The sequence below is a fragment of the Micromonospora sp. 15K316 genome (assembly GCF_004348525.1).
Taxonomy (GTDB): Bacteria; Actinomycetota; Actinomycetes; order Mycobacteriales; family Micromonosporaceae; genus Micromonospora.
The window spans coordinates 1-57671 of sequence record NZ_SMKG01000014.1; the positions used below are offsets into that span (position 1 = coordinate 1).

At 69.9% G+C, this 57671-nt stretch carries 47 protein-coding genes and 1 pseudogene (1 of these 48 running past the window's edge); 26 read left to right on the top strand and 22 right to left on the bottom strand.

The window, feature by feature from the left end:
* Positions 1-509, bottom strand: a 509-nt coding sequence (locus E1211_RS05655; protein ID WP_132346108.1) for a LysR family transcriptional regulator, incomplete at its 3' end; no start/stop codon positions are given.
* A gap of 122 nt (positions 510-631) precedes the next feature.
* Here E1211_RS05655 and E1211_RS05660 point away from each other — a divergent pair.
* Positions 632-1135 (top strand): DapH/DapD/GlmU-related protein, encoded by a 504-nt coding sequence (locus tag E1211_RS05660; RefSeq protein ID WP_132346110.1) that lies wholly within the window; start codon positions 632-634, stop codon positions 1133-1135.
* A 175-nt stretch (positions 1136-1310) separates the two neighbouring features.
* On the opposite strand, the gene E1211_RS05665 is transcribed toward E1211_RS05660, so the two are convergent.
* The gene (locus E1211_RS05665; RefSeq protein WP_132346112.1) at positions 1311-2066 is read right to left on the bottom strand and encodes a hypothetical protein; all 756 of its coding nucleotides are present in this window, start codon (positions 2064-2066) and stop codon (positions 1311-1313) included.
* A gap of 438 nt (positions 2067-2504) precedes the next feature.
* Here E1211_RS05665 and E1211_RS05670 point away from each other — a divergent pair, with 438 nt between their 5' ends.
* On the top strand, positions 2505-3914 hold the full coding sequence (locus tag E1211_RS05670) for an FAD-binding oxidoreductase (protein ID WP_132346114.1): 1410 nt from the start codon (positions 2505-2507) through the stop codon (positions 3912-3914).
* A gap of 97 nt (positions 3915-4011) precedes the next feature.
* Here E1211_RS05670 and E1211_RS05675 read toward each other — a convergent pair whose 3' ends face one another.
* Both E1211_RS05675 and E1211_RS05680 read right to left on the bottom strand, forming a co-directional pair.
* Positions 4012-4491: a GNAT family N-acetyltransferase gene (locus E1211_RS05675; RefSeq protein ID WP_132346116.1), complete on the bottom strand. Its 480-nt coding sequence runs from the start codon at positions 4489-4491 to the stop codon at positions 4012-4014.
* A 149-nt stretch (positions 4492-4640) separates the two neighbouring features.
* Complete coding sequence (locus tag E1211_RS05680; protein WP_132346118.1) at positions 4641-5402, bottom strand: sulfite exporter TauE/SafE family protein; 762 nt, start codon at positions 5400-5402, stop codon at positions 4641-4643.
* Positions 5403-5485: 83 nt separating this feature from the next.
* On the opposite strand from E1211_RS05680, the gene E1211_RS05685 reads away from it, so the two are divergent.
* Positions 5486-6388 carry a LysR family transcriptional regulator gene (locus tag E1211_RS05685; protein ID WP_132346120.1) on the top strand — a complete coding sequence of 301 codons (903 nt, stop codon included), beginning with the start codon at positions 5486-5488 and terminating at the stop codon, positions 6386-6388.
* Positions 6389-6547: 159 nt separating this feature from the next.
* Here the strand turns inward: E1211_RS05685 and E1211_RS33250 are convergent.
* Together E1211_RS33250 and E1211_RS05695 are read right to left on the bottom strand one after the other, a co-directional pair.
* A pseudogene (locus E1211_RS33250) lies at positions 6548-8041 on the bottom strand (carboxylesterase/lipase family protein); the annotation flags it as partial.
* Between the two features lie 153 nt (positions 8042-8194).
* Positions 8195-9670: a hypothetical protein gene (locus E1211_RS05695; RefSeq protein WP_132346122.1), complete on the bottom strand. Its 1476-nt coding sequence runs from the start codon at positions 9668-9670 to the stop codon at positions 8195-8197.
* Between the two features lie 160 nt (positions 9671-9830).
* Here E1211_RS05695 and E1211_RS05700 point away from each other — a divergent pair, with 160 nt between their 5' ends.
* The gene (locus tag E1211_RS05700) at positions 9831-10265 is read left to right on the top strand and encodes a VOC family protein (protein ID WP_132346124.1); all 435 of its coding nucleotides are present in this window, start codon (positions 9831-9833) and stop codon (positions 10263-10265) included.
* Positions 10266-10546: 281 nt separating this feature from the next.
* On the opposite strand, the gene E1211_RS05705 is transcribed toward E1211_RS05700, so the two are convergent.
* Complete coding sequence (locus tag E1211_RS05705; RefSeq protein WP_132346126.1) at positions 10547-12112, bottom strand: IPT/TIG domain-containing protein; 1566 nt, start codon at positions 12110-12112, stop codon at positions 10547-10549.
* Between the two features lie 353 nt (positions 12113-12465).
* Here E1211_RS05705 and E1211_RS05710 point away from each other — a divergent pair, with 353 nt between their 5' ends.
* Complete coding sequence (locus E1211_RS05710) at positions 12466-14355, top strand: CocE/NonD family hydrolase (RefSeq protein ID WP_132346128.1); 1890 nt, start codon at positions 12466-12468, stop codon at positions 14353-14355.
* 222 nt (positions 14356-14577) lie between these two features.
* Positions 14578-15321, top strand: a complete 744-nt coding sequence (locus tag E1211_RS05715; protein ID WP_132346130.1) for a CBM35 domain-containing protein — start codon at positions 14578-14580, stop codon at positions 15319-15321.
* A gap of 66 nt (positions 15322-15387) precedes the next feature.
* Here the strand turns inward: E1211_RS05715 and katG are convergent, their stop codons facing one another.
* Both katG and E1211_RS05725 read right to left on the bottom strand, forming a co-directional pair.
* Positions 15388-17664 carry a catalase/peroxidase HPI gene (katG, locus tag E1211_RS05720; protein ID WP_132346132.1) on the bottom strand — a complete coding sequence of 759 codons (2277 nt, stop codon included), beginning with the start codon at positions 17662-17664 and terminating at the stop codon, positions 15388-15390.
* The gene (locus tag E1211_RS05725; RefSeq protein ID WP_132346134.1) at positions 17661-18116 is read right to left on the bottom strand and encodes a Fur family transcriptional regulator; all 456 of its coding nucleotides are present in this window, start codon (positions 18114-18116) and stop codon (positions 17661-17663) included. Before E1211_RS05725 ends, katG begins: the two co-directional genes overlap by 4 nt.
* A 367-nt stretch (positions 18117-18483) precedes the next feature.
* Between E1211_RS05725 and E1211_RS05730 the strand changes: the two genes are divergently transcribed.
* Positions 18484-18945: a tetratricopeptide repeat protein gene (locus E1211_RS05730; protein WP_132346136.1), complete on the top strand. Its 462-nt coding sequence runs from the start codon at positions 18484-18486 to the stop codon at positions 18943-18945.
* Positions 18946-19372: 427 nt separating this feature from the next.
* On the opposite strand, the gene E1211_RS05735 is transcribed toward E1211_RS05730, so the two are convergent.
* Positions 19373-19771: a LuxR C-terminal-related transcriptional regulator gene (locus E1211_RS05735; RefSeq protein WP_371686127.1), complete on the bottom strand. Its 399-nt coding sequence runs from the start codon at positions 19769-19771 to the stop codon at positions 19373-19375.
* A 6-nt stretch (positions 19772-19777) separates the two neighbouring features.
* Between E1211_RS05735 and E1211_RS05740 the strand changes: the two genes are divergently transcribed.
* Positions 19778-20173 (top strand): hypothetical protein, encoded by a 396-nt coding sequence (locus tag E1211_RS05740; RefSeq protein WP_207915257.1) that lies wholly within the window; start codon positions 19778-19780, stop codon positions 20171-20173.
* A gap of 216 nt (positions 20174-20389) precedes the next feature.
* Here the strand turns inward: E1211_RS05740 and E1211_RS05745 are convergent, their stop codons facing one another.
* Positions 20390-23029, bottom strand: a complete 2640-nt coding sequence (locus E1211_RS05745; RefSeq protein ID WP_243709360.1) for a TIM-barrel domain-containing protein — start codon at positions 23027-23029, stop codon at positions 20390-20392.
* Between the two features lie 459 nt (positions 23030-23488).
* Entirely contained in the window at positions 23489-24418 is a 930-nt protein-coding gene (locus E1211_RS05750) for an SDR family oxidoreductase (protein ID WP_243709361.1), read from the bottom strand.
* A 231-nt stretch (positions 24419-24649) separates the two neighbouring features.
* Between E1211_RS05750 and E1211_RS05755 the strand changes: the two genes are divergently transcribed.
* The 6 genes from E1211_RS05755 to E1211_RS05780 all read left to right on the top strand — a co-directional run bounded on the left by E1211_RS05755 (position 24650) and on the right by E1211_RS05780 (position 30921).
* On the top strand, positions 24650-25651 hold the full coding sequence (locus tag E1211_RS05755) for an RNA polymerase subunit sigma-70 (protein ID WP_371686128.1): 1002 nt from the start codon (positions 24650-24652) through the stop codon (positions 25649-25651).
* Between the two features lie 298 nt (positions 25652-25949).
* Complete coding sequence (locus tag E1211_RS33255) at positions 25950-26405, top strand: DUF6069 family protein (protein WP_243709362.1); 456 nt, start codon at positions 25950-25952, stop codon at positions 26403-26405.
* A 540-nt stretch (positions 26406-26945) separates the two neighbouring features.
* On the top strand, positions 26946-27326 hold the full coding sequence (locus E1211_RS05765) for a nuclear transport factor 2 family protein (protein WP_132346144.1): 381 nt from the start codon (positions 26946-26948) through the stop codon (positions 27324-27326).
* 9 nt (positions 27327-27335) lie between these two features.
* A complete protein-coding gene (locus E1211_RS05770) occupies positions 27336-28157 on the top strand; it encodes an isocitrate lyase/phosphoenolpyruvate mutase family protein (RefSeq protein ID WP_132346146.1) in 822 nt (273 codons plus the stop codon).
* Positions 28158-28307: 150 nt separating this feature from the next.
* Positions 28308-29594 (top strand): MFS transporter, encoded by a 1287-nt coding sequence (locus E1211_RS05775; protein WP_132346148.1) that lies wholly within the window; start codon positions 28308-28310, stop codon positions 29592-29594.
* Between the two features lie 34 nt (positions 29595-29628).
* A complete protein-coding gene (locus E1211_RS05780) occupies positions 29629-30921 on the top strand; it encodes an MFS transporter (protein ID WP_243709363.1) in 1293 nt (430 codons plus the stop codon).
* A 333-nt stretch (positions 30922-31254) separates the two neighbouring features.
* On the opposite strand, the gene E1211_RS05785 is transcribed toward E1211_RS05780, so the two are convergent.
* Positions 31255-31896 carry a DUF4291 domain-containing protein gene (locus tag E1211_RS05785; RefSeq protein WP_132346150.1) on the bottom strand — a complete coding sequence of 214 codons (642 nt, stop codon included), beginning with the start codon at positions 31894-31896 and terminating at the stop codon, positions 31255-31257.
* Between the two features lie 171 nt (positions 31897-32067).
* On the opposite strand from E1211_RS05785, the gene E1211_RS05790 reads away from it, so the two are divergent.
* A complete protein-coding gene (locus E1211_RS05790; RefSeq protein ID WP_132346152.1) occupies positions 32068-32688 on the top strand; it encodes a YdeI family protein in 621 nt (206 codons plus the stop codon).
* A 407-nt stretch (positions 32689-33095) separates the two neighbouring features.
* Here E1211_RS05790 and E1211_RS05795 read toward each other — a convergent pair whose 3' ends face one another.
* The gene (locus E1211_RS05795; protein ID WP_132346154.1) at positions 33096-37796 is read right to left on the bottom strand and encodes a PQQ-binding-like beta-propeller repeat protein; all 4701 of its coding nucleotides are present in this window, start codon (positions 37794-37796) and stop codon (positions 33096-33098) included.
* A 35-nt stretch (positions 37797-37831) separates the two neighbouring features.
* A complete protein-coding gene (locus E1211_RS05800) occupies positions 37832-38968 on the bottom strand; it encodes a HupE/UreJ family protein (RefSeq protein ID WP_132346156.1) in 1137 nt (378 codons plus the stop codon).
* A 194-nt stretch (positions 38969-39162) separates the two neighbouring features.
* On the opposite strand from E1211_RS05800, the gene coaD reads away from it, so the two are divergent.
* Positions 39163-39606 carry a pantetheine-phosphate adenylyltransferase gene (gene coaD / locus E1211_RS05805; RefSeq protein ID WP_132346158.1) on the top strand — a complete coding sequence of 148 codons (444 nt, stop codon included), beginning with the start codon at positions 39163-39165 and terminating at the stop codon, positions 39604-39606.
* A gap of 323 nt (positions 39607-39929) precedes the next feature.
* Here coaD and E1211_RS05810 read toward each other — a convergent pair whose 3' ends face one another.
* From E1211_RS05810 to E1211_RS05830, 5 genes are all read right to left on the bottom strand, one after another.
* Positions 39930-41159, bottom strand: a complete 1230-nt coding sequence (locus E1211_RS05810; protein ID WP_132346160.1) for a serine hydrolase — start codon at positions 41157-41159, stop codon at positions 39930-39932.
* A gap of 86 nt (positions 41160-41245) precedes the next feature.
* The gene (locus tag E1211_RS05815) at positions 41246-41449 is read right to left on the bottom strand and encodes a hypothetical protein (protein WP_132346162.1); all 204 of its coding nucleotides are present in this window, start codon (positions 41447-41449) and stop codon (positions 41246-41248) included.
* 377 nt (positions 41450-41826) lie between these two features.
* A complete protein-coding gene (locus E1211_RS05820) occupies positions 41827-42120 on the bottom strand; it encodes a DUF6510 family protein (RefSeq protein ID WP_132346164.1) in 294 nt (97 codons plus the stop codon).
* A 2-nt stretch (positions 42121-42122) separates the two neighbouring features.
* Positions 42123-42863, bottom strand: a complete 741-nt coding sequence (locus E1211_RS05825) for a ferredoxin reductase (protein WP_132346166.1) — start codon at positions 42861-42863, stop codon at positions 42123-42125.
* Positions 42833-43429, bottom strand: coding sequence for a molybdopterin-dependent oxidoreductase (locus E1211_RS05830; RefSeq protein WP_132346199.1), 597 nt, complete (start codon positions 43427-43429; stop codon positions 42833-42835). The genes E1211_RS05825 and E1211_RS05830 overlap by 31 nt, the downstream gene beginning before the upstream one ends.
* A gap of 484 nt (positions 43430-43913) precedes the next feature.
* Between E1211_RS05830 and E1211_RS05835 the strand changes: the two genes are divergently transcribed.
* Together E1211_RS05835 and E1211_RS05840 are read left to right on the top strand one after the other, a co-directional pair.
* Positions 43914-44183 (top strand): hypothetical protein, encoded by a 270-nt coding sequence (locus E1211_RS05835; protein WP_132346201.1) that lies wholly within the window; start codon positions 43914-43916, stop codon positions 44181-44183.
* Between the two features lie 69 nt (positions 44184-44252).
* Positions 44253-44744, top strand: a complete 492-nt coding sequence (locus E1211_RS05840) for a carboxymuconolactone decarboxylase family protein (protein WP_132346168.1) — start codon at positions 44253-44255, stop codon at positions 44742-44744.
* Positions 44745-44929: 185 nt separating this feature from the next.
* Here E1211_RS05840 and E1211_RS05845 read toward each other — a convergent pair whose 3' ends face one another.
* Positions 44930-45154 (bottom strand): hypothetical protein, encoded by a 225-nt coding sequence (locus tag E1211_RS05845; RefSeq protein WP_132346170.1) that lies wholly within the window; start codon positions 45152-45154, stop codon positions 44930-44932.
* Positions 45151-45822 carry an RNA polymerase sigma factor gene (locus tag E1211_RS05850; protein WP_132346203.1) on the bottom strand — a complete coding sequence of 224 codons (672 nt, stop codon included), beginning with the start codon at positions 45820-45822 and terminating at the stop codon, positions 45151-45153. Before E1211_RS05850 ends, E1211_RS05845 begins: the two co-directional genes overlap by 4 nt.
* 517 nt (positions 45823-46339) lie before the next feature.
* On the opposite strand from E1211_RS05850, the gene E1211_RS05855 reads away from it, so the two are divergent.
* From E1211_RS05855 to E1211_RS05890, 8 genes are all read left to right on the top strand, one after another.
* On the top strand, positions 46340-46822 hold the full coding sequence (locus tag E1211_RS05855) for a peroxiredoxin family protein (protein ID WP_132346172.1): 483 nt from the start codon (positions 46340-46342) through the stop codon (positions 46820-46822).
* Positions 46823-46839: 17 nt separating this feature from the next.
* On the top strand, positions 46840-48003 hold the full coding sequence (locus tag E1211_RS05860; RefSeq protein ID WP_207915259.1) for a hypothetical protein: 1164 nt from the start codon (positions 46840-46842) through the stop codon (positions 48001-48003).
* An 86-nt stretch (positions 48004-48089) separates the two neighbouring features.
* Positions 48090-49271 (top strand): beta-propeller fold lactonase family protein, encoded by a 1182-nt coding sequence (locus tag E1211_RS05865; protein ID WP_132346174.1) that lies wholly within the window; start codon positions 48090-48092, stop codon positions 49269-49271.
* A gap of 168 nt (positions 49272-49439) precedes the next feature.
* The gene (locus E1211_RS05870) at positions 49440-50009 is read left to right on the top strand and encodes a DM13 domain-containing protein (RefSeq protein ID WP_132346176.1); all 570 of its coding nucleotides are present in this window, start codon (positions 49440-49442) and stop codon (positions 50007-50009) included.
* Between the two features lie 173 nt (positions 50010-50182).
* Complete coding sequence (locus E1211_RS05875) at positions 50183-51073, top strand: ABC transporter ATP-binding protein (protein ID WP_207915260.1); 891 nt, start codon at positions 50183-50185, stop codon at positions 51071-51073.
* Positions 51070-52704, top strand: coding sequence for an ABC transporter permease (locus E1211_RS05880; protein WP_207915262.1), 1635 nt, complete (start codon positions 51070-51072; stop codon positions 52702-52704). The genes E1211_RS05875 and E1211_RS05880 overlap by 4 nt, the downstream gene beginning before the upstream one ends.
* Positions 52705-52921: 217 nt before the next feature.
* A complete protein-coding gene (locus tag E1211_RS05885; RefSeq protein ID WP_132346178.1) occupies positions 52922-56806 on the top strand; it encodes a phosphodiester glycosidase family protein in 3885 nt (1294 codons plus the stop codon).
* 398 nt (positions 56807-57204) lie between these two features.
* On the top strand, positions 57205-57671 hold the 5' portion of the coding sequence (locus E1211_RS05890) for a TIGR03619 family F420-dependent LLM class oxidoreductase (protein WP_132346180.1). It continues 496 nt past the right edge of the window; the window shows 467 of its 963 coding nt (coding positions 1-467); it begins with the start codon at positions 57205-57207; its stop codon lies beyond the right edge, outside the window.

Sequence of the window (57671 nt, forward strand, 5' to 3'; positions counted from 1 at the left end):
GGTCCTACCAGGAGCTGCAAGGGGGCGTCCAGGAGCCGTTCAGCGCTGATTCCGGCAGGGACCTCGGCCGCCGGTACCGCGCGGAAGGAGGCGTCGGCCGACCCCTTCAACACGGCCTGGGCTGCCTGGATCGCGTTCTCCTGGTCCATGGTGACCGCGTCGAGGTTGGTCTCGGGGCGGGAGCGGTAGAACCGGTAGACGGCTTGGGCCGGCGCGATGCGCCGGTTGAGGACGTCGACCCGCAGAGGTCTGCTTCCTGGCCGCACGGCGTGCTCGGCCTGCTCGACGGCGGTCAGGACCTTCTTGGCATGGGGCAGGAAGACCTGTCCATCCAGGCTCAGCCGGGATCCGTGAGAGGTCCGCACCAGGAGTGCGACTTCGAGGTGTCTCTCCAGGCCCGCGATCCGCTTGGACACCGCCTGCTGGCTGATGCCGAGCTCGTCGGCCGCCGCTTGGAATTGCCCGGCGTTGGCTACCGCCACGAACGTCCGGACCGCTTCGACATCCATGTCCAGAACTTAGCGCCACAACCAGCGGTTGTGGCCGACGTTATAAGACGTTGTTTGCCTGCGAGATCGAAGCGTTGATTCACTCCCAGCGATCACACGACGGTTGTTGCTGGGAGGACGAAATGAACTTCGCGCAGAAGGTGCAACGGGCGATCGGCATCGCCGAGCAGATCAACACGCTCGCGTATGCCCAGCAGGAGGAGATCCATAAGCGGTGGACCGAGCTCACCGGGCAGGCGGTGGACCAAACGTTCAACCTGATCCCGCCCGTCTACACCGACCACGGTGTGAACATCCGGGTAGGCCGCAACGTCTTCGTGAACCAGGGCTGCCGCTTCAACGACGTAGGCGGCATCGAGATTGGTGACGACGTGATGCTCGGTCCGAACGTCAGCCTGATTTCCTCGGGGCACCCGCTGGACCCGGCACGGCGACGTATCCGAATCACGTCGGCCCCGATCCGGATCGAACGCAACGTCTGGATCGGGGCATCCGCCGTGATCCTGCAGGGAGTGACCATCGGTGCTGACGCCGTGGTCGCTGCCGGTGCCGTCGTGACCCATGATGTCCCCGCCCGGAGCGTCGTCGCCGGGGTACCGGCGACGGTGATCAAAAAGATCGGCTGAGTTCGCCAGGCCCTCCCAGACTCCCCGTTCGCGGGATCTGCCCAGCAAGCCTGGGATCGGAATAGGCGGGACCCTTAGGCGGATAGCCGCGACCAGTGCCTGCGGCCAGTGGCGTTGTGCGCCCCCGGCGTCATGGGGGCTGGCTGTTGAACACGTCGCCGAATCCGCGGACGGGTCACTTTCGGCGGCGGTGGACAAGCCAGCCGGCGATAACCATGAGTGACGCCCACGCCACGGCGCTGATCAACAGCGTCGTGGTGAAGGCGTCGCCGTGGTCGCCGACGGCGGTGCGGACCGCGGAGGGTGTCACCGCGGCCGGCGGCAGGAGCGCGAGGAAGGCGAAGAGCACGGCGGATTCGCCGTCTGCCGTCGCGATGATCCAGCCGATCACCCCGGCGCACGCGCCGTACAGCATCGTGGACACGACCGTGAGGGTGGCCACGACGGCAGCCGGCGCGCGTAGGAGCGGCGCGATCAGGGTGCCGAGACCGACTCCGGCGATCGCCGCGAGCGGGAACGCGGCCAACCCGGCGGCCAGGACGTGGTGGAACCGGTCATCGGAGAACAGGTCGGCGGGAAGGAAGCCCGGGTGGTTTTCGGTCCACCACGCCAGCCGTCGCCGAACGCCTGCGGACGAGGACCAGGCAACAGCGAAGTCGACTGCCGCCAGGAGCAGACCGGCGGGCACCGCCGCCAGCAGAGCCCGGCGCATCCCGCGCACGTGCGACGCGAGGAATGCGCCGGTGAACAGCGCGATGAACTGACCCCAGAAGAAGCCAGACGTGTGGGCCATGAAGAAGTCGATCATTTCATTGTCGTGCAGCTCCTCGTTGGTCTGCGGATCGTTGTAGATCCAGGCCTCGTAATAGATGGCGTTGAACGGCGCCAGGGCTGCCGCAACGGCCGCGACGAGGATCACCGCGACGAGCACCCCCGCCCACGGCGAGGACCGCCACCGGCGGCATGGCCCAGAAGCCGATAAGGAGTCACTCTTCTCGTCCATTGTCGCTCCTGACGGGTCAGGCGAGTGTCTACGCAGTTTAGGGCGGCGCGACACCTGAGCCATCGAGGAAAAGACGTCCGCCGTTGTCACCGTTGACGATGACAACGCCGAGCGACTGACAGGTCTGTTCGCCGGTCGTCGCGCCCCCGAATGGAGCAGATCGAACGTTCGGCATTGGGAATTGCATCCCATGCCGGTACCCGAACGGTCCTCGCCATCGCGTCCCGCATATCCCCGCGATCTCAATATCTGATAACCCGGGAGAGTGTGAGGAAGGTCTCGTAAGGGCCTGATCCTTGAACCGTTCGGCCAGCGATTACGTCTCGGATACGTTCCACATCCCGACCTCGCGGAAGCAGAGCGCCAATGAACCCCAACCAGAGTCCGGCCCTGGACGGCATCAAGATCACGGAGAGCGCCGTCGCACGGCTCACCGCCCAGACGGACGGACCGGTGCTGCTTCCCGGCGACGAGGAGTACGACGTCGAGTGCGCGTCGTACAACGTCGCCATCCCGCAGCAGCCGGCGCTCGTGGTCGGCGCTGCCAACGCCGCCGACGTCCAAGCCGCCATCCGCTTCGCGACCGAGCAGGGCCTGCCGGTCGCAGTGCTCGCTACCGGTCACTCCGCGCTCCCCTCTGCCGGAGCGCTCCTGATCACCACCCGGCGAATGGACTCGGTGAGCATCGACGCCGAGGCGCGTACCGCGCGAATCGAGGCCGGCGTACGGTGGCAGCAGGTCGTCGAGGCGGCGGCCAAGCACGGGCTGGCGCCACTGAACGGAGCGGCTCCGAGCGTCGGGGCGGTCAGCTACACCCTCGGCGGTGGATTGAGCCCGATCGGCCGTACCTTCGGCTTCGCCGCCGACCACGTCCGCTCGATCGAACTGGTCACTGCCGACGGCGAGCTACGCAGGGTGACCGCGACCAGCGAGCCGGAGCTGTTCTGGGCACTGCGCGGAGGCAAGGGCAACTTCGGGGTTGTCACCGCACTGGAATTCGGCCTCTTCCCGGTCAGCCACATCTACGGCGGTGGTCTCTTCTTCCCCGCCGAGGAGGCGGCCGAGGTGCTCAAGGCGTGGGGACGGTGGACGGCCGGTGTGCCGGACGAGTTGACCTCCTCGATCGCGTTGCTGCAGCTGCCCCCGGCCCCCGAAGTGCCTGAGCCGCTGCGCGGCCGGCTGGTCGCGCACGTTCGGATCGCCTACGTCGGTCCGGCGGAGGAGGGCGAGCGGCTGGTCGCACCACTGCGCGCGATCGCTCCGACGCTTATCGATTCGGTGGCCGAGATGCCGTACGTCGCGGTCGGCTCGATCCACGCCGACCCGCCGACCCCGATCCCGTTCGTGGACCGCTCGGCGCTGTTGCGGGAGTTCACCCCGGAGCTCGTCGACACGATCATCGCTGAGGCCGGCCCCGGCGCGGGCAGCCCGCTCACCGTGCTCGAGATCCGGCACCTCGGTGGGGCGCTGGCCCGCCGTCCCGAGCCGTCGAACGCAATCGACCTGGGGGACGCCGCCTTCACCTTCTACGCCGTCGCCATCGGTGGCCCGGACCAGGCCGAGTCGTTCCAGGGTTACCTGACCCGACTGCTCCACGCGATCGAGCCGTGGAGCACCGGCCGGCGGTTCGTGAACTTCCTGGGAGCCGGCGACGCCACGGCCGAGGGGGTGGCGTCGGCGTACTCGCCCGAGGCGTACCAGCGGCTGCTCGCGGTCAAGCGCAGCTACGACCCGACCAACCTCTTCCGGGTCAACCACAACATCACCTCCGCCTGACCGGATAGATCCGAGGCCGCACGGGCAGTGGGTGGGCACCACGGAAGGGTGCCGAGGTTCGGCCGCTACGGCCACCTCGGCACCCTTTTCCGCACCCCTATGACTGGCCGAGGCGTAGGACGGTCTCCTCGATCTCGGTGTTCCGCGCGTTCGCGTAGGCGATCTCGGTGCCGATGACAGTGAATCCCGCCCTCCGCAGGACCGTGAGCGATCCGATGTTGTCGCTGGCGGCGCGGGCGTACAGCGGCCGGACGGACACCGTTTCGAGGAAGAGGGCGAGGGCGCGGCCGGCGACGCCCTGGCCCCAGACGGAACGGTCGATCCAGTAGGTGACCTCGGTGTCGCCGTCGACGACGAAGCTGGCGATGCTGCCGACGAGGCGTCCACCGCGGGTCACCGCGCGCATCGTGACGTCGGCGGAGGCGCGCACCTTCGACATGTGCGCGTCGAACGCCGCGCGGTCGTCGGGGTCCTTGGCGGTGAACGCGGCCATCCGGACCGCCTCGGGGTCACGCCGCTGGTCGAACAGCGCGTCGAGGTCAGCGTCCTCGACCGGCCGCAGTGCCACCTCCGTCACCGGACGCTCCTCACGTTGCTTGTCCAAGCCTGGGAGCGGAACGTATCAACGACCACCGACACATCCGGCTCGCGGGGAAGGCTTCTGCTCTTCTCCCAGGCCCGCGGCAGCAAGGTCCGAGGAACGGCTCCCCGGGCGGGGTGCGCGGGTCATCCGCGCAGGAAGTAGAGGACGGTCATGGTGACGGCGGTGGCCAGGATGACGCCGCGCAGCAGCCGGGCGGAGAGGCGGCGGGCGACGTGGGCGCCGGCGAAGCCCCCGGCCATCGCGCCGGCCAGCATCGTGGCGAGCGGAACCGGGTCGTTCAGGGCGTCCGAGGCGACGAGGAAGAGTGCGGCCGCGGTCAGGTAGACGGCGGTGACCTGGGCGACCCGGGCCGGATTGCTGGTGGCCGTGTCGAGGCCGAGGCCGATGCCCCAGAGGGCCAGCATGAGGATGCCTACGGCGCCGCCGAAGTATCCGCCGTAGATCGCCAGCAGGAACTGCCCGAGCAGGATGGTCCGGGTGCCCAGGTCGAGTGGCCGGCCCAGTGCGTCGGTCAGCGCACGGGTGAGCCGGCGTCCGAAGGCGAGGACCAGCGTGCCGAACGCGAGCAGCCACGGCACGGCGGCGTCGAACGTCGCGGAGGGCAGCGCCAGCAGCAGCCCGGCGCCGAGCCCGCCGCCGAGCACGCTGGCCGTGGTGAGCGCGGTCAGGGACGTCTTACCGACGGGGGCGAGCTCGCTGCGGTAGACCCAGGCGCTCACCACCGAACCCGGTACGAGGGCGACGGTCGTCGAGGCGTTCGCGGTGACCGGCGGCACGCCGACGGCGACCAGGGCGGGCAGCGCCACGAAGCTCCCCCCGCCGCCGATGGCGTTCAACACCCCGGCGGCGAGGCCGGCGAGTCCCACGAGCAACATCTCCGACATGGGCCGAGCATCGCCGTGCCGGTGGTGGTGCACAATGCGCTATCGGCGTAGCCAGCCTTAGCCTGTGCCATAGGCTCGGCGGGGTGCGGTACGACCTGGACGATCTACGCCTCTTCCTGCACGTCGTCGCCGAAGGTTCGATCACCGCGGGCGCCGGCCGGATGCACCTCAGCCTCCCCTCGGCGAGCGCGCGGGTACGTGGGCTCGAACAGAGCGCGGGAGTGGCGCTGCTGGTCCGGGGCCGGCGGGGAGTACGCCCCACCCCCGCGGGGACCGCGCTCGCCCGGCACGCCCGCGACGTGCTCACCCAGACCGCGCGGCTCGACGGCGCCGTCGCGAGCTACCGGCGCCCTCCGGCCGAGCCGCTCGTCCTGCTCGCCGGGGGCTCCGCGATGCACCGGCTGGTGCCGCTGGCCCTGGAATCGTTCCTCCGGGAACACCCCGACGTCGACGTCACCGTCGCCGAGTGCCGCACTCCCCGGACCGTGCGGATGCTCGCCGACGGTCAGGCGGACCTGGGCATCGTCCTCGACGGCGAGGCCCGCAACTGCGGGTTGGAGACCGAACCGCTCGCCGACGACTCACTCGTGGTGATCGGGCAGGCCGGCGGTGTCCTCGCCGGGCGGACCGCGCTGCCCTACCGCGAGGTCGCCGAGCACCCGCTCGTCGGGCTCGACGCGGGGTCCTCGCTACGACGTTGGATCGAGAAGCACGTGGGCGCCCACGGCCCGCTTGCCCGGTACCGCACCAGCGTCGCCAACCTGAACACCGTCGTCGCGCTCGCCGCCGCCGGGGTGGGGTTGGCCGTCGTGCCGCGTCGTGCCGTCGACCCGAACCAGCCGCTGGCGATGTGCGACCTCCAGGAGCCCTGGTCGCGCCGGCACCATCTGCTGGCCTGGGGTACGAAGGCGCAGACGGCTTCCGGGGTCACCGCCGCGCTCGCGGAACACCTGCGTCGCGCCGCGCTGTCGGACGGGAGGGCCTGAGCGGTAGGCCTGTGCGTGGAGAGCGGCGATCGTGTCCCAGAGCCCGCACTGATGCTCGGCCGCCAGGTCGACGGTGCCGGCGCGGCCGGCGGCGAACACCCGGTGGTACGCCGCCGCGTCGCTCGGTCGTACGGCCGGCCAGGACGCCTCTCCGGTGGCCGCGAAGTGCGCCCACACACTGATCATGTCGGCGGCCAGCTGCGGTTGCACCGTGCCGACCGTCAGGAAGTCGGCGACGTCGAAGAGGTAGGGCAGCTCGTAGCCGTGCGCGGCACCCCACGGGTAGTCCGCGGTCAGCGCCGGCCCGTGCGTCTCGGCGAACTCGTAGCCGTAGGTGGGCGCGTGCCGGGCGAGCAGGCGCTGGGTGCTGAGGATCGGGCAGGCCCAGATCCGGTCGGTCGCGACCGCCGCCCACGCCAGGCCCGGTGTCTCGTACGCATCAAGCGGGTAGTGCGCGGCCACCCGCCGGGCCTGATCCCCGAACGCCGCCCCGAGCATCGCCTCGTAGTCGGCCGCAGTGTAGGGACCTCGGGTGATCTCGAGGATGCCGATGATCCCCCGGTGCTCGTCGTGGTTGTTGCCGGTCAGTACCGGGACCCGCTGCGCCATCCCGGCCCGCAACGCCGCCGCGGGCGAGACCGGCAGCAGCGACGTCCCGTACGCCGGGGTGATGAACGCCTCGACGCCGGTTCCGGTCGTCGCGTCGAGCAGCGCCACCGGGTCCTTGGCCCGCAGGCAGGCGAGCGCGTGCTCGGCGGGGCAGCCGAGCGTGGCGGCGAGAGCCGCGCCGGTCCGCTCGACCTTCGCGCGGGGGCTGAACTGCGACCCGGCCTCGATGCCCGGAAGGAACAGCGCGTCCGGCCAGTCGGTCAGGCAGGACCCGGACTGCATGATCGCCTTGTCGAAGAGGCCGCCGGCGGACGGTGACGTGAGCTGCGCGCAGACGCTCTCCGCGCCCGCCGACTGACCGACGAGGGTGACATTGCGGGGGTCACCACCGAACGCGGCAGCGTTGCGGCGCACCCAGCGCAGGGCCGCCTGCTGGTCCTGGAGTCCGAAGGTCCCGGACCCGGCCAGCGCGGGCAGCCCCAGATAGCCGAAGACCCCGAGCCGGTAGTTGATGGTCACCACAACGAGGTCTCCCTGGGTGACGAGTCGGGTGGGGTCGTAGTCGGCGCCCGAGCCGTTCTGGAAGCTGCCGCCGTGCACGAACACCAGCACCGGATGTGGACCGGGCGCGGTGGGCGCGGTGACGTTCAGATAGAGGCAGTCCTCGACCCCGGCCGGCGGGCCGAAGACCGGGTTCTGCGCGCACTCCTCGTGCGGCACGCGCGCGTCGCGAACCCCGGACCAGGCGGTTACCGGCTGCGGGGCCCGCCAGCGACGGTCGCCGGTCGGGGGCGCCGCGTACGGCACCGCGTGGAACGCCCGGTACCCGTCGCCGACCACCCCGCGGACCAGCCCCCGGTCGGTCCGTACGACCGGCCCGGCGCCCGCCGGAACGGCCGCCGCCGGGGCTGCCTGCGCCGTGAGCAGCACGGTCAGCACCAGGGCGCTCCACCTGCCCGGCCGCACCGCGTTTCCCGGGTGGGAGTCCTGGTGGCGCGGCTGCTGTCGGATCAATCGCATGAGGCGTAAGAGGATGTCACGCATGCCCGTCACGCTATGGAGGCGAGGGCGGCGCCGGCAGGATCGCCGGTACCCGGTGTGCGGTGACAAATGTCCCGGCAGGTGTCGCCGCGTCTCGTGAAGAGGGTCGATGCCCGGTCATCGGCGCGCGGCGTGTGCCGAGGGCGGGACCTGCGCTCAGAAGTGCCCGCCGAAGCTCTCGCCGCCGAGGCTGCTCGGCCACGTGGTGGCGTGTGGGCTCGACGACCTGCTGCGCGGTGGCGACGGCTCGTCGGGCGGCCAGGGATCCGGGCGTCCCGCCCGCTTCGCGACGGTCCGGACGTACTTGCGCTCGTACCGGTGGCGCTTCTCGGCGAGGACGGCGCGGAGCTTCGTGCCGTCCGGGTCCTCGCGGTCGTACCGCTCGAACTGCTCGGTGAGGAAGAGCAGTGGAAGCAACTCCTGGTCGTCCTCGGGCAGGTAGCCCGCGTCGACCACCGCCGCGACCGCCTCCCGTTTGAGCTTCAGCGCGCGAGCGAGGACCGCCCGTCGCATCCACCGGCGGCGCAGGTCCTCGACCGACAGGTCATCCGTGGGGCCGAGATCCCGCAGGGACCGCCGCACAGCTGCGGCCACGTCGTCCGGCGGGTCCGCACTCAGGATCGCCAGGATCCGGCCGATGACGGCGGTTTCCTCGATCCTCTCCACGTCGGCGGCGCAGAGCAGCTGCAGGACCCGCCCGTCCGGATCGGCCTCGCGGTAGGCCGCGAACTGCCGGGTGATCAGCAGGAAGAGGGGCGTCCAGGCGGGGTCGGGCGGCCGGTACCCGGCGTCGCGGACCGCGGCGACGGCCTCGGGCTCACCGAGTACTGCCTCGTCGCACACCGCTGCTATGCCCACTTCTGACGAGAGGTCACGCAACGCGCGGCGGCACCGGTCGTGCACCTGGGCGGGCAGCCAGGTGTCGAGATACTTCAGCAGCTGCCGCGCCAGGGCACCCTGTTCGAACGCCGGCAGCAGATCGGGTCGGTCCTTCAATAGCGCCAGCAGCGCCAGGTCGACGTCGTCGGGCTGGGCGGGCGGCCGGGGCAGGTGGGGGTTGGCGTAGACGATCTTCAGGAAGGAGTTCGGCTCTCCGTCGAGCCAGAGGTCGCACCGAGTCTCGTGGCCGAGAGGTGCCGCGCCGACATAGGTCGGGCCCAGTCGCGCACGCGACCGGAACGCGGTCTCCAGGGCGTCGAGCAGGCCGGGCTGGTCGGTGACCGACAACAGGTCCGTCAACCGTTGGCGCAACGGGGCGTCGGGGAACCTCAGCGCGGCGTCGACCAGCTCCCGAACCTTCGGGTCGCCCTGGTAGACGCCGTTGGGTGGTTCGGCGGCGGTCTGCGGGAGACAGGCGGTCAGCCGCACCCGCGGCCGGTACACGGATGTGGGGTCCGCCTCGAGCAGGAACTCCAGCACCGGGGCGACCCGCTCCGGTCGCTCGTGGTTGCCGAACCTGAAGTACGCCCCGGTCAGCAGGAACCACGCGCCGCGCCAGACCCTGTCGCGGTCGGCGCCGCCCGCGGCCCACCAGCGGTCGATCCGCTCGCAGGCCCGGCTGTTGCCCTCGTAGAGAGCGGCAGCCAGGACGTCCTGGGCGCGTTCCGGGGTGCGCCACCGACGGAACAACATCGATCCATGATGCGCCGTCCGTACGCCGACGGCCAGCCGACGGCTGTCGCGTAGATCCTCGTGGTGCCCGCAACCGGCAGCTCGGTGGCGCGCCACGATCTTGACCAGGCGCGGGCCCCGCGCAGACGACGGCAGATGCCGCCGCCTCTATGGTTGACCGATGGCGTCGGTCAGGCAGGTCCAGGTCACTTTCGATTGCGCGGAACCCGAGCGTGTCGCTCGTTTCTGGTGCGAGGTGTTGGGGTACGTCGTGCCGCCGCCTCCGGAGGGCTTCGGCAGCTGGGCCGATTTCGATCGCTCGCTGCCGCCCGAGCAGCAGGGTTCGGCGTTCGCCTGCGTCGACCCCTCAGGGGTGGGGCCGCGGCTGTACTTCCAGCGCGTTCCCGAGGGCAAGGTCGTCAAGAACCGGGTGCACCTCGACGTGCGGGCCGGCACCGGGCTCGTGGGGGAAGAGCGCCTGGCCACGCTTGAGGCCGAAGGCGCGCGACTGGTCGCGCTCGGCGCGACCCGCGTACGGCTGCTGCCGGCCGATGAGGAGAACGAGTCCTGCCTCGTCATGCAGGACGTCGAGGGCAACGAGTTCTGTCTCGACTGATTCTCCCTCGCCACGCGCCTGACCGGGCAACCGCCACGAGTCACCCGACTCGCCCCCTGGTGGGTAGTCAGGTCGCCCGTTCGGGCCACCGATGATCTTCCCGGCGTCGTCGAGCGTCACCCCGCCGAATTTCGTCGCGACGATCGCCTGGTCGCGGCGGCCCCGCAGGGCCCGGCCGAGCAGTTCCTCGCCGGTGAACGGGCCGGGTCCGGCAGGGCGGCGATGCGACGCAGCGCCAGCTTGGTCGACCACGCAGCTCAGGCCGCGGCCGGGCCGGCCTGTCACACCCGCCGGCGGGCGACCAGCAGCAGTACCGCGCCGACGAGCACCATGGCGAGGCCGCTCGCGACGGGCCGGCCGAGCGAGGCGCCGGTGACCGGCAGCTTCGCCCGGTAGTGGAATGGGAGACCGTTCGACGTACCACCCGGCGTGGTCACCCGGACCTCGGCGTCGCCCACTGCGCAGGGCGGCGCGCGGAAGGTCAACGACCGGCCGTCCGTCGCGACGGTGACCTCACTCGTGGGGATCGTTCGTCCGCAGATGCCGACCGTGGTCCGGCCCGGGACGAACCCGCTGCCTCGGACGGTCACCACGGCGCCGCCCGCGCTGCTGCCCTGGTTCGGGATGAGCGACTCGATCGTGGGCACGACCGCGACCGCGCGGTAGGTGAACCTGCCGGCCTCCGCGGTACCGGCCGGGAAGACCAACCTGACGGTCACCGGACCGGCCGGGTTCGGCGGGGTGACCACGGTGATCGTGGTACCGGCCGGGTCGACGGCGAAGCCGGTGCCGGCCACCCCGGCGAAGGTCACCGCGGTCGCCCCGGTGAACCCGGAACCCGTGATCGTCACGGTCGTGCCGCCGGCGGTCGGCCCCTCCCCCGGTGCCAAACCGGTCACCTCGGCGCCGGTGCCGTCGGCCAGGTAGGTGTACGACAGCGGGGCCGTCGAGCCGCCCACCGTGCTGACCACCACCGCAGCCGGACCCACCGCTCCGGGCGGCGTCACGGCCGTCAACGACGTCCCATCGGCGGCCACTGTCACGTCGGTGGCGGCGACGCCGTCGAACGTCACCTCCGTGGCGTTCGGCACGAAGCCGGTGCCGGTGATGGTCACCGGCTGGCCGCCCGATTGCGGGCCGGAGTTCGGCGAGATCGCCGTGGTCGTGGGCGGCACCGCCGACGGGCTCTGGCAGGAGGCTTCCGCGAGGATCACCTGCCCGAGCGAGAACCGCACCGGTTCGACGCCGTCGAAGCCGGAGACGGAGAGCAGCGCGCGCACGTTGATCCCGATCACGTTGTTCGGCGTGCCGGTGAGCTGGCGGTCGACGACGGCGTGCAGGGTGGTGTCGGTCAGGCCGGTGACAGTGACGGGAGTACTGAATTCCTGGGCCGTGTCACGCACGGTGATCTGCTCGCCGAAGACCGCGATCTCCTCGCCGGTGGCTCCGGCGCTGGTGTCGCCGGCGCGGCACTGTGCGGTCACCCCCAACTCGGAGACGTCGAGCACCTCGACGCCGAGGACGTTCAGCGTGAAGTCGGCGAGTTGGGAGGAGGCGGAGGACGTGATCGGCCCGCGGGTGGCGGTGACCTCCGCGACGGTGCCGGTGGCCACGACGTTCTCCGGGTCGGAGAGGGCGACGGCGACCGACGTCTCGTCGTCCGTTCCGCCGCCGGGCGGGGCGCTCACGCTCCCGAAGGTGCCCTGGGCCTGGACCGACTCGGTGCCGGGGTCACCGACCAGGTCGAGGACCACGCCCCGTGCGGCGGCGTCGCCCGGGGCCGCGAACGCCGGCGGCGCCAGACCCAGAGCGGCCCCGCCGACCACCAGTAACCCCGCCGTTGCCACCGACAGTCGTCGCCGGACAGATCCCATCGCTTCCCCCGTTCGACTCAGGCTGGTGTCGGGGCGCGGAGCTGGATCCACGCCACCCGAAGTGCCAAACGAGACAGGTAGCGACCCGCTACGGGTCAGAACACTGGGAGTAAGCAGGCAGCCACTCTTCGTGATTCGACAGCGGTCGAGGCGAAGGGACGGTACGCGGAGACGGCCCGGTGGCGTCTCGGCAGATGCCTATGCGCCGCGACACGGAGTTCGTGCATCTGCCGGAAGACGATCAATCGCCTGTTTCGTAGCGTGCGGTGGTGGTCGCGTCGGCGCGTCGGGAACGCGCTGCCCGCAGGCCGGACGAGGAGGGAAGCATGAGGACGATAATTCCGGTCGGCGCGGTGCTGGCGATGCTGGCCGTGACAGCGCCGGCGGTCGCCGCCGAGCGGGTCGAGACGCCGACGGTCAGCGTCGCGGGCGGGGTCACCCAGCCGGTGTTCGGTTATGCCGATGCGATCCGGGAACGAGTGTGGGTCGACAGCGACTTCGACAGTGACCGGGACGGCGTCAAGGACGTCATCCGGGTCGACCTCATCCGGCCGGCCGCCACCGAGCACGGCCTGAAGGCGCCCGTCATCATCGACAACAGCCCGTACTACGCGACCTTGGGGCGTGGCAACGAGTCCGAGCTCAAGGCGGACGTCGATGGTGACGGCCTCCTCGACCGCTGGCCGCTCTTCTACGACAACTACTTCGTGCCCCGTGGTTACGCGGTCGCGCTCGTCGACATGGTCGGCACGGCCGGCTCCACGGGCTGCCCGACGATCCAGGGTGCGAACGAGAACTCCACCGGACCGGCGGTGGTCGACTGGCTCAACGGCCGCCGGAGCGCGCACGACGCCGACGGCGATGCGGTGGTGGTCGACTGGCACAACGGCAAGTCGGGGATGATCGGGAAGTCTTACGACGGGTCACTGGCGATGGCCGCGGCGGCGTCCGGCGTCAAGGGCCTCTCCACGGTTGTTCCCATCGCTGGTCCGTACAACTACTACGACTACACCCGCGGCAACGGCATCGTCACGCGAGGCAACAACTATCTCGGGTCGCTCGCCCGGACCATCACGGCTGACGACCCGGCCCGGCAATCCCGGTGCGCGCCGGTCTGGAACGAGATCGCGGCCGCCGACGGCGACGAGCACGGCGACTACACGCCCTTCTGGGACGAGCGGAACTACCTGGACGACGCCGCGAAGATCAAGGCCAGTGTGTTCCTCGTGCACGGCATGCAGGACGACAACGTCCGAGCCGACCACTTCAGCAAGTACTGGCAGGCGCTGAAGAAGTACGACGTGCCGCGCAAGCTGTGGACCGCCCGCGTCGGGCACATCGACCCGTTCGAGTTCCGCCGGGAGGTCTGGGTCGACACGCTGCACCGCTGGTTCGACTACTGGCTCCAGGGCATCGACAACGGGATCATGCGGGAGCCGAAGGTCGACGTGGAGCCGTCCGCCGGCGTCTGGGAGCGGCACGCGGACTGGCCGATCCCCGGCACGGGAAACGTGAACATCTGGCTGCGTCCCAGGGCCGACAGCGCCGGCGATCTCGCCCTCACCCCGGCCAAGGGCGCCCCGACGACCCGTTCGTTCGTCGACAACCCGAGCCAGACCGAAGCCACGATGATCAACAGCCCGGAGCAGCCGAACGGGAACCGTCTGGCGTTCCTGTCGCCGCCGCTCACCGAGGACCTGCGCATCTCCGGCACCCCGGTGGTCAACCTCACCGCGTCGTCGAGCCTCGCCGAAGGCTACTTCGGCGCCGTCCTCGTCGAGTACGGGCCGAGCACCCAGAACAACCGTTCCGGCGACGGCATCGTCCAGACGACGCTGCCCGAGGAGTGCTACGGCGAGTCGAGCCCGACCGACGACGGGTGCTACCGGCCCGTCGCGTACCGGCCGCTCGACGTCACCCAGTGGCGGGTGACCAAGGGCATCCGCGACGGGCAGAACCGTGACTCGGTCGCGGCCCCCAAGCCCATGACGCCCGGCAAGATGTACGAGATCAGCATTCCGCTGCTGCCGGAGGAGTACGTCTTCTCCGCCGGCAACCGGATCGGCGTCATCATCGTCGGCAGCTACCGGAACTACTCGGCCGAAACGCTCGCGTCGCGGCCGGCGATCACCGTCAACACCAAGGTCAGTCACCTCTCCCTGCCGGTGCTCGGCGGTCAGCAGGCCGCCCGCCGTGCCGGGATCCCGCACCGCTGACCCCGCACCGCTTTCGAACGGAAGCCGGAAAGGGCACCCTCACTCGAGGGTGCCCTTTCCGTATCGCGGATCGTCGGAGGGGAGCTGATCCGTCAGCTGCACAAGTCCGGTCAGGTGACGCGGTCGGCGTTCACGACGCTGCGACGCGACGTGAATCGGGCCGAGTCCGAGCTGCGGCACGGGAATGCGACGGGGCGCCTGCTCGCCCTTCAGGACCTGCGCATGGATCTCTACGGTCTGCCGGTGCCGCAGGTGAGTACGCAGGCGCGGGCCGCGATCGACGACCTGCTCACCGTCCGGCTCGGAGCTCCTCGCGGGCTGCTCTCCATCGCCGGGGACGTACGGCTGGCCACTGATGAGGGGACCATCCACGCCGTACTGTCGCAGCGGCTCCTCGACGAGGTCACCGCCGCGGCCCGGGCGGTGTCCGCAGGCGACGACGCGGCGATGCGAAAGGCACTCGACCGATTCGCCGCCCTCGTCACGGCCGCTCCGGCCGACCAGGTCGACCCTGACGTCGCGACGGACCTGCTCGCCTCCACCGGCGTGATCGCCGCCGGTCCGCGCACCTACGAGGCGGAGGCCGCGCAGCTGCTCGGTGCGGCGTGTCTGCGGACCGATCACACCGGATACACCGGCAGCGGTTTCGTGGCCTGCCTCAAGACCAAGGACAGCGGCCTCCGGTTCACCGCCGCGGTGGCGGCGGACGGCGACTACACGGTCCGGATCCGGTACGCCAACGCCATGGGTAACACCCGGACCATGACGCTGAGCAGCGGCTCGTCGTCGCTCGTGCTCCAGTTGCCGACGCTCGCGAACTGGGACACCTGGTCCGAGAACACGGTCACGTTCCCGATCGCCGCGGGCGACGCCGTGACCCTCGTGTTCGCGGCCACCGACAACGGCAACGTCAACGTCGATACGGTCACCCTCGAACCAGACCTCGGGGTCGTCACCGGCGCGTGAGTGACGAGGCAGGAGGGCCGGCCCATCGGGCCGGCCCTCCTGTCGTTCCTGACTATTCGGAGCGGGTCAGGCGAGGTCGAACCGGTCGAGCTCCATGACCTTGGTCCAGGCCGCGACGAAGTCGGTGACGAACTTCTCGCGGGCGTCCTGGCTGGCGTAGACCTCCGCGAGGGCCCGCAGCTGGGAGTTGGAGCCGAAGATGAGGTCGACCGCGGTGGCGGTCCACTTCACCTCGTCGGTGGCCAGGTCCCGGATCTCGTACACGTGCTCCTCGGACTCCGCCGCCTTCCACCGGGTGCCCGGGGAGAGCAGGTTGACGAAGAAGTCGTTGGTGAGCACGCCGGGCCGGTCGGTGAGGACGCCGTGCCGCGCACCGCCGACGTTGTTCCCGAGGGCGCGCAGGCCGCCGACGAGGACCGTCATCTCCGGGGCGGTCAGGTTGAGCATGTAGGCACGGTCGACGAGCAGTACCTCCGGCTGGGTCTTCTCACCCGGGCGCAGGTAGTTGCGGAACCCGTCGGCGCGGGGCTCGAGGACCCGGAACGACTCGACGTCGGTCTGCTCCTGGCTGGCGTCGGTGCGGCCCGGGTGGAACGGGACCGTCACCTCGACGCCGGCGTCCCGTGCCGCCTTCTCGACGGCGGCCGAGCCGGCGAGCACGATCAGGTCCGCGAGCGAGATCTTCGCGCCACCGGCGGCGTTGAACTCCCGCTGGATTCCCTCGAGGGTCTCCAGGACCGTCGCGAGCTGCTCGGGCTGGTTGACCTCCCAGTTGCGCTGCGGCTCGAGGCGGATCCGCGCGCCGTTGGCGCCGCCGCGCTTGTCGGTGGACCGGAAGCTGGCGGCCGAGGCCCACGCGGTGGAGACCAGCTGGGCGGTGGTGAGACCGGACTCGAGGATCTTCGCCTTGAGAGCGGCGATGTCGGCGTCGCCCACGAGCTCGTGGTCGACGGCCGGCACCGGGTCCTGCCACAGCTGGGGCTCCGCGACCCACGGCCCGAGGAAGCGCTCGATCGGACCCATGTCGCGGTGCAGCAGCTTGTACCAGGCCTTGGCGAAGGCCAACGCGAACTCGTCGGGGTTCTCCAGGAAGCGGCGGGAGATCTTCTCGTACGCCGGGTCGACGCGCAGCGACAGGTCGGTCGTGAGCATCGTCGGCTTGTACTTCTTCGACGGGTCGAACGGGTCCGGGATGATCTCCGGGGCGTCCTTGGCGACCCACTGCTTGGCGCCGCCGGGGCTGGTGGTGAGCTCCCACTCGAAGCCGAAGAGGATCTCGAAGAAGCGGTTGCTCCACTGCGTCGGCACGTCGGTCCAGGTCACCTCGAGACCGCTGGTGATCGTGTCCTGGCCCTTGCCGCTGCCGTGGGTGCTCAGCCAACCGAGGCCCTGCGCCTCCAGCGGGGCACCCTCGGGCTCGGGGCCCACGTGGTCGTCGGCGACGCCCGCGCCGTGGGTCTTGCCGAAGGTGTGGCCGCCGGCGATGAGGGCGACGGTCTCCTCGTCGTTCATCGCCATCCGGGCGAAGGTCTCGCGGATGAAGTGCGCCGCGGCGGCCGGGTCCGCGTTGCCGCGGGGGCCCTCCGGGTTGACGTAGATGAGGCCCATCTCGGTGGCCCCGACGTCGGCCACCATCTCCTTCTCGGAGGCGTAGCGCTCGTCGCCGAGCCAGGTGTCCTCCGGACCCCAGAAGATCTCCTCGGGCTCCCAGACGTCCTCGCGGCCGAAGCCGAAGCCGAAGGTCTTGAAGCCCATCGACTCCAGGGCCACGTTGCCGGCGAGCACGAGCAGGTCCGCCCAGGAGATCTTCTGGCCGTACTTCTGCTTGACCGGCCACAGCAGCCGGCGGGCCTTGTCGAGGTTGGCGTTGTCCGGCCAGCTGTTGAGCGGGGCGAACCGCTGACCGCCGTCGCCGGCGCCGCCGCGACCGTCGTGGATGCGGTAGGTGCCGGCGGCGTGCCAGCTCATCCGGATCATGAGGCCGCCGTAGTGGCCGAAGTCGGCCGGCCACCAGTCCTGCGAGGTGGTGAGGACCTCGACGATGTCCCGCTTGAGCGCCTCGACGTCGAGCTTGGCGAACTCCTTGGCGTAGCTGAAGTTCTCCCCCAGCGGGTTGCCCTTCGGCGAGTGGGCGTGCAGCACCGACAGGTCGAGCTGGTTGGGCCACCAGTCCCGGTTGGTGCGCGGACGACCGCCGGTCTTCGGGGTCGGCGAGTCGATCGCCGGGTTCTCGCTCTCGCTGCCGTGCGCGGTCACGGAGTCGTGCGCGACCGGGCAGCCGGCCGCCTCCTTCTTGTCCACACCCTGCGCGCTGGAGGGGGTGAAGTCGTCGGTGTCGCTCATGTACTTCCTTCCGAACTGGCGGATCGTTGGGAGGTGCGTGCGGTCGCGCAGTCGGGGCAGGTGCCCCAGTAGACGACCTCCGCCTCGTCGACCACGAAGCCGTGGTCTTCGGAGGCGGTGAGACAGGGGGCGTGGCCCACCGCGCAGTCGACGTCGGCGATGGCGCCGCAGGAGCGACACACCACGTGGTGGTGGTTGTCCCCCACCCGCGACTCGTACCGCGCGGTTGCACGCGCGGGTTGGATGCGCCGCACCAGACCGGCGTCGGTGAGCGCGCGCAGCACGTCGTACACCGTCTGGTGGGAGACCGTGGGATGGTCGGCCCGTACCAGTGAGATCACCGTGTCGGTGTCGACGTGCGGATGGTCGCGCAGCGCGGCGAGCACCGCCAACCGGGGCCCGGTCACGCGCAACGAGGCCGCCCGCAGCTGTGCCTCGAAGCCGGACGTCATGCCCTGAACATAGCCCAATCTTCTGGAATTGTTCAAGTTTTGCCCCGGCCTTAATCCGCACAGTTCACCGCAAACCTGATCTCGCGGCGGGTAGCTGCGAGTCGGGCGGGAGCCGACCGAGGTGGGCGCGGCAGTGCGTGGTGAGGCGGGCGCGCGATCAGCGCTCCGGCCGAGATTACCGACCATCTGGGCGGCGGCAAGGGTGACGCGGCAGGAGGCCGAACGATGATCATGAATTGGGCTCGTCCACGAGCGTCGCTGATCAACAAACGTGGCCGGAGGTCGCCAACGGCTTTTGCGACTCTTCGCCCGGAGGCACAGTACGATCCAGGCCATCGTCGTGAGATGAGCCGTGCGGGAGCAGCCGATGATCACCGATGCGACACTCGCCCGCATCAACGAAGGCGTGCAGTTGCACCATCAGCAAGGCCAGCGTGCGGCTGCTCGCGAGGTGTTCGCGCGGATCTGGGACGAGATCGGCGGGGAGCAGGGCGACCCGCTGCACGTCTGTGTCCTCGCGCACTCGATGGCCGACGTACAGGACGACGTCCACCAGGAGTTGGTCTGGGATCAGCGGGCACTGGCGGCGGCCGATCTGCTCACCGACGCTCGGGTCACTCAGGCCGGGGTGACTCTGCCGGTGGCCGGTCTATATCCGTCGTTGCACCTCAATTTGGCGGAGTGCTACCGCAAACTCGGCGACCTCGACCGTGCCCGTGACTACCTCCAGCGCGCGCAGGCGGGGATCGGTGCGCTCGGCGATGACGAGTACGCGCAGCTGATCAGGAGTGGCCTCGATCGGGTGGAGCAGCAGCTGACCTCCGAGTAGACGCGCGCCGCTGAGGAGCGCTCCGCGGCCGGTGGCACCGGGGACACTGCGCACACCGGTACGAGCGACCCGCTTGGTCGGCTACGCCCCGAGTCCGACTTTCGCGTCTCCTGCCTGGTGCGCCACGACCGATCAGTCACCGGTCGGCGACGGCCGCACGAGCACTACTCCGACGTCTGATCGTCCGGTGGCTCTGGTTGTTTTCGGGTGAAGCCGAACCGCACCAGCAAGAACACCATGAGCGCCACGATGACGACAGTCAGAAAGAAGCATGCAATCCCCCCAGTGATGCCCATATCATGAAATTATCGCGTTGTGCATCGCGCGATACTCAGTTTCGAGGATGGTCGATCAGGTGGGTGGCGAACCAGAGACACCTTCGGTGTGACGTCACGACGAGCCAACTGCGCCGGGCTTGATACGGAGGTCAGAGCAGCGCGCGGAGTTGCCGACGCGACCTGACCCCGAGTTTGCTGAACACGTTACCGAGGTGCCATTCGACGGTACGTGGACTGATGAACATCTGGGCGGCGATCTCCGCGTTCGTGTGTCCGTCTCTGGCCAGCCCGGCGATTTGCGCCTCCTGGCTGGTGAGTTCGGTGACCGGGGCGACCGCCCGCCTGCGTACGGTCTCCCCGGTTGCCAGCAGCTCCCTGCGGGCGCGCTCGGCAAATCCGTCGGCTCCGATCCGGCTGAAGGCATCGTAGGCGGAGCGCAGCTGGGCACGGCCTTCCTGGCGGCGGTTGTGGCGACGCAGCCACTCGCCATACATCGGCCGTGCCTGGGTGGAGCTGATGAGGCACCCGACGGCTTGCTCGGCATCCACACCAACATGGCCGGCGTCGTCCTGGCGGCGTGGATGCTCGACCACGACGCCGCCAGCCTGGCGCTGATTTCCCGGGCCTTCGCCGGGGTGCCCGAGGGCCTGACGCGCGACGACGTCCTCGACAACATCACCCACTTCTGGCTGACGAACTCGGGGGTTTCGGCGGCGCGACTCTACGCGGAGAACAGGTTCTCGTTCTTCGGCGTCAAGGGCGTCAAGATCCCTGTCGCCGTGAGCGTTTTTCCGGACGAGCTCTATCAGGCTCCGCAGAGCTGGGCACAGAAGGCGTACCCCAACCTCATCCACTACAACCGGCTCGACAAGGGCGGGCACTTCGCCGCCTGGGAGCAGCCGGAGCTCCTCGTGCAAGAGGTTCGTACCGGATTCCGATCGCTGCGCTGATGACCACGCGCGTCGAGGGTGTGCAGCTGCCCTCGACCGCCCGGGCGACCGAGGGGCTCGACTCCGAGCCCTCGGTCGCCCGCTGGGCGCGCCGCTGACCGGAGTCCGAGCCCGCCGGCCGGGTGGATTTCGCCACCCGGCCGGCGTCCGGACCCGTACCTGGAAGCCGGCCTCGGAAGGCTGGCAGTGGTGGGTGCCGGTCTGGGACGTACCGTCTCAGTGCTTCTTGAACACCGGCATGGTGTCCAGCGTGGTGGTGATGTTCTGCGTGGTGCCGCCCCGATACGTCTTCCCGGTGAAGATGTCGGTCCAACTGTTGCCCGGCGGGAACCACACCGGCGTCGTGGCGGTGTTGCCAGGCGTCGTCACCGGCGCCACCAGGTAGTCCGGGCCGTAGAGGTACTCGGAACCGGCGGTGGCGTACGCGGCCTGCTCGTTCGGGTACGCCAGGTACATCGGGCGGACGATGGGCGTGCCCGTGCGGGTGGCTTCCTTGGCGGCGGCGTAGGTGTACGGCAGCAGCTTCTCTCGCAGGTTCAGGAACTTCTTGGCCGACGCCTCCGCCTCCGGGCCGTACTGCCAGGGCAGCCGGTCGCTGTGGTTGGAGTGCAGCCGGTCGATCGGCTGGAACGTACCGAACTGGACCCACCGGGCGTAGAGGTCGTCGGGGAGCTTCGTGCTGCCCGGTTCGCTACCCGGCTGCTGCAGGCCGCCGGTGTGCCCGCCGATGTCGTGGCTGACCGCGGCGAGCCCGGTCGCGGCCGACTCGCCCGGCGTGTAGCCGACCTCCATCTGCAGGGTCTGCCAGTTGGAGGTGGTGTCGCCGGTGAAGTGCAGCGTGGTGCGCTTGTCGGCCCACGGTCCGGTCGGCACCGGGGTCGGGCTGCCGTAGCCGCCGGCCTGCAACGATCCGTACGCCCGGGAGAAGGCGAAACCGGTCTTGTCGGCGTACTGCTGGTTGATCCACGCGTCCGGGGTCACGCCGGGGAGGGAGGACTTCGAGTTGTCGCAGCACCAGTCCATCCACCAGAGGTCCGGGCCCTTGCTGCCCTTCGGCACCATCCCGTCGTGGAGCTGCAGGTACGCCTTGAGCTGGTCCGGGTCACCGAAGTCGAACGCGTAGCAGTCGGCGCCGCCGTTGCAGCCGACGCGCTGCAGCTTGCCCTTCGCGGTGGCCTGCGCCTGCGCGAACTTCGGGTCCGAGCCGAGAATGCTCGGGTGGATGTTGATCCCGGTGTGCAGGCCCTGCTTCTTGGCCCACTGGAAGAACGCCTTCGGGTCGGGAATCCGGGTGGGGTCGAGGCTCCAGCCGTTCCACTTGTCCGGCGCCTTGACGTCGGTGTCGAGGACGAGTACGTCCATCGGCACGCCCTCGGCCTTCGCCCGGGCCACGAGGTCCTGGAACTCGGTCGCGGTGCGGTCGTAGTACTCGGACCACCACACCCCGTACGTCCACTTCGGCAGCAGCTTCGTGGGCCCGGTCAGGGTCGACAGGTCCTGCAGACCGCGAGTGAAGTCCTGCCCGTACGCGAAGACGTACCCGTCCTGCTCGGCGGCGGGCCGGGGCTTGGTGTTGCTCAGGGCCGAGGCCGAGTCGTCGAGCAGGTACCAGCCGTCCTGGTAGAGCAGCCCCGGGAAGGTGGGCGCGGATCCGGACACGCCGTCGAGGCCCCGGCGGTAGCCGCCGAGCGGCGCGTGTGGGGCGAGCAGCGGGCTGTTGGCGCTCGTGACGGCGACCGTGTCCACGTTGACGTTGCAGCTGGCCTCGGTGGGGCAGCCCAGCGTCACGGTGTTGGTGCCACGGTTGAGGTGGACCGGTACGGAGACGGTGTTCCAGTAGTCCCAACCGCTGGTCGGCGGAAGGGTCGCCGTGACCGGCGCCGCCGTCCCCGCCGTCACGGACATGGTCCGCGCCTGGCTCGGCTGGGAGCCGGCCTGGCCGTTGGCGTAGCGGATCTGCACCCGGTAGTCACCCGTGGCCGGTACATCCGTCACGGTGAGTGTGTCGGCGGACGTGGTGCTCTCCAGGCCGGCCAGGAAGCCCGTACCGGAGGCGCCGTTGTGGTCGTTCGCGGGCTTCGCGCCGCCGGTCAGCGCGCCGGTCTCCGCCTCGCCGAGTGTGCCGAAGCGCAGGGGCTGTGGCTGGGGCGTGGCGGGCGCCGGGAACGGGTCGCCCGGGTCGACCACCGCGAGGCTGTCGATGTTCACGTTGCCGGAGTCGTCGGGCCCGCGCACGACGCTGATCTCGTGCCGGCCGGCGGTGAGGTCGACCGGCACGTTGGCCAGGCCCCAGGTGTCCCAGTTCGCGGTGGGCGGCAGGGTCAGCGTGCGGCCGGCGGCGCCGTCGACCTGAACGGTCAGGGTGCGGACCACCGTCTGACCGTCGCCGCCGGCGCTGTTGGCGTAGCGGACGGTGAGCTGCTTCGTGCCGTTCGCCGGGGCGTCGAGGGCGAACGTGGCCGAGTCGCCGGCGGAGGTGAAGCCGGCCGCGAAGCCGCGTCCGGTGTATCCCTGGTGATCGGTGGCGACGCCGGGACCGCTCAGCTGCAACGCTTCGGCCTCGCAGAGCGTGCCGAACGCGCAGTCGGGAGCGCCACGGCCGGCCCAGGGTCGGCCCTGCACGACCTGCTGGCCGGTCTTGAGCTGCACGGTGAGGTTCTCGGCGGTGAACGCACCTGAGCCGACCTGGTAACGCAGCGTCATCGCGCCGGTGTCGATGGTGAGCCAGCCGTGCTCGACGTGCTTCGTGAAGCGCGTACGGGGGAAGTCGTCGCGCCCGATGACGTTGAACGTGGCGGCGTCGGTGAACTTGCCGTCCTTCTGGTACTCCGTGCGGATCAGGGTCGGGGACAGCACTTCGAAACGTGCGTCGCCCGACCGTACTGCTCGGTCTTTCGTCTGGTCATGGCTGGCCTGCGCGGTCGCGGACGGAGCGAGTGTCAGGCCCGTGATGAGGATGCCTGCCGCGGCGGCCGCTGTCGCGCGGCGGCGGCGTGGACTCCGATAGAGCAAGGTGCTCCCCTCGTCTCATATGGAGGAAATGAGTTATTGACAACGTTGTCACCTGCCGGAAACGCATGTCAACGGATCTTGGAGGGTGTCCCTTCTCTCTTCCCGCCGGGGACGCATCGCCGGCAGACGCATCGCCGGCCCGCCGACCCGCAAGCCACGCGGCCGGCACCTGGGATCGCCTCGCAGATGAAGGCATGACGAGCGCACCCCAGAGCGGGCGGCCGGAGCGCTACGTGCCGACGCTGGTCGGGCATGCGCGGCGAGGTCCGACGGCGTGAGACGCGGGGGCGTCACACCGGGGGGTCAACCTGTGGTCGGCCGGTTCCTGCGTGCCTGCCGGACGCCCAGCCACTCGCCGAGCCGACGGCGGACCCGACCGCGGCGATACCCGCCGTGCACCGCGCCGACCGGTGGTGGATCGAACAGCGATCCGCCGCCGGGTTCGGCTGTGACCGGCCTGGTCACGAACGTCGCGCTCCACCTTGCGACCAGCGACTCCGTGGCGCGCGGCGCCAGCCGAAGGGCGAACAGCGCCAGGTGCGAGGCCAACCCGGTTGTCACCTGCCTGCGCGGGCGTCTCGCACACGCGAGGATCGTGGCAGCGAGGCGCTCGGGTGCGTACGCGGGCGGGATGGCGCGTAGTTCGCGGCCCGAGTGGTTGGCGGCCCGCGCGAAGAACGGCGTGTCGACCGGCCCGGGTAACACCAGACAGACCCGTATCCGAGGATGACGGGCGACCTCCTGCTGAAGGTTCAGGGCCAGCCCTCTGATGGCGAACTTGCTCATGGAGTAGAGCGGGACCAGCGGATTCGGGAACACCGACAGCAACGACCCGACGAGCACGAGGATCCCGTCTCCCTGCGCCTGGAATGTAGCCATGGCGGTGCGGGCGCACAGCACGGTGCCGAACACGTTGGTGTCCACCAACCGGCGAATCTCGTCCACCGATTCGGAGCCCAGCGGCCCGGCAATGCCGACGGCAGCCCCTTCGATCCAGACGTCTATCCGCCCGAACCGCTGCACCGCCCGCCGAGCCAGCCGCTCGACGGCCGCGGGATCCGCGATGTCGGTCGGCACGACCAGGACCTGCCCGCCTCGTGCCCGGCAGTCGCGTTCCACCTCGGCAAGCGCTTGTTGGCTGCGTGAGGCGAGTACCAACCTGGCCCCTTCCGCGGCGAACGCCAGCGCGGTGGCCCGCCCGATTCCGCTCGACGCTCCCGTGATCAGCACCACGGCGTCACGGAAGGTTCGACGTCCGACCATCACACCTCCGGCGACGCAGCAGAGCGAGGTCACTCATCTACCCACGGCCGTGGCAATCACTCCAGGTCGTACGGCGCTGCGTGCCGAGCCGCGCGAAGCCGCCGGCCGAGCCGGGAGAACCCGTGAGCCGACCCCGGTGATGAGTTCTCGTACCCGCGCCCGTCACACCTAGGACGGGACACGACGAGACGGAAGGATGACGTGATGAGGGCGGACACGCGGCTGGAGGGGCCGGGCGTGAGCGGGCTGGGCGAGGTCGACGAGCCGGTGTTCTCGGGGCTGGCGGAGCGGCACCGGCGGGAGCTGCACGTGCACTGCTACCGGATGCTCGGGTCGTTCGAGGACGCCGAGGACACCGTGCAGGAGACGTTCCTCCGTGCCTGGCGGCGGCGGGAGACCTTCGAGGGAAGGTCGACGTTCCGGGCCTGGCTGTACCGGATCGCCACCAACGCCTGCCTGGACCTGCTCGCCAAGCGCCGCCCGGAGCCCGCGACCGGCGGCGAGGTGCGGTGGCTGCAGCCCTATCCGGATCGGCTGCTCGACGAGCCGCCCGCGGGCGACGCGGACGAGCCGGAGTCCGTCGCCGTCGCGCGGGAGACGATCGAGCTGGCGTACCTGGTCGCGGTCCAGCACCTCGCGCCGCGTCCGCGGGCCGTGCTGATCTTGCGGGACGTGCTCGGCTGGCCGGCGAAGGAGGTCGCGGAGCTCCTCGGGGACTCCGTCAACTCGGTGAACAGCGCGTTGCAGCGGGCCCGCGCCGGCATGCGGGAGCACCTGCCCGCCGAGCGGCAGGACTGGACCGGCGGCGAGGAGGACGCCGGGACCCGCGAGCTGGTACGCCGCTTCACCGACGCCAGCGTGGCCACGGACATCCCGGCGCTCGCCTCGATGTTGCGCGACGACGTCCGCTGCTCGATGCCGCCCACCCCGGGTCTGCACGTCGGTCGCGACGCGGTGGTGAACAACTGGGTCGACGACGGCTTCGAGGGCATGACGGGTCTGCGCGCCGTCCCCACCTGCGTGAACCGGCAGCCCGCCGTCGCCTTCTACCTCTGGCGCGAGCGGGAGGGCGCGTACCTGCCGCTGACGATCGACGTCCTGCGGATCACCGGCGGGGCGATCACCGAGATCGTCATATTCCACGACGACCAGTTCCCGCGGCTCGGGCTGCCCGAGCGGCTGCCGGCGGAGGGCACGGAGTAGTCCCGGTGTGGACGCTCACGCTGCGCGGTGGCGCGCGCGTCGCGGTGGTCGAGGCGCCATGGCGCGCCGCGTTCGCCGTCGTCACCCGCGGGCGGGTGCAGCTGGAGCTACGTGACGGCGAGCCGGGGCCGGTCCTCCGACGCGGAGCCGGGTTCTGGCTCCGCGGCACCGGCGTCCGCGCTCTGCGGAATCCGGGCCGCTGCACGGCACGGGTACGCATCGTCACCCCCAGATCCAGGACCGTCACCTGCCGGTCGACACGCCCCGTACGCCAGTTTCCGGAGGATGGAGCAACGGTATGAGCAGCATGAACGACAACGGGCTCGTCGCAGCCCCGGCAGCGGGCCGGACCAGCCATCCCCACCCACTCCGCAGGCTCGCCGGCACCGGCCTCGTCGCCACGCTCGCGGCGATGACGGCCACCACCCTCGCCGCCGCGCTCGCCCAGGCCGTTGGCGTCGACTTCGAGCTCCCCGACGGCGGCGAGGCGATCCCGTTGGCCGGGTTCGCCGTGGTCACCGTGTTCTTCTCGGCCGTGGGCATCGTCATCGCCGTCGCTCTTCGCCGCTGGAGCGCTCGGCCCGCTGAGCGGTTCCTGTGGACGACGCTGTCGCTGACCGCGCTCTCGTTGGTCCCGCCCCTCCTCTGCGGGGCGAACACCTCCACCACCACCGCGCTGCTCGGGCTACATCTCATCCCCGCGGCGGTGATGATCCCCACCCTGACGCGGAGTCTCCGCACACAGAGCGGTTGACGATCCCGCCGCTCTGCGCCATTCGGCAGCAGGTAACCACCGCTCCAGAGCAGGGGTCTCACTGCTGCACTCCAGGCAAAACCGGACGCCAGGGTCCAACACAGGCCCTTGGAAAGGCTGTTGGAGCGCGCCGGATGATCACGCGCACCAGCAAGCCAGGCCATCAAGCAGGATTCCTGACCTGCTAAGTAGCAAACCAGGCCATTCTGACCGAGCGTCCTGAGGACCAGGTGGCCCCGCTTGCGAGCGGCGCCGCGACCTCTTAGTCTGGACTATATCGTCCACTGATCCAGGTGACGGAACGACGAGACTTTCATCGGGCCGACCACCTGCCGCGAGGACGAAGCATGCAGGAGCCATCAGCCGCGGAACCGACTGCGGTAAGGCGTCGAGGCGCGACCGACATTGCGACGTAGTCGGCGAGATCGGCGTGACGGATCCGGCACCACCCAGACGGAACAACCGCGCACGCCAGCGCCCCATACGGCACGGAACGACGACTCAGCTTTTGCGAACGCCGAACCGCACAAGGAGCAAGAAATGAACGACACCACGCAGTACGCCGAAGATCTGGCGATCCTCGAACAGCTCAACCTCGACTACATCCACTCGGACGAGACCAGCGATGCCAAGCGCTTCAGTGAGTTCCTCGCCGAGGACTTCATCGTGCAGACGCCGGGTGTCACCCGCAACCGCGAGGAGTACCTCGAGTACATCGCCAAGCCCCGACCCATCAAGGACATCACTCTGCGCGACTTCAAGATCCGCATCCTCGGCGACGTCGCGCTGATCCACGGTCGCGTCACGTACACCATGATCGCCGACGGAGTGGAGCAGGAAGCGCTGTACACGGACGTGTACCAGAAGCGCGAGGGCACCTGGTTCTGCGTCTCCGCCTGCGCGATCGCCCCGGGCGCCTGACCCGCCACCATGTCTGACGTTCCGGCCCGGGCACGGTACGAACAGTTCGTCGAACTCCACCGTGGCCCCGACACGTTCATCATGCCCAACGCCTGGGACGGCCCGTCGGCCCTGATCTTCAAAGAGGCCGGATTCAAGTCCATCGCGACCTCTTCAGCGGCTTTCGCCGCGACACTGGGCCGGCTCGACGGTATCCACGCCATCAGCCGCGACACGCACCTCGACCATGCCGTCCTACTCACGTCCGTGAGCGGCCTGCCGATCAACGGCGACTTTGAGGACGGCTACGGCGAGACTCCCGACGATGTCGCGGCCACCGTCGACACCGCCATCGCCCGCGGTCTCGCCGGCATCGGAATCGAGGACACCACCGGTGACCCCGTCGACCCGATTCGTCACTTCGACGACGCGGTTCGCCGCATCGAGGCCGCCGCCGCGGCTGCGCGCGGACGAATCGTCTTGACCGGCCGTACGGACAACTTCCTCTGGGGGATTTCCGACCTCGATGACACCATCCGCCGGCTGACGGCCTTCGCGGAGGCAGGAGCTGATGTCCTGTACGCGCCGAACCTGCCGGACACGGCCTCGATCAGCGCAGTCATCGAGGCTGTCGCGCCCAAGCCGGTCAACGTCCTCGTCAGCCCCCAGGACACGGCTACCCTCGCGGAACTCCAGACGATCGGCGTCCGCCGAATCAGCCTCGGGGTCGACCCGTACACGCACGCTCTCGGAGCCACACAGGCGGCTGCGGCGAAGCTGGCGGCGGGAGACCTGACCGCTCTCGCATCAGAGCTTCACTTCGGCCACATCATCGACCTCATCAGGGCTTGACACCGCCACCAGCCGGGCAGCCGCGCACCGGTCCCACCCGGCTGGATCGGAACGTGAGTCGTCTTGACTGCCCGCGCTGACTCGCGCGGGACGTCCTCGGGTGCTTACCGAGCGGAGCCCTGCCAGGAGTGCGATGACTGAGGAGAACACATGACTGAACTCGATCAGGCGACGCCAGCACAGCACGCATCGCACGTGCGTGTGGTCACCGCATCGTCGTGCAGCGCAGCCGTCCCGATCGAGCCGGTAGCTGTCCGCGATGCCGTGGAGCCCGGTGGCAGGCGGGGCTGGGCGTCCGTCGGCGCGGTCGCACTCGGCGCGTTCGTCATCGTCATGACGGAGACGCTTCCGGTGGGGTTGCTGCCGCAGATCGCCGACGGACTGGATGTCTCGCTCGGCCTCGCAGGCCTGATGGTGCTCGTGCCGGGCTTCAGCGCCGCGGTGTCGGCGCCGCTGTTCTTCCTCGGTTCCGGCCGTTTCAACCGGCGCTCGGTCATCCTTGTCCTGGGCCTGACGGTGCTTGTGTCGAACGCGGTCGTCGCGGTGGCGCCGAACTTCGTCTTGGTGCTGATCGCCCGTATGCTCTTCGGCGCCACCCTCGGAGCCTTCTGGACCGTGGTCTCACCGGTCGGACCCAAGTTGGTGGGCCGGGCCGGCGGCACTCGCGCCATCACCATCATCGCGGCGGGCATCTCGGGTGGGACGGTGGTGGGGCTGCCCGCGGGACAGTTCCTCGGCAACCTCGTCGGCTGGCGTCTCGCTTTCACCATCGCCGCGGCGGCGACGCTGCTCGTCGTCGTTGCGCAGACGGTCGTGCTGCCGAGCATTCCCCCGGACGGGCGTACGCACCTGCGTGATCTCGTGGGAGTCGTGACGCGACCGGCCGCCCGGTTCGGGATGGCCGCGGGTGCGGTGGTGTTCATCGGACAGTTCACCGCCTGGACGTACATCACCCCGTTCCTGATGGACCACACACAACTGTCCAGCGGCGCGATCTCCCTGCTCTACGTCGTCTACGGCTGCGGTGGCATCGTCGGCTCGATCGTCGCCGGATCGCTGTTCCCGCGCGGAGTGATCGGCAGCTTCGCCGGAGCGGCGACCGTGGTCGCCGCATTACTCATCGGGCTGGCCTGCACGGGCTCCCTACCCTGGCTGGCCGGCCTGTTGCTCGTGCTGTGGGGCCTGTTCTGGGGAATCGTGAACCCGGGAACGCTGGTCTGGATACTCGACGCGGCCCCGGAAACCCCGGAGGCCGCGTCGGCGGTGAATGTGACGAACCTTCAGATCGCCCTGGCGGCAGGGTCTGGCCTCGGCGCGATCCTTGTCTCGTCGACGACCTTGCAGACGGTGTTCCTCGCGGCGGGTTTCATCGTCCTCACCTCCGCCGTACTCGCCGCGGTGGCGGCACGGTTCGTCGACCTCGCCCGGAGGCAGTGAGAAGACCGGAACGAGGCGAGGGGTGGCCGGGCACGTGGACGTGCCCACCCGCGACCTCCCCAGCGCCGGCATGGTTCAGCACAAGAGAGACGGTTCGATGCGACACGTGACCCCCGCGACCGACCTGGGCCGCCGGGACAGAACGCTCCGGCTTGCATTCCTATCCGCGGTGGTCTCACTGGTGGCCGTGTTCGCCGCCGTGGGCTCGACGATCCCTCTCTTCAACATCTACCGGGCCGAGGACGGGTTCACCAACGCCGGCATCTCCCTGACGGTCGTCGCCTACTCCGCCGCCACTCTCAGCACACTGCTGGTGCTGGGACGACTCTCCAACCATGTGGGCCGACGGCCCGCAGCGATCGCCAGCCTCGGCCTGCTCGTGCTGGGTTGTCTGCTGCTGTTGAACGTGCACCACATCGGCATCCTGATCGCCGGTCGGCTCCTGATGGGCCTCGGCGCCGGGCTGGCCAGCAGCAGCCTCACCGCCTACATCGTCGACGCCGCACCCGCCAGGCCGACCTGGCTGGCCTCCGTCGCTTCCAGTCAAACAGTCATGCTCGGTCTCGCCGTGGGCGCCATCACCTCCGGTGCCCTGGTCCAATTCGGTCCGTGGCCGCGTGACCTCATCTACCTGGTTGTCATCGGCCTGCTCCTGCTGTCCGCCGCACTCGTGGCGATCAGCCCGGAGACCGTGACTCCCTCGCCGGGCGGTTGGCGTTCACTGCGCCCAAGCGTTCGCGTACCGGTCCGCGTCCGGCGTCTGCTCCCCGTCGCGGCCGCGGTGTTCCTGGCCACCTGGGCAACCGGGGCGTTCTACCAGGCCTTCGTGCCCGCACTGGTCGAAGAGCAACTTCACACCAACAGCTCGCTCGTCATTGGACTGGTGTTCGCCGCATACATGGGCCCCAGCGCGCTGGGTGCCCCCCTTGGCGGCCGGTTCTCGCCGGCAGCTCAACGCGTCGGCATGATCGGCTTCCTGGCCGGGTGGGTCGGCATCATCACCGCGATCACCACCGGCGCACTGCCGTTGTTCATCGCCGCAACCATCGTTGCGGGCGCCGCTCAGGGCATCGCCATCAGCGCCGCCACGCGCGGCCTTCTGTACGGCAGCACGCTGCACGACCGGGCACCGATCTTCGCCGTCGTATATCTCCTCAGCTACAGCGGCGCGACCATTCCCAGCCTCATCGCCGCTCAACTCACCAGCGTCTTCTCGGTGCCGCACATCGCGTTCGGGTACGGTGCCCTCGCCGTCCTCGCCACCGCGTTCACCGCCATCGCCGCGCGCAACCCGCACACCGACACGACCAGCCGGCCCAATGACTGATCATGACGAAGCCTCACCGTCTTTCCTGGATACGCACCAGGGCGGCTGCCGCGGCGACGACCTTCGCCCGCATCGCTGGCCCTGCGGGGGCGACACTCCGGCGTATCGCGGTGGGACGTACCACGCCGTAGCACGGCGAGGGCCTGGTGCGGTAGGACCTGCCGCAGCATGGTCACGGTCGAGCGAGGACCGGCGTCGGGGGCGACCGCCTCGCTCGCCGACGAGCACCGCCAGCAGCCCACCCGGAACCTATGCAGGAGATGACGAGCAGTTCACTCCGACGTACGCCGATGTGCCGTCGAACGTCCAGTCACTCATGCCGCCGAGCGGCCGTCACGGTCCGTCCTGCCGTTCGGACGCTTTCGCGGCGGTGACGGCCGGGCTGGCGCCGAGGCCGGCGGCGACCTGAGCCGGGAGTGGGTAGACATGTTCGATGGGCAGGTGGGCTGCTGCCGCCGCCGCCTCGCCGCCGCGCAGAAGGTCATGGATGCGCTGCACGGTGGAGGTGATGTCGGTGACGGCAACCACCCAGTCATCGACGTATCGGTCGACGGCCTCGCCGGACAACCCGAGCTGCAGCGACCGGTACGGCAGCGCCTTCAACTGCAATGACCGTTCCGGATCCCACTGCACCCGTACCGGGCTGGCCTTCAGTTGCCGCGACCAGGTCGTCCTGTCGCCGTGCAGGTTCCGGTCGTAGTGACTCAGGCAGGCTCGTGTCAGCGCCCACTCGAATCCCTCCCGGCTGATGTCGATGGAGAGCACCCGCTCCTGCCCCGGCTTGGTCGCCCAGCCGCAGCGGTACATCATCCACAGGAAGGACGGCTTGATCCACGTCATCCGATCCCGCTTGAAGGGGGCCACGAAACGGCCGGCCGCCACCGCCGGCAGCGCGATCTGCGGCGAGTACGCCTGGTAGACGGTGATGGTGTCGGCCCGGTAGTGGGCACGGATCTGACGGGCGGGAACGGACACGGCCCGATCCTCACCGATCAGGACCCGAGCGTTCCACACAATTTCGCACCGACCCGGCGCCGGGCCGCATCCGCTTCCGCCGCAGACCGAGCGGTGGAGACTGCGGCTGGCTCGGCGGGCCGCCGGTCCACCGGCGCAGGCTGCGGCACGGCGCAGCGATAGCCTGCCGTCATGACGAGCGCCGAACTGGATGAGTTGATCGTCGCGGACGCCGAGGCGCTGCGCGCGTGGTTGTCGGCCAACCACGCCACATCGCCCGGAGTCTGGCTCGCCCTGACCAAGAAGGGTGGCTCGGTCACGACGCTGACCTGGCAGCAGGCGGTCGAGGAGGCGCTCTGTTTCGGCTGGATCGACGGGCAGGCCCGCAAGCGGGATCAGGAGACCTCCTGGATCCGGTTCACCCCTCGCCGGCCCCGCAGTTCCTGGTCACAACGCAACGTCGCCCACGTGGCCCGGCTGGAGGCGCAGGGGCGGATGCTGCCGCCAGGCCGCCTCGCGGTGGAAGCCGCGAAGGCCGACGGACGGTGGGCGGCCGCCTACGCCCCGCCGTCGGAGGCCGAGGTGCCGGCCGACCTGCTCGCCGCCATCGCCGCCGAACCCGCCGCCCAGGCCATGTTCGACGTACTCACCAAGACCAACCGGTTCGCTCTCATCTACCGCGTCAACGCCGTCAAGCGGGCGCAGACCCGCGAGCGGAAGATCAGCGAGTTCGTCGCCATGCTGGCCCGCCACGAGACCATCTACCCGCAGAAGGCCAAACCGTCGCACTCGCCGCAACCGCCACCTTCATGATCCTGTGCGGGCGTCTGCCGCGGCACATGAGGTGGCCGTACTGCGCCGTCGGCCACGAATCGGACACGGCACCGCCGGGTCGGGCTGATCGAGTTCGACTGCCGGTTCCTGGCTGACGAGGACCGTTTCGCGAATCGACCCGAAGGCGACGGGTCAGGCCACATCCCCACGCCGGCGTCGGCTCCCCATCCGGACGGAGTCGTCCACGCTGCCCCGCGAGCTGCTGCTCTCGCCAGCGCCTTTGCGCGTCGTGTTCGCCACGGAGCGCATTTTCCAACTCCTCGTTCAGCTGCGACGCCCTCGCCTGCGGTTCACCTGACGCGACCCGCCGCATCATCCTGGCGGCTCCACGCACGAGGCCGGCCCGGTGAGAGTCCGGACCGGCCTCGTGGCGGGGTGGATTTGGGTTACGGCGCGGTGACGCCGTCGAGGATGCCCACCGCGTCGGTGCCCGGGGTGACGACGACCTTGCGGGTGAGGGTGTACGAGCCACCCGCCGGCACCTCGACGTTGAACCGGCTCATCACCCAGTTGCCCGCGGCGTAGACATCGAAGGCGGTGGCCGGCGTGCCGTAGACGAGCCCGAAGACCTGCGGGTCGGTCCCGGTCATGCCGATGTACGGCTTGGTCGGGGCGTACGCCGCTGTCGCACCCGGCGGCACGATGCCGGCGCCCGGGATGACGCTGGCCTGGCCGGCCGCGTCGTGGTCCATCGCGTCACCGGTCCACACGCTCAGTGGCGCCGAGCCGGAGTTGCTCAACTGCGTCGAGACCGTGGCGAAGTCGTCGCCCGGCTTCAGCGTGTACGTCGTCGTGGCCGTCAGGCCCGTGAAGCCCTTGACCGGCCCGGACACCCGCACGACGGCCTTGTCGCCGGTGGCCTGGACGATCTGGACGTCGGTGGCCGCCACGGAACGGATGTCCCACGCGCTGGTGCCGGTCGGCTGGGTCGCCGAGACGTACGGCAGGTTGATCCAGTCGAACTGGTCGGCCATGCCGCGGACGGCGACGTCGACCGGCTTGCCGCGGGTGCCACCGGAGAGCTGCGAGTCGTTGTAGGCGTCGGCGATCGCCATCGAGAGCTTGTCGTTCTCGAGCATGACGTCGCCGGAGCCCGCCTCGACCAGCCCCGATTCGATCTGCTTGCCGTAGCTCGCCTCGACCGTGACCGGGCGCAGCGCGACGTCGGCGACGCCGCTGCCCGCCGCCGGCACGGTTACCGCGCCGATGCCCGTCAGGTAGCCCGACTTGGCCACCCGGACGTCGTACCGGCCGGTCGGCGCCTTGACGAGGTACTTGCCCCGGGCGTCGGTGCTCGTGCTCGCGACCACCGTGCCGGCCTGTTCGAGGGTGACCCGGGCACCGGAGACGGCGGTGCCGCCCGCGGTGATCGTGCCCGCCGCACGGGCGGCGTCCGGGACGGCCGCGTCGTGCAGGTCGATCTCGTCGGCCCACTTCGCGATGTTGCCCGTGGGGTCGCCGCCGGCGGTCGCGTAGTCGGTCAGGTGGTAGAAGCTGAACTGCTTGGTGGCGCCGGGCGCCATCGTGGCGTCGTAGTAGAGACCCTCGACGTAGCCGTACGCGCCGACCGCGGCCGGGGTGTCCAGCGCCCACGCGAGACCGTGGGCCGCCTGGCCGTTCGTGGTGGCCGCGTCGGCGCCGACGTAGACGTAGTTCCCGGTCCAGCCCGAGGTCTTCATTCCCGGGTTGGTGCCGCTGAACCCGGGGATCCGGCCGTTGTCGACCGAGCTGTCCGGGTCGATCATGTAGTTGAAGTAGCCCTGGTAGCCCGTCGTGCCGGTGTTGGTCAGCTTGACCGTCATCTTCACGATCGGCGCGTCGGGCAGGGTCTCGTAGCGGACCTGCGCCTTGATGGCCGGGTCCGCCCGGTACTGGCCGTTGCCGACCACGGCAGCGCCGTCCACCGCGAGGTCGGGCAGGTCGAGCTGGTCGTTGGGCCGCTCCCACGAGTCGGGCGGGGTGAGGCTCGGACGCAGCAGCATCTCGCCCCAGTCGAGGGTTTCGGCGCCGTTGGCGTCGTTGAGCATGAGGTCCGACAGCGCGCCCTGGCCCAGACCGCCGACGCCGTTGTTGCCGCCGGCGTACGGCGTCACGGACGCGCGGATCTTGTCGTTGGCCAGGTAGTAGTACTCGGTGCCGGTGACGACGTCGGTGCGGGTGCTGCCGTTGCCGTAGTCCGGGGCGTACGTCGACGTGCCGGCGACCGGGTGGGTCACCTTGATCAACTTCAGGTTGGCCGTCACGTTTCCGCTGGTGCCGACCGTGACGCCGGCCGCCGAGCGCTCGTCGGCGATCAGTCCGCGCTTGGCCGCCGTGATGGTCCAGGCCGACGCCGGGAGGCCGATTCGGTAGTGGCCGCGGGCGTCGGTGCTGGTCACCGCGGTCTCCTGACCGGCGGCGACGGCGGTGACCTTCGCGCCGGCGATCGGAGCGCCCGTTTGCGGGTCGCTGACCGTGCCGGTCACGGTCGCCCAGCGCTTCGCGGACTCGCCGCCCGGCACGTAGGCGTAGAGGTTGCCGTCCCAGGCGCCCGCGACGACGGTGTTGCCGCTGACGGCCGGGCCGGCTCCCACCCAGGTGCCGATCTCGTGGCTCCACAGGATCTGGCCGGTGTCGGTGGCCAGGGCGTAGAACCGGCCGTTGTTGGCGCCGACGAAGAGCGTGCCGCCGGCCACGACCGGGCTGGACATGACGCCACCGTGGTAGATGTCGCCGGGCAGCGCCCGCTCCCACAGCACGTTGCCGGTCTGGGCGTCGAGGGCGACGACGGCGCCGCTCGGAAAGCCCATGTAGACGACGCCGTTCTTGACGGCCGCGGCGCTCGGGGTCGAGCCACTCGAGACGAGCGAGGAGCGAGGACTGCGGTAGGTCCACAGCGTCGCGCCGGTCTCGGCGTCACGGGCGGCGATGCCGTTGTTGGCGCCGATGAAGACCTTCCCCTCGGCCGCGGTCGGTACGCCGTCCTGCCAGCTGCCGAGCGACTCGGTCCCGGTCCACTTGCGGGCGCCGGTGGCCAGGTCGTAGGCGAGTACCCGGTCGGCGGTCTGGTTGCCGACGAACACGGTGCCGTCCAGGACCGCGGGCGTGCCGTCGCTCATCTGGTTGCCGGACATCGGGGAGGCCCAGATCTCCCGCCCGGTGCGGGTGTCGAGCGCCTTCAGGACGCCCTGGCTGCCGATGCCGAAGCGGGTCTGGTACGGCCAGAGCACCGTGTGGCCGGAGACGGCCGGCGAGTAGTAGCCGTAGGTGCGCTGGTTGTTCGGGGCCGGCGCCTGCTCGGGCACGGCCTTCCAGCGCAGCTTGCCGGTCCTCGCGTCGACGGCGTAGAGCTCCGAGCCGAGGGTCGGCGCGAAGATCAGCCCGTCACCGTAGGCGAGGCTGCCGTGGATCGACTGCGGCACCCGGAAGTTCCACAGCTCCTTGCCGTCCTTCAGCCCGACGGCGTGGATCCGGCTGTTGCCGTCGCCGTTCTCGTCGCGGGTGCCCGCGTAGACGACGCCGTCGTGGATGACCGGCGACCCGGTGAGGAAGGTGCCCTCGGTGCGGAAGCTCCAGGCCAGGCGGCGGCCGGCCTCCTGCGCCGGCGCGACACCGGAGTGGGCCTCGTCGCCGTGGTGCTGGTTCCAGTCACCGCCGGCGACCGGCTTGAGCGCCGGCTCGCCGGTGAACGTGAAGTCCGCCGACCGGGTCCAGGTCTTACCCGCCGCGTCGACCACCTTCACCTCGATGTGGTGCTTGCCGACCCGCTGCCGGCTGTTGGGCAGGTTGCTCTGCCAGGTGAACTCCCCGCTGTGGTGCAGCGGCATCCAGTTCTTGCCACCGTCGATCCGGTAACGCGCGGACACGACCTCGTCACCGGTGTCGTAGGCGTTGATCTGGATGCCCGGGAACTTCGCGGCCGGCACCTTCGCACCGGGCGCGGGGCTGACGATGGTGAGGTGCTCGTTCTCGCCGTACATCCGGAACGGGTTGTCGAAGCCCGGACCCGCCATGTGGATGTAGCGGAAACCACGCGGTGCGTTGTCGATCGTGTAGGAGCTCGACACGGTCTGGATGTGCTTGGCGGTCGAGGCGAACGCCGAGTTGTTCTCGACGTGGTTGGAGTGCTCGTGGCCGACCAGGATCAGTTGGGCCTTGTAGCGCTCCAGCACGTCACCGAAGGCGTCGTACGTCGACGGCGAGCCGAACGGGACGTTCATCGGCTGGTGGGTGAGGACGACGACCTCGATGTCGTTCTTCGGGTTGTGGTCGAGCGGAACGTTCGCGGCGAGGTCGTCCTTGAGCCACTCCAGTTCCTCGTCGAACGGCGCCGAGCCGTTGTTCTCGAGCACCACGAAGTGCCGGTTGCCGTAGTTGAACGAGTACCACTCCGGACCGACGTTCTTGCGGTAGTTGTCGATCTTGTCGGCGTACTCCGAGCCGCTCGCGTACTCGTGGTTGCCGACGGCCGGCCACACACCGACCGCCGACTGCTGGGTGCCGCGGCGGTACGTGTCGAACTGCCCCTGGCTGGCGTCGTTGGTGAGATCGCCGCTGACCGCGATGAAGCGCAGGTCGGTGCCCGTGGAGTTGATCTCGCGAATCTGGTCGGGCAGCTGCGCGTTGACGTGCGGGTCGGCGATGTTGGCCCAGGAGAAGGTGTCGCCGTCGGAGAGGCGGTCACGGACGAGCGCGAAGTCGGCGGTCGGCGTGGCGTCGTCGGCGAGCTGGCCGAGGTTGGCCCAGAACCTCGGCTCCTTGTACTCGTCCAGACCGAACCGGTAGCCCCGCGGCTGGCCGGCCCACACGATGTCCGTCTTGCGACGGTCGGTGGAGATTGTCAGGGAGTAGGAGCCGTCGGCGGCGGTCGTGGTGGTGACTACGCCGTCGGAGACGCGGACGCCGGCCAGACCGGCCTCGCCGTCGTTGCGAGCGCCGTCGCCGTTGGCGTCGACGTACACGACGCCACTGACGGTGGCCTCCGGCGGGTCGATGGCGTACGCCGCGTACGACGCGAGCGGACCCGCCACGACGCTGGCGGCGAGCGCCAGCGTGGTGGTGTACAGGACGACGCGCAGGCGCGCGCGCGTCCAGGTGAACGCGGACATCGGGATCCTTCGGGATGGGGGTTGGGAGACGGTTGTCAGGTCAGGAGCGGCGAGCGTTCGACGAACCAGACCAGACCGGCACCGGCGACGGCGACGGTCGCCGTGACGGTGCCGAGCGTGAGGGCGCGAGCGGCGACCGGCGTGGTCACGGCCCTGCGCAGGAGCAGCAGCATCGGAAAAACGAGGGCGATGATCGCCAGCTGGACGAGTTCGATGCCGACGTTGAAGGCGACCAGGTCGGCCAGCGTCGGAACCGACAGTGGCCCGTCGACGCTGAGCGCGCCCGCGAAGCCGAGCCCGTGCAGCAGCCCGAACCCGAACACCACGGGCAGCCGGTGACTCGTCCTCGGCGAGAGCAGGCTGTCGAGGGCCACGAACGCGATCGACAACGCGATGAGCGGCTCGACGATCCACCCGGGCAGGCTGACCCAGCCGACCGCGGCCAGCACCAACGTCACCGAGTGCGCGATCGTGAACGCCGTGGCGACCTCGACGACGTCGCGCAGCCGCTTCGCCCCGAGCAGGAGCGCCAGCAGGAACAGCACGTGATCGAGCCCGAAGAGCAGGTGCTCTCCCCCGAGACGGACGAACCGCGGGATGTCGTTGAGCAGACTCGTCTGCCCCACCGTGACGCTGGTACGGGTGGAGTCGAGCAGCCACGAACCGCGGTGACCGTCGATGTCATAGGCCACCAACGTGGTCGTGTCGTCGATGACGCCGTCGGTGGCGCGGAAGATGTCGCTGCGAACGGTGAGCGCGCCGGACGCCGGGCAGCCGTAGGCGAGCCCGACCTGAACCCTGCCGGAGTCGGCGAGTTCGACGCGGGCGTCGTCGTCGGCGGTACATCCGATCGAGCTGCGGCTCAACTTCAGCCGCTCGCCGACGTACGCCGCCACCCCGCTCGTGTGCGCGTCCAGCGACCTGCGCCGCACCTCGGTCGGCACCTCGGCGGCCGCACCGTCCACACCGACCGCGTCCGGGCCCAGGACACCGTCGAGATTCAGCAGCCGGGCGAGGACGTCGTACTCCACGTCGACGGCGGCCACGACGCTGTCGCCCTGGCTGCGCAGGTCGACGGCGACCTCGGTCACGTGGACGTGCGCCTGCGCGGGAGCGGCGACGCCGAGCGTGGCGACGAGGGCAGCGATGATCGCCAGTAAACGCACAGGCATGCACTTTGCTGTGCTCACTCCACACTGGGCAACAGAAGACGGCCCAGTTCACCGAACCTTCCGCTGCGCGTCACCGCCGGGCGGGCAGCCGGATCTCCGCCGTCAGGAGAGTGCCAGGCGCATCCACGGCGTTGTGACACATCGCCCACAGCCGGAGGCCAGCGAATCCGGCAGCCGATACCTACAGTCGGGTCATGAGCACCGGCAATCCCGTGCGGGCCGTCTACCCCGGCAGCTTCGATCCCTTCACTCCCGGGCATCTCGACGTGGTGAACCGGGCGCGTGGCCTCTTCGACGAAGTAGTCGTGCTCGTCGCGGTCAACAGCTCCAAGCAACCGGGCACCGACGAAGAGGAGCGGGCGGCTGCGGTCCGGGCCATCCTGCCGGTCGAGTGGACCTCCGTCACCGTTGCGGCCTGGAGCGGGCTGACCTCCGCCTACTGCCGTAGCCATGACGTAGGTGTGATCGTCCGCGGTGTGCGTAACACCACCGATCTTCACACCGAGCACCAGCTCGCCGCGATGAACCAGTCGCTGGGCGTTCCCACCGTATTCCTGCCTACGCAGCCCGAACTGGCCGCGGTGTCTTCCACCGCGGTGCGCACGTCGGGGAAGTGGCTTTCGCCCATGCGGCCGTAGGCTGCCGGGCATTGACGGGCCCCCTTCGCCAGGGGAGGACGGCGTTGGGACACGAGAGCCGGGGTGCCGCACGCTCTGTCGCGGGACGGAACCGGTCGGTGCTGACACCAGGCGCCGGGAGACCGAGCAGATCACGAGTCCTGTCCGGTCTCCCGTGTCACGGCGCCCAAACGAGCCGAGGCGCGGGTTTCCGGCACGCTCCAATCAGACCCTTGGTGCTCCTCCGTCTGGACGGACGAACGGTGCGTCGACGGTTCGGCCGCCAGGCGGCGGACCGTCGTTTGTCGCAGGTGACGGCGACCCTGCCGGGAGCCTGCGCCGGGTCAGCCGTCGACGGCCTGGTAGACGGTGGTCCAGAAGTCGTGGAACGCCCACGTGGAATTCGGGACGGTCGCTCCGACCTGGGTGAGCAGGATCCCGGTGAGCTGCTTCTCCGGGTCGGCGTAGGTCGAGGTGCCGCTTCCGCCGTCCCAGCCGAACTGGCCCACGGAGGCGTAGTCGCCCCGGTAGGTGCGCACCGCCATCCCGAAGCCCCAGCCACCGTGCTGCCCCTGGCCGAACGAGATGTGGACGTTGTCGCGGGCCATGGCGGTTCGGGGGGCCTGCTGTTCGGGCGTGAGACGGTTGGTGGTCATCAGCTCGACCGCGGGCCGGGACAGGATTCGCTCGCCGCCGTGGATCCCGCCGTTGAGCAGCATCCGGAAGTAGGCGTGGTAGTCGTCGACCGTGGAGACCAGCCCGCCGCCACCGCCCTGGAACGCCGGGGGCCGGCTCCACCGTCCACCCACGGCCTCGTCCCACACGGTGAACTCTCCGGTCCGCGGGTCGGGGGCGTAGAGCGTCGGCAAACGGTCGATCTTGTCGCCGGGTACGTGGAAGCCGGTGTCCTTCATCCCCAGCGGCTCGAAGATGCGCTCACGCAGGAACGTCTCGAACGACTGGCCGGTGACCCGGGCGACGAGCACGCCGACGAGGTCGCTGCTGAGCTGGTACTGCCAGCGCTCGCCGGGCTGGTGCATCAACGGCAGCGTTCCCAGGCGGCGCATCCACTCGTCCGGTTCGGGCATCGGCTCCGGCAGGTTCGGGGTGAGCCCCTGCGCGAAGACCGCGCCCATGATCGGGGTGCCGAGCGCCGTCATGTCCATGCCGAGCCCGAACGTGGAGGTCAACACGTCGCGCACGGTGATCGGCCGCCGCGCCGGCACCGTGTCGTCCAGCGGGCCGTCGACTCGCTTCAGTACTCGACGGTCGGCGAGTTCCGGCAGCCACCGGTCGACGGGGTCGTCCAGCCGCAGCCTGCACTCGTCGAGCAGGACCATCGCCGCAGCGATCGAGACCGGCTTGGACGTCGAGGCCATCCGGAAGATCGTGTCCCGGCTCATCGGCGGGCCACCGTCGTGGCGCATCGTCCCGATCGCTTCGACGTGCGTCTCACCGCCCCGGCTGACCAGGGCCACGAGCCCGGGAAGCTTCCCGGACTCGACGTGGCGTGCCAGCACCTCGTGCAGTCTGCGTAGCCCTGCGGCGGAGAAGCCGCTGTCAGCAGTTCCCATCGTGTGCTTCCTTCCGTACGTGTCTGGCCTTCTGGGGCTTGGCCCGGCGTGCAGCCACCATCGCCAGCCGCTCTGACACCGGGCTGTCACCGTGCTGACGCGACCGTCGCGAGCGCGGCGGGAGGTGTCAGCAGCGGGGGGCTGGGCCGACCCTGACGGGTCCGGAAGGCCGCTTCGACGGCGACGAGAAGGGTGCTGCGGAAGTTGCCGGCCTCGGCCGGGTCCTGCTTCCTGAGCAGGATCATCGCCGCGGTCAGCGCGGGCAGCACCTGGTCGGCGGTTTCGGCCATCGACGTGCCGCCTGCCGGCAGATCCTCGGTTCTGGCGGCGGGCACATGCCCCGCCGGACCGGTGGCGGGGCCAGGGCGATGGATCCGGCAGTGGCGATCTTGTGCGGCGAGCTACCCGCCGCACCGGCCGCGAGCGGTAGTGACTACTCCGTACCGGCGGGCGCGACGATTCACGACAGGTTCGAGCCGTCCAGATCTTGCTCGACGCCTGTCGACGTGATCATGCCTTCGGCGCTGCCCGCCGTGTCGTCTGCGGAATCCGGCCAGCGGCTGGCAAGCGGAAGTGCCAGACGTATCCCGCCTCAAGCTGTCGCGTGGCCGAGGCGGGGGGCGTTGACGTCATCCGGGCCAGCCACGATTGACCGGATTCGTCCTGCTCAGGCAGTCGGCACCGGAAGGCTGAGGACGAGCGCGCCACGCAGGTCGACCAGCACCCGGCTGGCGGTCCGCACCACGCGCATGACGACGTCCTCGCAGCCGGGACAGCGGGCGACGAGGCCGGGCGCTCGGTCGAACACGCGCATCGCGGCTAGCGGCCGGGTCGTTCGGCAGCCGGCGCAGGTGAGCTCGGCGACGGTGAGGTCGGTCCCCAGGATCTCGCCGAGCGGGCCGGCGAGGGCGTTACCGTCCACCCAGGGCGCCTCGTCTGCTTCGAGGTTGGTGGTCGACATGGTCATCCTCCGGTGGGTCCGAAACGTTCGGTGCGGATGTTCGCCGGGTCGTGGCCGATGTCGACGAGGAGGTCGGCCACGGTCTCGACGAACCCGGTAGGCCCGCAGACGAACGCCACAGCGTCGGCATCGTGGGGCCAAGCGACGCGGGCGAGGGCGTTCGCGTCCAGTCGTCGGGGTGGAGCCGGCCAGCCGGGAGGCGTGACCCTGGTATAGACGTGTGTCACGGCGAGCAGCCCCGGGTTTGCGGCTTCTGCGGTTGCGAGTTCCGCGGAGAACAGCGCATCGGACGGGGATCGGGTCGAGTAGAGCAGCCTGGTGGGATTCGTCGCCGCGCGCACCATCGACATCAGAGGCGCCACGCCGGACCCACCGCCGATCAGCAGCGCCGGCCGCGCATCGGCGGGTGGGCGTACGAACCAGCCGCCGAGCGGCCCACGGATCTCGAGTTGGTCGCCCGGTTCTGCGACGTCGACGAGGTACGGCGAGACCTCACCGTCGACCACCGCCTGGACGGTCACCCCGAGCCGGTTGGGCGTGGGGGCGGACGAGATGGAGTAGCTGCGGTGCGCCGTGTAGCCGTCGGGAGCCGTCAGCCGGATGTCGACGTGCTGGCCCGGTAGGTGGCCTGTCCAGCCGTCGACGTCGAGGACCAGGGTTCGCGCCGTCGCTGTCTCGGCCCGGGTGGCGGCGACGGTCGCCGGCTGCCAGGTCAGTCTGCGCGGTACCGCTGCTCGCGCCATGGGTCGCCATAGTTGTGGTATCCGGCCGTCTCCCAGAACCCGGGGTCGTCGTCGAGACGCAGTTCCAGAGCGCGCAGCCATTTCGCGCTCTTCCAGAAGTACAGGTGCGGAACGAGGAGACGAGCCGGCCCGCCGTGCACCGGAACCAGTGGCTCGCCGTCGAACTCGTACGCCACCCAGGCTTGGCCGTCGAGAAGGTCTTCGAGCGGGATGTTCGTGGTGTAGCCGCCGTACGAGTGGGCGACGACGTACTCGGCCGCGCTTTCGACGTCGGCCAGCAACGTGTCCACGGAGACACCTCGCCAGCGCGTGCCGAACTTCGACCAATGCGTGACGCAATGGATGTCCACGGTCGGTTCGTCGGCGGGAAGTGCGGTGAACTCCGGCCACGACCACGTGCTCCGCTCGCCGGTCTCGGTGACGACGGCGAGTTCCCACTGGTCGAGGTTGATGCGCGGGGTCGGTCCCGCCGACAGCACCGGGAAGTCGTCCGTGCGGTACTGGCCGGGCGGGAGGTCGGTGTCGTCGCGTCTGCGGCCACCGAAGCCGCGTGTGATCACTGCCATGCGCCCCTCCCGGAATGGCCGCCCGCTGCCGTCCGCGTGTTCCCTCGACAGATGGATGTCGATGTGGCACGCGCCCATGACGTCGTCGTCAGCGAGTGCCCTGATGTGGGGATTCTCCGCGGTGGGGACATGGTCGCCCCCGATCCGGGACCTGATAGTTGGACCATCGCGTCCAGATTAGGCTGGCATGGCGTCAGCCCGCAAGCCCGACCCGAGCTCGGCGACCTCCGGCAGCAGCAGCAGCGCGCTGACCGGCAGCTGGGGCGCACCCCTACCTATCGGGCACCTCAACCGCAGGGTTATGGTGGACGATATCGTCCCATTCGGTTTCGGCTGGAGATCATTCCGACCTGGCCGGGCTGACAAGTCGTGGCCGCTGCGGGACGACGGCGGCCAGCATCTTCCCCGATGTCAGGAGAGTTCGATGGACGCTGGACCCCTCAGCGGGAACCCTGTCGACGGCCAACCGGTGGATGCGGTGGACATGATCGCCGCCCTGACCGCCGCGCCTCTCGTGTTCCAGGACGGTTCGACTCAATCATTCACGGCGGACGGTCGAACGACCTACGTCGACAGGGGCACCCCATCGGACGGCGAGTGGTCCGTTACGGGCGACGGGACCTTCGCCTCATTCTGGCCGCCGACGTACCGGGCTACGTACACGATTCGGTGGATCGTCGAGGACGGAGCGCGGGTGGGTGTCAGCTTCACCGACACCCGGAGCGGAGTCCGCTACGACGGCCGGTACCGGTGAATGGAGGAGATTCGCGTCCGGGCACTGTAATTTCGCTGCGGGATCGTCGACGCTGACAGGAGCAACGAGATGACCGATGTGACCATCACCAACCGGCGCGCCGACAGCTCGGCCAACGAGGATCTAACCAAACTCGCCCGCCACGGCGCCGACTCCTTCGGCTACAAGGCTCAATTGCGTGTCGACCGCCGGCTTGCCCAACTCCTGCGCCTGCGGGTGTCCCAAATCAACAACTGTGCCTACTGCCTCAACCTCCATTACGAGGCAGCTCGCGACGCCGGCATCCCCCGACCGGTGATCGATACTCTGACCGCCTGGTGGGAGACGGACTTCCACGACGACGCGGCCCGCGCCGCCCTCGCCTACACCGAGGCGATCACTCGCGTCGCGGATGCGACAGTCGCCGATGATTTCGGTGCCCGGCACGACGCGCTCGCCGAGCATTTCTCGCGGGAGGAGATCCTCGAAATCATCGGGATCGTCATCAACATGAACGTCTGGACCCGACTCAAGATGGCCGAGGGTGCCGTCCCCGGTCTGGCCGAGCAGGCGACGTCGTAAACCCCTCGCCTGCGGGGTGGCGCGAGCTCGCCGGGCCGTTGCCCGGCATGGCCTGAATGCGCGGGAACGCCTGTCCACGGCCGTCATCCGAAATGGTTGCGCAATTCCTGTGCCGCTTGAGAACGGTTCCGGCGGCCAGAGAAACGCCGGCGACCGGCGAGACAGCGGTACGAGTCGCCGGTGCCTCAGAGCCTCGGACCGGTTATCGCGGCCAGCAGACCTTCGAGGTCCTCTTCGCATGGGCCGCAGGCGCGCAGGTGGGCGGCGAGTCCGGGGTAACGCGCTTCGGCCGCCTCGGCGTTCGTGGCGGCCAGCTCGGCGTACACGTGCAGCATCTCCATCGCCTGACCGCAGCCCACGTCTTGCGCGTCGGTATGCAGGAAATGATCGAGTGCGGACATGTCGTTCATCGCTGCTCCGAGGTGTTGTCATACGGATAACCATGAGCGGCGAGAGCGGTCCGCAGCTTACGCCGCGCGTCGAACATGGTCTTGTAGATCGCGTTGCGGTTCGACCCGAGCCGCGCGACCAGGGCGTCCAACGGTACGCCCTTCAGCACGATCTCGACGAAAACCTGCCGCTGGCGCTCGGTCAGCTCCGTCTCGACCGCCCGACGCAACGCGGTGATCAGTTCGCGCCACTCGGCCTCCCGGGCCGGGTCGAGGCCGAATCGGTCCGGTAACCGCTCCCACTCCTCGGCGTCCAGCGGCACCTGGGGGCGGCGCCAGAAGTGGCGGCCGATCTTGCTCGACACCTCGAAGATCACGAACTTGTACGCCCAGGTGCTGAAGCGACTCTCGCCCCGGAACTGCCCGATCTTGCTGGTGATCGCCAGCAGTGCGTCGGCCGCCGCCTGATGCGCCAGGTCGTCGAGCTCCGGGCCGTCGGCGCCCAGCAGACCGCTGCGGCGCCGTACCTCGCCGCGCGCGACCCGCAGCAGGAGCTCGTGCAGCCGTACGACAGCCGCCTCCCGCTCCGCGCCGCTGCCGCAGAGCGTGCGCACCCACTGCGCCGACTCCGGATCGAGTCGACACGAGGTGTCCGGAGTGTCGTCCAGGGTCGTCGGGTCTGCCGGCATCACGTACCGAACTGTAGCCACGGCCGCCGGAGAACAACTGGCGCGACCGGGCCGGCAGCCGGGGCCGGGGTACCTCTCGCGACCTGCGCTGTGACGGCGGTCTCACGGCGGTAAGAACTCGCCCGGACCACGTCACCAAACTCGTATGAGTGATTCGTTCGCGGGTAGCACCGCACGATCGACCTCGGGCTGGAGCTCGCCGCCACCGGCGTCACCGCCACCGACGACCGCCCCGTCCAGCCCTCGGTCCACGACCAGGATCCGGCCGGGATCGGCGCCCGCCGCCCGCTCCGCCGCGTCGCTGTCGGCCCTGCGCTGCGCCGGCGGCCGCACCGCACGAACCTGGGACGTCTTCGATCCCGCCTGATCCGCCGGTACGCGGGCACCTGGCTCCCCGCTGCACGCCCGCCCATCCGGCGAAACGGCGGTCCAAGGCGCGCCGATCTCCATCCCGGACCGGCCGACTCGCCGACCGAACCCAGTAACGATTTGCCATTCGAAGCAAGGAGACCCAGAAATGAGTTTGCTGCATCCCGGTGAGCAGTTCCCCCCGCTGACGCTGTCCCTGCCCGGCGGCGAGACCCTGCCGGTGCCCGACGCCCTCGCCGGCGGCTTCGGCGTGGTGCTCTTCTACCGCGGGTCGTGGTGCCCGTACTGCAAGGCTCAGCTGCGCGCCTTCCAGCGGTCGCTGGGGAAGCTCGCCGAACTCGGCGTCAAGGTGGTCGCGGTCTCGGTCGACGACGAGGCCACCACGAAGCAGACGATCGCCGAGCATGGCCTGGAGTTCCCGGTGGGCCACAGCGCCGATCCTGCCGCCTTCGCCGAGGCGACCGGCGCCTTCGTCAACGACGACCCGAGGTACCTCCAGTCGACCGGCTTCGTGCTCGACCCGGAGGGCAAGGTCGTGGTGAGTGTCTACTCCAGCGGCGCGATCGGACGCCTCGTTCCCGAGGACGTCGTCGGCCTGATCCGCTACCTGCGCGACCACCAGGCCGCGTAGCGTCGACCACCGAGGAAGTGACCCAGGCGATGACCAGCGCCGTGCCCGCCTTCACCGTCGAACACCATGACGGCTGGCGGCTGCGTACCCCTTCCGGCGAGCCGTTCCGCTCCATCGGGATCGTGCACGCCGACGACACCAACCTGCGCTATCCCCACAACATCGGCATCTACCGGGCCCGGTACGGCGGCTCGCGTCGACGGTGGCTCCGCGAGGGCCTGATCCCGGAGATGACGGCGTGGGGCTTCAACACCGTGGGCTGGACCGCCGAGTACGTCAGCGGTAGTGGGCTGGCCACCGAGGGGCGGGCCGTCGACCTGGGTCACTCGGAGGGCCTCTCCCCCGACGATCTCGCCGGCACGGGTGTGCCGTACACGCTGTCGCTGCGCGTCGCCGAGATCGAGCACTGGAACGGTGTGCCGGCGTACCGCGATCCGCGGGAGCCCGCGTTCGCGCAGTGGTGCGACCACCTGGCCCGTACGCTCTGCCGCCCCGACGACCCGAACCTGCTCGGCTACTTCCTGGTTGACGTCCCCTGCTGGGACCGGCACCCGACCGGCGCCGGCTACCCGGCGGGAGAGCTGGGGGCCATCGCCGAGGCGTACTACCGGATCGCCGGCGAGGCGATCCGGCGGCACGACCCGCACCACCTGATCCTGGGCGATCGCTACGGCACCCGCGTCGGAGTGCCCGAGCCGGTGCTCGACGCCATGGCGCCGTACGTCGACGTCCTCTCGGTACAGGTGTTTCCCGGACCGGAACCGGGGCGTCTGGAGGCGGCCCTGGACGTGGTCGACCGGTGGCACGAACGGACCGGCAGGCCGGTCCTCATCGCCGACACCGGCAACTGGTGTCCGACGGTGATGAGTCCGCGTCGTACCGGCTCCTTCCGCACCCAGCGCGAACGCGGTCTGGCCTACGCCGCCTCCGCCGGTGCCTTCGCCGAGCGGCCGTGGTGCCTGGGCTGGCACTGGTGCAGCTGGGTCGAGAACCCCCAGCGGGGCTTCGGGCTGAAGGACCCGTGGGACGAGCCGTACCGGGATCTCACCGATGTGGTGACCGAGACGAACCTGCGGCTGGGAGGGTTTGTCCCGCACTCACAACGGGTGCGCGAAGCACACAGGGTGCCGATGAATGACAGGAAACATCTTAGATATCGCCAATATCCTCCTTTCGGGTAAACCGATCGAACTGCGCGTTGCGTGGCCATAGCCTGCGAACAGGAGTCTTCTTCTCGTTTGCGTCTACGGCGACCGAAAGGTAGATCATGAAGCGCAAAACGCTCGCCACCGCGGTGCTCCTCGCCGGGCTGACCGGAGTCGGGGCCCTCCCGGGGCTCGCTCTCGCCGACGGCGGAGGGCCGGAGTACCGGCACGACGACCGTGGTGGCCACGGAGAGCACCACGAGGACGGCGACGACGGTGCCGTGTTCGTCCAGACGAACAAGGCGGAGGGCAACACGATCAAGGTCTACGACCGGGACGACGACGGCCGCCTCTCCCCGGCGGGTGAGTTCGAGACGGGTGGACTCGGTGGGTTCACCATCGGCGCTCCGGGCGACGCGCTGGCGTCGCAAGGGTCGTTGACCTTCCACGACGGGCTGCTGTTCGCGGTCAATGCCGGCAGCAACACCCTGACGGTGTTCCGGGCCGACGGCACCAAGCTCGACCGGCTCCAGGTGATCTGGTCGCACGGCCTGCTGCCGGTCAGCGTCGCGGTTCGCGGCAACCTGGTCTACGTGCTCAACGCCGGCGGCGAAGGCTCCGTGCAGGGCTTCCGCCTGCACAAGGACCGGTTGTCGCCGATCGAGGGCGCCCATCGGTCCCTCGGGCTGCACAACGGCAACCCGCCCGCCTTCATGACCGCCCCCGCCCAGGTCGAGATCGACCCGGAGGGCGACTTCGTGCTGGTGAGCACCAAGGCCGCCAACGTGATGTTCAGCTACGAGATCGGCCGCGGCGGCGAACTGTCCCGACACCCGGTGATCAGCGACGCGGGCAACACCCCCTTCGGGTTCACCTTCGACACCGAGGACACGCTGCTGGTCACCGAGTCCGGCAGCAACGAGCTCAGCAGGTTCGCGTTGGAGTCCGACGGCGAGCTCGACCAGATCGGACCGTCGGTGCCCAACGGTCAGCAGGCGCCGTGCTGGATCCAGCGCGTTGGCGACTTCTTCTTCGTCGCCAACGCGGGAAGCTCCACCATCAGCTCCTACAAGGTCGACGACGACGGCAAACTCGTCCTCGTCAAGGCCGTCGCCGCCGACACCGGCGGTGGCTCGATCGACATGACGACCAGCGACGGTTTCCTCTACGTCCAGAACGCCGCCGCCGGCAACGTGCAGGGCTACGAGGTCGGCAAGGACGGCTCCCTCAAGCTCGTCACCGAGGTGACGGGGCTGCCGAAGTTCGAGAACGGCATCGGGATGGAAGGCATCGCCGCCTCCTGACCCCCGGTCCACCGCCGGCCCCGGTCGCTGAGTGACCGGGGCCGGCGCTTGTGCGTGAAGTATGCCGCCTGCGGCCGCCGCGCCCAGTGTGGGCGGTGGAGCGGCCGTAAGGGTCTTGAAATGCATGGTTGCCGATCCGGCGGACCGGCGGACCGTACCCTGGCAGGGGTGTGGACGAAGAGCGTACGGTCACCGCTGATCTGGGCGAGCGTGGTCGTGGTCGTGATGATCGCTGCTGTCGGACTCTTCTGGTTCCAGCCGTGGAAACTGTTCACCGACACTCGCGTCGACGAGGCGCTACCGGTCGTCGAGAGGACTTCCGCGCCGACCGGGTCCGTGCCTGCGGACGCCGCGTCCAGCCCCGCCGCCACGACGCCGCCCGCGAATCGGATCGTGTCCGCCGGTGACTTCATCACCCACGAGCACGAGACGACCGGCAACGCGGAGATCGTCCGGCTCGCCGACGGGCGGCACCAGCTCGTCCTCCGCGACCTCGAGACGTCCAACGGGCCGGACCTACGGGTCTGGCTGACCGACCAGCCGGTGAGAACTGGAACGGCCGGCTGGCGGGTGTTCGACGACGGCAGATGGATCGAGGTGGCTCGCCTCAAGGGCAACCGCGGCGACCAGGTGTACGACCTCCCTGCCTCCGTGGACCCCCTGGAGTTCCGGAGCGTCTCGATCTGGTGCAAGCGCTTCAGCGTCTCCTTCGGCGCCGCCGACCTGAGAGCCACCTGATCCGGCCACGCAAACCCACGGTGCGCCCCGCGGTTGGCGTCGCTGTGGGCCGTCCCGGTACGGCTCCCCTGCCGTCGCTCTTTCCAGCGCCCGGGTCCGGCGCGTACGCTCGACTCCGGTGTGCCGGGAAGTCTGGTCGGCTGTCGCGTCCGTCGCTGACCAGGGGGATTCTCGTGGCTGTCGCCGCCATCCGCACCGCCGCTCTCACCAAGAACTACGGCCGCGTCCAGGCGCTGGACGGGCTGGATCTGACCGTGCCGGCCGGGCAGGTTTTCGGCTTCCTCGGCCCCAACGGCGCGGGTAAGTCCACGACGATCCGCTTGCTGCTCGGGCTGGCCCGCCCGAGCGCCGGTCGGGCCTGGATCTTCGACACCGACGCGGCGGACGTCGCCGCCGCACACCGATCGCTCGCCTACGTGCCCGCCGATGTCACGCTCTGGCCCGCACTGACCGGTGCCGAGATACTCGAGCTGCTGGGGCGGGTCGGGTCGGGGGTCGACCGGGCCTACCGGGACGAGTTGGTGGACCGGTTCGCCGTGGACCTGTCCAAGCCGGGACGGGCGTACTCCACCGGGAACCGGCAGAAGGTGGCTCTGATCGCCGCGTTCGCGACCCGCGCTCCCCTGCTCGTGCTCGACGAACCGACGAGTGGACTGGATCCGCTGATGGAACGCGAGTTCCAGGTCGCGGTGGCCCAGGCCCGCGAGCGCGGCCAGACGGTCTTCCTCAGTTCCCATCAGCTGGCGGAGGTCGAGGCGGTGTGTGATCAGGTGGCGATCCTGCGCGCCGGCCGCCTGGTCGAGGTCGCCTCGGTCGCGCAGCTGCGCCGGCTGCATCGCAGCCAGGTCGAGGTCAGCTTCACCGGGGCGACGCCGGACCTGAGCGCGGTGCCGGGCGTCGACGCCGTCACGCACGACGGTCCCGCGCGGCTGCGGTTCACCCTGGCCGGACCGCCGGCTCCGGCGCTACGGGCTCTCGCCGACGCGCAGGTCGACGCGGTACGGATCAACGAGCCGACGCTTGAGGAGATCTTCCTCGACTACTACACGCAGGAGTCCCGGTGATCGCCGTCGACGCCGGCGCCGGGCACCAGCTACGCCTCGCCAGCCACGAAGGCGGGCAGGCGGTGCTCGGGTTGGTGTGGCGCCAGGTCCGGCGGGGCGCGCTGATCGTCACCGCGGTGACCGCGGGGATGTCCACGATGGTCGTCGCGACCTACACGAGCAGCGTCGGTGACACGCTCGACGCCGCCGCGCTCGCGGCGCTGGCCGAGAACCCGGCCATCCGCACCCTGTTCGGTGACCCGGTCGCCCTGGACGATCCCGGTGGGTTCACGGTCTGGCGTACCGGCACGGTGTTGGGAGTGCTGCTGGGCGTCTGGGGGCTGCTCACCGCCACCCGGGTCACCCGCGGCGAGGAGGACGCCGGACGGTGGGATCTGCTGGCCGCCGGCCGGCTGACGGTCACGTCGATCGTGGCCCGGCACACTGCCGTGCTGGCCGCCGCGCTCCTGGCAGCCGGACTCGCGACCGCGATCGCGCTCCTCGCCGCAGGAACCGCGGTTGCGGGCGCCGTGCTGCATGGCGTGTGCCTCGCCCTGATCGGGGTCCACTTCGCCGCCGCCGGTACCCTCACCGCGCAACTCTTCGCGAGCCGCGGGGCGGCCACCGGTGCCGCGGTCGCGCTGCTCGGCGCGGGGCTGCTCGCACGGATGGTCGGCGACGGGGTGGATACGCTCGGCTGGCTGCGCTGGTTGTCGCCGTTCGGACTGGCCACGCTGACCCAACCGTACGCGGCGAACCGCATCCTGCCGCTGACCGTCCTCGCGGCCACCACCGTTGTGCTGGTCTTCGCCGCGCTGGTCGCCGCCGGGCATCGGGACGTACGCGGTGGCTGGCTGGTTCCCCCGGCGGGGCGTACGCCTCGCGTGTGGTTCCTGGGGTCGGTGCCGGGCTTCGCCGCCCGACGTCTCGCGCGACCGCTGCTCGGCTGGGCGGCCGGCGTCGGCGCCTACTACCTGCTCATCGGCCTGCTCGCCGGGTCGATGACCGCGTTCCTCGCCGAAAATCAGCGCTTCGCCGACCTCGCCGCCCAGGCCGGGTTCGCGGGCCTCGGGTCGGTCGAGGGATACGTGGGCGCGCTGTTCGCGTTGCTCGCGATCCCGGTTGGCGTCTTCGCCGCGGTCCGCATCGCCGCGACCGCCGCGGACGAGACCGAACAGCGCCTGACGCTGCTCTACGCCCAGCCGGTCACCCGGGTTCGGCTGCTGGTCGCCGAGGTCGCGGTCACCGGTGTCGGAGTCCTCCTGCTCGCCGTCATCGCCGGCTTTCTCACCTGGGTGGGTTGCGCCGCCGTCGACGCTCCGCTGAGGTTCGACGCGGCCCTCGCGGGCGCCGTCAACGTACTGCCGATCGCGCTGCTCTGTCTGGGTGCGGCGGTGCTCGCGCTGGGCTGGGTGCCCCGTGCCGTCACGCTCGTAGGCGCGCTGCCGGCAGCCGGAGGTTTCCTCCTCCACGTCCTCGCCGACAGCGCGGGCGCGTCGCCGTGGGTCGGCCGGCTGTCCCCGTTCTCGCACCTCGCGCCCGTCCCGGACCTGCCCCCGAACCTGCCCGCGGCGGCGGCCATGCTGGCCACGGCGGCCGCGTTCGCCCTGCTCGGGGCGGTCGGCTATCGACGGCGTGACCTGCGCGGGTGAGTACCGCGGGTGATGTCCGCCGGAGACGTCGCCGAGACCGTGGGCGAACTTGTCGCTACGGGAGCGGGGCACACACTCCCTGCTCGGCATTCAATGCCTGGTCAAGGCCGATTCACCTGGGATTCGGTCAAGATCATTAGGGTTGCGCGGTCCCCGGGACCTGCGGGGCGGAGCGTGGCGTGTCATCGCCCGCTGCCCCTCCGAGTTAAGGAATTCAGTGAGATCGAAAGTCCCCACCGCCAGGCGAGTCACACCACTGGTCGGCGTACTCGCCGCAGCGGTCACGCTGATGGCGTCTCCGGCGGCCGCGGAAGCCCACCCGCGTCAGCCGGACGCACCCGTCACCGGCGGAATTCCGCTGGTCAACACGAATGAGAAGATCGGTCCGGGTATCGGTCTGCAGCACGTCAAGGCACTCGACCAGAGTGGTTGGTACGACGCGCAGTTCCTGACCGTGGACCTGTCGAACCACGCGGTCAGCACGGACCTGTTGACCTCCGGCCCGGTCGCGTCGGGTGGCCCGTTGAGTGTCGCGGCCAACGACGCGGGCGCCGTGGCCGGTGTCAACGGTGAGTTCTTCGACATCGGCAACAGCAACGCGGCGCTCGGTGGAGAGATCCAGAACGGCCAACTGATCAAGACGGCGGACATCGGTGGGCGTCAGCACGTCGGCGTCAGCCAGGACGGCATCGCCCAGCTCGTCGACCTCGCGGTCGACTCGACCGCGAACTTCGCCGGCGCGGACCACAAGGTGCTGTCGATCAATGCCGCCAACGGCGGCGGCGTACCCGCCGACGGCCTGATCGCGTTCACGTCCGCGTGGGGAACCTACAGCCGTAACCGTGGTCTCAGCGGAGTCGACGCCAGCCGGATCGCCGAGGTCGTCGTCTCCGGCGGCAAGGTGGTCTCCGTGGCGCCGAACGGGCCGGCCGGTTCGGGCCCGATCCCGGACGAGGGTTTCGTGCTCGTCGGTCGTGACGCTGCGGCTACGGCGTTGCGCGCCCTGCACCCGGGCGACCCGGTCACGTTGACCTACTCGCTGGCGAACGACGTGGCCAAGACGATGAAGTTCGCGCTCGGCAACGGCGGAACGATCGTCTCCGGTGGCAAGGTCTCCCCCGGGCTCGACACCTCGATCGCCCCGCGCACCGCGCTCGGCTTCAAGGACGGTGGCCGTACCCTGATCCTCGCGACCTGGGATGGTCCGGGCGGCACCGGGAAGGGCGGCGTCGGCATCGACAAGGAGGCCCGCGACCTCGCCGCCCTCGGTGTCGAGACGGCGGTCAACCTCGACGGCGGCGGCTCCACCACGATGGTCGCCCGCGCCCTGGGCGCAACCGAGGCGACCGTACGCAATGCGCCGTCCGACGGCCACGAGCGCAACGACCCGAACGGCGTCGGCGTATTCGTCGCGCCGGGTGACGGCAAGCTTCACCAGCTGGTGATCGAACCGGCCGAGGGCGGGACGTCCGGCGACGGCGGCGTGAAGGTCTTCCCGGGGCTGCACCGTGCTCTGGTCGCCCAGGGCCTCGACAACCACGAGACGCCCGTCGCGGTGAATCCGAAGTCGATCCGCTGGCACGCCACCGGCGCGTCCGTGAAGTCCGGCATGCTGCAGGCCCCGTCGCGCACGTCCGGTCCGGTCGCGGTCACCGCCGGCGTCGGGCGCACCGGCGCCATGGTGAAGGTCGATGTGCTCGGCAAGCTCGACAGCGTGGAGCTGTCGGCCGGTCGCCTCTCCATCGCCGACACGACGCCCGAAGCCGCGGCCACGGTGAGCGTCACCGGCCGGGACGACCAGGGCTACACCGCGCCGATCGACCCGACCGACCTCACGCTGGACTACGACCACAGCGTCGTCGACGTCCAGCCGTCCGCCGGCAGACTGAAGGTCACCCCGCTGAAGGCCGCCGGCACGATCCTGACCATCTCCGTCTCGGGCAGGTCGGTGCAGTTGCCGATCACCGTCGGTGTGCAGACCGTGTCGGCATATGACTTCAGCGACGACGTGCTCGCCCGGTGGCGCAACAACAGCACTGCGGCGACCACGTTCTCGAAGGACCCTGACGGCCTGCGGATCGACTTCACCGCGATGCGCAACGTCGGGATCGCCGCGACCTCCGCCGCCAACCGGGTGGCGGTGCCGGGTCAGCCGCTGCGCGTACGGCTAAGGATCAAGTCGAGCATCGCGGTACCGAACGGATTGACCTACCTGGGTTACTCGGACGCCAACGGCAAGGGCACGGGCGTCTACGGGACCGCGCTGGTGGCCAGCGACGACTGGCAGTACGCCACGTTCACGCTGCCCGCCGGCACCGCGTTCCCCATCTCGATCTCGAGCTTCCAGGGAATCAACACCAGCGTGCCTCAGCAGCGTGCGGGCACGTTCGTCCTCAACCGGATCGAGGCCGACGTCCCGACCTCGGTCGAGCTTCCGGAGCAGCCCGCGCTGCAACCGGACCGGCTCGTGTCGGCCGACGGCTCGTTGGAGCACGGCGCCGGCACCTGGAACTTCGCATCGCTGTCGGATGTGCAGTTCACCGCGGACAACCCGAACCTGACCCAGGTCGCGACGGCCGCCCTGCAGCGGATCCGCCAGACAAAGCCGGACCTGGTGATCCTCAACGGTGACATCACCGACCGCGGCCTGCCGCAGGATCTCGCGTTGGCCCGGCAGGTGCTGACCGATGCGGGGTGCGATCTGATTCCGGTCGGTCAGGAGCCGGCCGAGAACAGCACGCCCGACCCGCGCACCGGGAAGTTGCCCTGCTACTACGTTCCGGGCAACCACGAGTCGTACGGGCTCAACAACACCCAGTCGGATCTGTCGGCATTCAAGGCCGAGTTCGGACAGCCGTACCGGACGTTCGACCACAAGGGCACCCGGTTCATCCTGCTGGCCAGCTCGCTGGGCACGCTCCGCGGCACGGCCTGGGATCAGCTGCCGATGATGCAGAAGGCGCTCGACGACGCCAAGGGCGACCCGTCGGTGCGCAACGTCGTCGTAGCCGCCCACCACCCGGTGGACGATCCGGCCGAGACGAGGGCCAGCCAGCTCGGTGACCGCGCCGAGGTGCAGCTCGTGGAGAAGCTGCTCACCGAGTTCCGTGACGACTCCGGCAAGGGCGCCGTGATGTTCGGCTCCCACGCCCAGGTCGTCAACGTCCACCGTGTGGAAGGCGTCCCGTACGTCGTCCTGCCGTCGTCGGGCAAGGACCCGTACGGCACGCCGGACCGGGGCGGCTTCACCGGCTGGGTGAACTGGTCGGTGAACAGCCGCCGCAACGCGGACCAGCAGTGGCTGGAGGCGGACGTGCGCGCCTTCGCGCAGTCGATCACGCTGAACGCGCCGGAGGTGCTCGACCTGAACAAGACGGCGCAGCTCAGCGGCAGCATCGTCCAGCCTCAGGGGGTGTCTACCGGAACCCGGGTGGTGCCTCTGCAGTACCCGATGTCCGTGCACTGGAGCGGATCGTCGAGCCTCGCGATCGGCAGCGGCGACGCAGCCATCGCGGATGCCCGCCGTGCCGGCAAGGTCGCGATCCTCGACCCGCAGACACGGACGCTGACGGCACTGCGCCGCGGGTCGGTGACGGTCACCGTGACGAATGACTCGATGCGGCAGTACACCGACAGCGCTTCGCTCGCGCCGATCGCCACCTCGAAGACCATCCAGGTCGGACCGCCGGCCCCGGCCGGGCCGAAGTTCTCCGCGGAGACCCCGGTCTTCACCGCCCAGCCGGTGGGCACGCTCGGGCAAACTCGGAAGGTCACGGTGACCAACACCGGCGACCAGCCGCTACGGATCTACTCGACCGACATCGAAGGAGCGGGCAAGGAGGCGCGCAGCGTGTTCCGGGTCGACCGTGACATGTGCTCGGGCCGCACGATCGCGCCGGGCGGCACCTGTGTCGTCTCCGTACGGTTCATCCCGACGCGACCGAACGTGACCTCGACGGCGTCTCTGGTCTTCCGGTCGAACACCGCCGAGCGCCGCGACTCGGTCGCGCTGGCCGGGACGAGCACCAAGCCCCAATGGAGCTGGGGTGGTGACGGTCCGGCCTGGTACCCGAGCCTGACCGGCCTGCCCTGGGTCGAGTAGCTCGGGAAGCGGGCCACAACAGGCCGGCGAGCCGGCACCGGGCTCGGGGTGGCACATGCTGCTGCCCCGAGCCCGACCGTTTTCTGGCGGTGCAACACCGATCGGGTATGACACCGGCGATGTCGGCGGACGGCCCACGCTCCGGCAACGGTCACCCGCGCTCGTCTCCGCCGGCGGACCCACCGCTCGCGCAACGTGGTGAGTCAACGCTCAAGCGACGGATACGAATGTCGTGATTGCAGGGGTTCTCGGCCGGATCGGCGTGGTCGATCAGTTCAGCTGGTGTGACCGTGGAGAACAGGCAGAGGTGTTCCGGCCCCGTCCGGAGTCATGACTCGGGCAGCCGCGGCCGGAGCCCCCCATTGATCCGATCATCAATTCCGCCTGTTGGAGGACCCATGGAAATCGGTCTCGCGCTGCCCACCGCCGGGCCGGAGACCTCGCCGGAGACGATCGTCAAGGTCGCCAAGGAGGCCGAACGGCTCGGCTACGCCGCCCTGTGGACGTTCGAGCGCCTGCTCCGCCCGCTGGAGAAGGTCGTGCTCTGGACGGGGGGCGAACCCCAGACGGTGCCGGAGTTCTACGGGTCGACGTACGAGCCGCTGGAGACACTCAGCTATGTCGCCGCCGAGACCGAGCGGATCAAGCTGGGCACCGCGGTCCTGCTGGCGCCGATGCACGTACCCGTGATGCTCGCCCGCCGGCTCGCCACCCTGGACCAGTTCAGCGGCGGCCGGGTCATCGCCGGCATGGGACAGGGCTGGCAGCACCACGAGTTCGAGACGGCGAACGTGTCGAGCAGACGCAAGGGCGTCCGCACGGAGGAGTTCATCGCCGCGATGCGCACCTCGTGGGGTCCGGATCC

Bases quoted from the DNA above. Each gene is read 5' to 3' on its own strand.
- katG (WP_132346132.1), bottom strand. From the start codon at position 17,664: ATGAGCGACACCGACGACTTCACCCCCTCCAGCGCGCAGGGTGTGGAC.
- E1211_RS05660 (WP_132346110.1), top strand. From the start codon at position 632: ATGAACTTCGCGCAGAAGGTGCAACGGGCGATCGGCATCGCCGAGCAG.
- E1211_RS05680 (WP_132346118.1), bottom strand. From the start codon at position 5,402: ATGTCGGAGATGTTGCTCGTGGGACTCGCCGGCCTCGCCGCCGGGGTG.
- E1211_RS05775 (WP_132346148.1), top strand. From the start codon at position 28,308: ATGACTGAACTCGATCAGGCGACGCCAGCACAGCACGCATCGCACGTG.
- E1211_RS05830 (WP_132346199.1), bottom strand. From the start codon at position 43,429: ATGGCAGTGATCACACGCGGCTTCGGTGGCCGCAGACGCGACGACACC.
- E1211_RS05845 (WP_132346170.1), bottom strand. From the start codon at position 45,154: ATGAACGACATGTCCGCACTCGATCATTTCCTGCATACCGACGCGCAA.
- E1211_RS05865 (WP_132346174.1), top strand. From the start codon at position 48,090: ATGAAGCGCAAAACGCTCGCCACCGCGGTGCTCCTCGCCGGGCTGACC.
- E1211_RS05765 (WP_132346144.1), top strand. From the start codon at position 26,946: ATGAACGACACCACGCAGTACGCCGAAGATCTGGCGATCCTCGAACAG.
- E1211_RS05770 (WP_132346146.1), top strand. From the start codon at position 27,336: ATGTCTGACGTTCCGGCCCGGGCACGGTACGAACAGTTCGTCGAACTC.
- E1211_RS05800 (WP_132346156.1), bottom strand. From the start codon at position 38,968: ATGCCTGTGCGTTTACTGGCGATCATCGCTGCCCTCGTCGCCACGCTC.
- E1211_RS05825 (WP_132346166.1), bottom strand. From the start codon at position 42,863: ATGGCGCGAGCAGCGGTACCGCGCAGACTGACCTGGCAGCCGGCGACC.
- coaD (WP_132346158.1), top strand. From the start codon at position 39,163: ATGAGCACCGGCAATCCCGTGCGGGCCGTCTACCCCGGCAGCTTCGAT.
- E1211_RS05695 (WP_132346122.1), bottom strand. From the start codon at position 9,670: ATGTTGTTCCGTCGGTGGCGCACCCCGGAACGCGCCCAGGACGTCCTG.
- E1211_RS05810 (WP_132346160.1), bottom strand. From the start codon at position 41,159: ATGGGAACTGCTGACAGCGGCTTCTCCGCCGCAGGGCTACGCAGACTG.
- E1211_RS05700 (WP_132346124.1), top strand. From the start codon at position 9,831: ATGGCGTCGGTCAGGCAGGTCCAGGTCACTTTCGATTGCGCGGAACCC.
- E1211_RS05710 (WP_132346128.1), top strand. From the start codon at position 12,466: ATGAGGACGATAATTCCGGTCGGCGCGGTGCTGGCGATGCTGGCCGTG.
- E1211_RS05790 (WP_132346152.1), top strand. From the start codon at position 32,068: ATGACGAGCGCCGAACTGGATGAGTTGATCGTCGCGGACGCCGAGGCG.
- E1211_RS05815 (WP_132346162.1), bottom strand. From the start codon at position 41,449: ATGGCCGAAACCGCCGACCAGGTGCTGCCCGCGCTGACCGCGGCGATG.
- E1211_RS05670 (WP_132346114.1), top strand. From the start codon at position 2,505: ATGAACCCCAACCAGAGTCCGGCCCTGGACGGCATCAAGATCACGGAG.
- E1211_RS05855 (WP_132346172.1), top strand. From the start codon at position 46,340: ATGAGTTTGCTGCATCCCGGTGAGCAGTTCCCCCCGCTGACGCTGTCC.
- E1211_RS05820 (WP_132346164.1), bottom strand. From the start codon at position 42,120: ATGTCGACCACCAACCTCGAAGCAGACGAGGCGCCCTGGGTGGACGGT.
- E1211_RS05740 (WP_207915257.1), top strand. From the start codon at position 19,778: ATGGCCGGCGTCGTCCTGGCGGCGTGGATGCTCGACCACGACGCCGCC.
- E1211_RS05840 (WP_132346168.1), top strand. From the start codon at position 44,253: ATGACCGATGTGACCATCACCAACCGGCGCGCCGACAGCTCGGCCAAC.
- E1211_RS05795 (WP_132346154.1), bottom strand. From the start codon at position 37,796: ATGTCCGCGTTCACCTGGACGCGCGCGCGCCTGCGCGTCGTCCTGTAC.
- E1211_RS33255 (WP_243709362.1), top strand. From the start codon at position 25,950: ATGAGCAGCATGAACGACAACGGGCTCGTCGCAGCCCCGGCAGCGGGC.
- E1211_RS05715 (WP_132346130.1), top strand. From the start codon at position 14,578: ATGGATCTCTACGGTCTGCCGGTGCCGCAGGTGAGTACGCAGGCGCGG.
- E1211_RS05725 (WP_132346134.1), bottom strand. From the start codon at position 18,116: ATGACGTCCGGCTTCGAGGCACAGCTGCGGGCGGCCTCGTTGCGCGTG.
- E1211_RS05730 (WP_132346136.1), top strand. From the start codon at position 18,484: ATGATCACCGATGCGACACTCGCCCGCATCAACGAAGGCGTGCAGTTG.
- E1211_RS05850 (WP_132346203.1), bottom strand. From the start codon at position 45,822: ATGCCGGCAGACCCGACGACCCTGGACGACACTCCGGACACCTCGTGT.
- E1211_RS05835 (WP_132346201.1), top strand. From the start codon at position 43,914: ATGATCGCCGCCCTGACCGCCGCGCCTCTCGTGTTCCAGGACGGTTCG.